The following is a 56,217-nucleotide window of genomic DNA, read 5'->3' on the forward strand; positions in this document are numbered from 1 at the left end:
CTACCACGAGCTTTTTCTTCTGGTGCGTTATCGATCTGGTCGAAAGCACGAGCAGCACCGCCGTAGGTTTTAGCCAGTACGGTAGTGATTGCAGCAGTCAGGGTAGTTTTACCATGGTCAACGTGGCCGATAGTACCAACGTTGACGTGCGGTTTTGTACGTTCAAATTTTTCTTTAGACACGGCTATATTCCTTACTATAGTGCTCTCCCCTTCGGAGAGAGCACGGGACTTAGGTTTTAATCCTGTGGATTACTTACCACGGGCTTCGATAACGGCCTGAGCAACGTTGTTCGGCGCATCATCATACTTCAGGAATTCCATAGTGTATGATGCACGACCTTTGGTCAGAGAACGCAGCTGAGTTGCATATCCGAACATTTCAGACAGCGGAACTTCAGCGTGGATCTTAACGCCAGTTACTTCGGATTCCTGACCACGCAGCATACCGCGACGACGGCTCAAGTCACCGATAACGTCACCGGTGTTCTCTTCAGGAGTTTCTACTTCAACCTTCATGATCGGCTCAAGCAGAACTGGTTTTGCTTTCTTAAAGCCTTCTTTAAAGGCAATAGACGCAGCCAGTTTAAACGCCAGTTCAGAGGAGTCAACGTCGTGGTAAGAACCGAAGTGCAGACGAACACCCATGTCTACAACCGGGTAACCAGCCAGAGGACCAGCTTTCAGCTGCTCCTGGATGCCTTTATCAACGGCAGGGATGTATTCGCCAGGAATTACACCACCTTTGATGTCGTTGATGAACTCGTAACCTTTCGGGTTAGAGCCCGGCTCCAGTGGGTACATGTCGATCACAACGTGACCGTACTGACCGCGACCACCAGACTGCTTAGCGTGTTTACCTTCAACGTCGGTAACTTTCGCGCGAATCGCTTCGCGGTAAGCAACCTGAGGTTTACCCACGTTCGCTTCAACGTTGAATTCACGCTTCATACGGTCAACGATGATGTCCAGGTGCAGTTCACCCATACCAGCGATGATGGTCTGGTTAGATTCTTCATCAGTCCATACACGGAATGATGGGTCTTCTTTCGCCAGACGGCCCAGAGCCAGACCCATTTTTTCCTGGTCAGCTTTGGTTTTTGGTTCAACTGCGATGGAGATTACCGGCTCAGGGAATTCCATACGCTCCAGAATGATCGGGTGATCCGGGTCACACAGAGTGTCACCAGTGGTCACGTCTTTCAGACCGATAGCAGCAGCGATGTCGCCCGCACGAACTTCTTTGATCTCTTCACGTTTGTTAGCGTGCATCTGTACGATACGGCCAAAACGTTCACGCGCCGCTTTCACGGAGTTCAGGATGGTGTCACCGGAGTTAACCACACCAGAGTAAACGCGGAAGAAGGTCAGGTTACCCACGAATGGGTCGGTAGCAATTTTGAACGCCAGTGCAGAGAATGGCTCTTCATCACTTGCGTGACGCTCAGCCGGAGTATCTTTACCGTCGTCCAGGATGCCGTTGATCGCAGGAACGTCAATCGGGGATGGCAGGTAGTCAACTACCGCATCCAGCATCGCCTGAACACCTTTGTTCTTGAACGCAGAACCACAGGTTACCAGGATGATTTCGTTGTTCAGAACGCGCTGACGCAGAGCAGATTTGATCTCTTGCTCAGACAGTTCTTCACCACCCAGGTATTTTTCCATCAGCTCTTCAGAAGCTTCTGCTGCGGATTCGATCAGGTTCTGGTGCCATTCGTCAGCCAGGTCCTGCATCTCTGCCGGGATATCTTCGTATTCGAAGGTAACGCCCGCATCTGCTTCGTTCCAGTTGATGGCTTTCATTTTCACCAGGTCGATAACGCCGGTGAAGCCTTCTTCAGCACCAATTGCCAGCTGAAGCGGAACAGGGTTCGCGCCCAGACGGGTTTTGATCTGGCCAACAACTTTCAGGAAGTTAGCACCCATACGGTCCATTTTGTTAACGAACGCGATGCGTGGAACTTTATATTTGTTTGCCTGACGCCATACGGTTTCAGACTGTGGCTGAACACCACCAACTGCGCAATAAACCATTACCGCGCCGTCAAGAACACGCATGGAACGTTCTACTTCGATGGTGAAGTCAACGTGCCCTGGGGTGTCGATGATGTTTACGCGATGCGGTTCGTACTGCTTAGCCATACCTGACCAGAATGCAGTAGTCGCTGCGGAGGTGATAGTAATACCACGCTCCTGCTCCTGTTCCATCCAGTCCATGGTGGCTGCGCCGTCATGAACTTCACCGATTTTATGGTTTACACCGGTGTAGAACAGAATACGTTCGGTAGTAGTGGTTTTACCGGCGTCGATGTGCGCACTGATACCGATGTTACGGTAGCGTGCGATGGGTGTTGTACGAGCCATTTGATTCCTCGTTTATATCTTTAGGCGTTCAGTTAAGTTACCCAGAGCGGGCGGCTTCTCTGAAGCGCCCGCCTGGTGACTACGACTCCGAAGGGATTACCAACGGTAGTGTGCGAACGCCTTGTTGGCTTCTGCCATACGGTGAACGTCTTCACGTTTCTTAACTGCGGTACCTTTGTTTTCCGCAGCATCAGAAAGTTCGTTCGCCAGACGCAGAGCCATGGATTTATCACCGCGTTTACGAGCAGCTTCAACGATCCAACGCATTGCCAGAGCATTACGACGAACCGGACGAACTTCAACTGGAACCTGATAAGTAGAACCACCAACGCGGCGAGACTTAACTTCTACAGTCGGGCGCACGTTGTCGAGAGCGACTTCGAAGGCTTCCAGTTCATTTTTACCAGAACGCTGAGCCAGGGTCTCCAGCGCGCTGTATACGATTGCTTCTGCGGTAGATTTTTTACCATCTACCATCAGGATATTTACAAATTTTGCCAGCAGTTCTGATCCGAATTTCGGATCTGGAAGAATTTTACGCTGACCAATGACGCGACGACGTGGCATGGGATTACTCCGTTGTTAATTCAGGATTGTCCAAAACTCTACGAGTTTAGTTTGACATTAAGATAAATCAGTTTGGCCTTACTTAACGGAGAACCATTAAGCCTTAGGACGCTTCACGCCGTACTTGGAGCGAGCCTGCTTACGGTCTTTAACACCTGAGCAGTCCAGCGCACCACGAACGGTGTGGTAACGAACACCCGGAAGGTCTTTAACACGACCGCCACGGATCAGGATCACGGAGTGCTCCTGAAGGTTGTGACCTTCACCACCGATGTAGGAAGTCACTTCAAAACCGTTAGTCAAACGCACACGGCATACTTTACGCAGTGCGGAGTTTGGTTTTTTAGGAGTGGTGGTATATACACGAGTACATACGCCACGTTTCTGCGGGCAGGCTTCCAGCGCAGGCACGTTGCTTTTTGCAACTTTGCGTGCACGTGGTTTGCGTACCAGCTGGTTAACTGTTGCCATTAAATAGCTCCTGGTTTTAGCTTTTGCTTCGTAAACACGTAATAAAACGACCTCATACAATATGAGGACGCGAAATTTTAGGGCTACGTCGAAAAGGTGTCAAGAAATATACAGCGATCTCAAATCACCAGTTCATTTGACTGGCGTGCGTCACAGTAAGATTGACGAATTCAGTATAGCCAACCACGTCAATTTTGGCTGAAATTTGACCAGAAAGACCCCGCGCATCCAGATCCTCTTTCAGCGCAGAGACTGTAATGGGGGCATTCGCGAGGATTTCAACAAAACGGCTGCCTTCAAGCGCCGCGAGCACGCCATCCTGAATCAGCAGCAGATCATCACCTTCGCGCAGCATGCTCAGTAACGTGTCGATATCACATTGCCACGGTGAACGGCTCAGGGTATGGAGCATGACAGCCTCAGAAAGTCAGAACGGTATCGTAGTGAGAGAGTTGTTCGCGCAGCGCAGCAGATGTCAGGATCGTCACGTCCAGCACGAACGGTGTTATCTCGTTTAACCCACGCGCGGCCAGCGAGTCGGCGCACACATAGAAGGTTTCAATGTCATAGAGCGGCAGAACTTTAAAGGTCGCAATGTAGTCGCGCGCAAGAATGGCCTGCGGTTGTTGGCCTGCCAGAAGCTGGAATACGCCATCGCCTAAAAAGAAGACGCCGATATCTTCGGTTAATGCCGATGTCGCGAGCAATGCATCCAGCCCTTCCCGGCCTGAAGCGCTGCCATGCGGCGCAGAAGTAAAAACAAACGCTACACGCTTCATCAAAATTGCACCACTCTGTCGCAGGTCAACGCCGCCTGTGCCAGGGCACCTAGACCACTGAGGGAAAAGCCTGGTTGCAGGTTAGCCCCCGCCAGACCAAGGCGTTCGGCTTCGGTCGCATCCGTCACGCCGCGACGCAGTGCCGCCGCGACGCAGATATGCAGGTCAACGCCCTGCGTTTCGTTTAATTTTTGCCAGGCGCGCACAAGGTCAAACTCATCGCTCGCCGGGGACGTAAACTGGTTCGCGTTATAGACCCCTTCACGATAGAAGAAGACGCTTGCCAGTTCATGACCGGCATCAAGCAGCGCATGGGCAAACTGTAGCGCGCTGCTGGCCTGCTGGGTACCGTACGCCGGGCCCGTCACCATTAACGCAAAACGCATTACTTGTCTTGTCCCAGAAAGTCGCCGCTTTTGAACTGGCGAATATAGAGGTAAACCGTGTGTTTGGAGATATTCAGGCGATCGGCCACCTGGTTGATGGCATCTTTGATATCAAAAATCCCTTTCTCATAGAGGTTCAGGACGATCTGACGATTCTTGGCGTTGTTGGATACGTTGCGATCGGCATTCACCTCTTCAATGGTGAACTCCAGCGTCTGGGTCACGAGATCCTCAACCGAAGAAGCAAAGTTCACCGATGAGCCCACGTCCGGCGTTTCTGGCGGGATGAAGGTGCTCATGATTTGCGAGAATGGCACATCAAGGTTCATGTTGATGCACAGCAAACCGATTACCCGGTGTTCGCGGTTTCTAATCGCGATCGTTTCTGATTTCATCAGCACGCCGCTTTTGGCGCGGGTGAAATAGCATTTTGAGACGCTGCTGTCCGCGCCGGTCATGTCATGCAACATACGCAATGCAAGGTCGGTGATTGGCGAACCAATTTTACGGCCAGTGTGCTCACCATTCGCAATGCGGATAGCGGAACACTTAAGATCTTGCAGGGAATGCAATACGATTTCGCAGTGGGAACCAATGAGCATCGCTAACCCGTCCACTACCGCTTCGTAGGATTTCAGAATATCGAAGTCGGTCTGATCAAATGGACGTTGATCCAGCAAATCAAGTTCACTGGTTTCGTTGGTTAAAAGCGACCTGGACATGAAAAAAACACTCCTTTTCAGGAGCCTGTCGTTAGGTTTTCAGGGCAGGCTCATTATCTACACGGACAACTAAATTAATACAGCGTGTATAACGCTTTCCAGTGTTAATTATATCTGCCCCACAATAAAAAAACCGCCGCCTGTAAAGGCGGCGGTTTTTTTCAGCATTACTTCTTAGCTGCTGCGGCTTTGTCGTCAGCCGGTGCGTCTGTTTTCGCATCCGCTTTCGGCGCCGGTTTGATGTCCAGCAGTTCTACATCAAATACCAGCGTGGAGTTAGCCGGGATACCCGGAACGCCGGTTTTGCCGTAAGCCAGATCCGGTGGGATGACCAGCTTGATTTTACCGCCTTTCTTGATGTTCTTCAGGCCTTCGGTCCAGCCCGGGATCACACCATCCAGACGGAAGGAGAGAGGCTCACCACGGGTATAAGAGTTATCGAACTCTTTACCGTCGATCAGCGTACCTTTGTAGTTCACCACAACGGTGTCGCTGTCTTTAGGCGCGTCGCCAGTACCTTCTTTCTCAACCTTATAGATCAGGCCAGTAGAAGACGTTTTAACGCCTTTCTCTTTAGCGAACTTGTCGCGGTAGGCTTTGCCTTTCGCTTCGTTATCTTTAGCATCTGCTTCCATCTTGGTCTGAGCGGCGCCTTTCACGCGCGCTTCAAACGCTTGCAGAGTCTGCTCGATTTCCTGGTCAGACAGTTTGCTCTTGTCTGCGAACGCATCCTGGACCCCTGCGATCAGCTGGTTTTTGTCCAGTTTGATGCCCAGTTTCTCTTGTTCTTTCAGAGAGTTTTCCATGTAACGACCCAGAGACGCGCCAAGTGCGTAGGCGGATTTCTGGTCGTCATTTTTGAATGCCGCTTTGCTGTCTGTAGTCGCAGCAGGCTTCGCAGCAGTATCAGCAGCGAAAGACAGCGGCGCATTGAGCGCTACAGCCATAGTGGTCGCCAGCAGCGTAACTTTAAACAGTGATTTCATCCATATCTCCAGGACCTGAGGTCTCTCACCCCAGTGTTAAACGTAAATGAGTGACGTACTATAAAACGTTGTGGAAGAAATCTACAGACAGACTCCCCCGAATGTCGCTTCTTTTCAGACTATTTTTGTTTAAATAAGTTTCTTGTCAGGGAGATGGATACTGTACTTAAGGAAAAAGTCAGCTAAACTTCGCCGCCGCTGGTCCATTATGGCGAACGACAGATAAACGAGGTGAATGATGAAGGATACAACGATCGAAGCGAGACTGGCTGAGCTGGAAAGCCGCCTGGCTTTTCAGGACATCACCATCGAAGAACTGAACCAGACCGTGACGGCCCATGAGCTTGAAATGGCAAAACTGCGCGATCACATGCGCCTGCTGACGGAAAAGCTGAAGGCCACGCAGCCGTCAAACATTGCCTCTCAGTCAGAAGAGACGCCACCACCTCATTATTGAGGCGTAAAAAAAGCGGGATTATCCCGCTTTTTTATTTTCCGGAGTACGGAATCAGTGGCAACCGCAGCCGCCGTTACCGCAACCACCTTTACCGTGGCCGTGGTCATGACCATGGTCGTGGCCGTGACCACCGCAGCAGCCGTCATGGCCGTGATCGTGGTCATGGTCGTGACCGTGCGCACCGTGAACGTGGCCATGAGCCAGCTCTTCTTCAGTCGCTTCACGGATCGCAACAACTTCTACGTTGAACTTCAGGTTCTGACCCGCCAGCATGTGGTTGCCGTCAACTACAACGTGGTCGTCTTCAACTTCAGTGATTTCAACCGGAACCGGACCCTGGTCAGTTTCCGCCAGGAAGCGCATGCCAACCTGCAACTCGTCAACGCCCATGAATACGTCTTTAGGAACGCGCTGAACCAGGTTGTCGTCATACTGACCGTAAGCGTCGTTCGCGCCTACAGCAACGTCGAATTTGTCGCCAACTTCATGGCCTTCCAGCGCCGTTTCCAGGCCGGAAATCAGGGAACCGTGACCATGCAGGTAGTCCAGCGGCGCACTCACCGGAGACTCATCAACCAACACACCGTCTTCTGTACGTACCTGATAGGCTAGGCTGACCACCAGGTCTTTTGCTACTTTCATGATATCTCCTGAGCGTGGGAAAATTGCTGGCGCAGATTGTAGCGGAAATCTGCACCCGTGTACCCTTAAGCTTAAAAAAACTCAGAGCATATCGCTAGTCTGGATGAAAAATGCCGATCACTTGCTCTTCTTTGCGAACATGATCGCGGGCTTCTTTGTCGGCCTCACGCATCTGGTGACCGCACTTAACACATTCAACGATATCGATATTATTTTCACGCCACATGGCCAGCGTATCTTGCGCCTGGCAGGATGGGCATTTTGCGCCCGCGATAAAGCGTTTACGTACAGCCATCTTTCGTTACCCTTTATTCAAATTCATCCCAGCCGTCGAGCTGGCGTCGTTCCTGTTGCATCTCACGCTGGAAGATCTCCTCCAGTTCGCGACGCGCTTCCCGCACGCGGGAGATCTGCGCCGTGTCGCTGTGCACGGGCATCAGTTCACGCAGCATTCGCATATCCAGCCTGCGGAAATGCATCTGGGCGCGTTGCGCCTGATGAGGATGCATACCCAGCGAAACCAGCGCCTTGCGTCCCAGCTCCAGCGCGCTGGAGAAGGTTTCGCGGGAGAAGTGTTTCACACCCGCCTGCAAAAGTTCGTGAGCCTCCACACGTCCACGCGCACGCGCCAGAATATGCAGATGCGGGAAATGCTGCTGGCACAGCTCCACCAGCTTCATCGTGTCTTCCGGATCGTTACAGGTGATGACGATGGACTCCGCAGCCTCTGCGCCCGCCGAGCGCAACAGCTCAAGCTGCGTCGCATCGCCGTAGTACACCTTATAACCATATTTGCGCATCAGGTTGACGGCGCTGATATCGCGCTCCAGCACCGTGATGCGCATTTTGTTCGCCATCAACAGGCGACCAATCACCTGTCCGAAGCGACCAAAGCCCACGACGATCACCTGCGGTTTATCATCTTCCACCCACGGCGCTTCGTCTTCATCGTCTGCGGGATTCAGGCGGCGCGACAGCAGTTTGTCCACCAGCTTCATCAGCAGCGGGGTGGTCATCATCGACAGCGTGACCGTCACCAGCAGCAGCGCCATCTGGTCATCTTTGAACAGCTTCTGAGACGACGCCGTGGAAAACAGCACAAACGCAAATTCTCCCCCCTGGCTTAACACGCTGGAAAACTGCATTCTTTCCGAGCTGCGCAGCCCGTAAATCCTCGCGAGGAGATACAGCACCAGCGTTTTGACCGCCACCAGCACGGCGACACTCGCAATAACCCACAGCAGATGGGTATAGAGCACGCCAAGATTAAGCGCCATACCCACCGAGATAAAGAACAGCCCTAGCAGCAGCCCCTTAAACGGATCGATGGCGGTCTCCAGCTCGTGGCGGTACTCGCTTTCCGCAAGCAGCACCCCGGCGATAAACGTCCCAAGCGCCATCGACAGCCCCAGCGCATCCATAAACAGCGCTGAGCCAAGCACCAGCAGCAGCGTTGCGGCGGTGAATACCTCGCGCACGCCGGATGCTGCAATAAACCGGAATACCGGACGCAGTAAAAACCGTCCGCCGATCAGCATCCCCGCGAAGGCCAGCACCTTCATGGAGATCTTCATCCAGTCGAAATGATCGTCTCCGGATCCCGCCAGCAGCGGCACCAGCGCCAGCGCCGGGATCACCGCTAAATCCTGGAACAGCAGCACCGAAAAGCCCAGTTGCCCCGCCTCGTTGCGGTTCATCCCTTTGTCGCGCATCAGCTGAAGCGCCATCGCCGTCGACGACATCGCAAGACCGATCCCGCCAATCACCGCGGCCTGCCAGGAAAACTGCGTCAACATCAGCAGTCCCGCGAGAATGGCCGCGCTGAGTAACACCTGCGCCGCCCCGACGCCAAAAATAGATTGCCGCAGCTGCCACAGCTTGGAGGGGTTCAGCTCAAGGCCAATGATGAACATCAGGAAGACCACGCCCAGTTCAGAGAAGTGGAGAATTTCATCCACATCGCTGATAAACCCAAGCCCCCAGGGGCCAATGGCTATCCCCGCCAGCAAATAACCCAGCACCGCGCCAATGCCGAGACGCGCGGCAAGCGGGACCGCGACGACGGCGGCGAACAAAAACAGCACCCCGGCAAGGAGTAAATTCGAACCGTCCATTAGCGTCCTCCCGCCGGAATCGGTGACGCCAGCCATTCGCCATAGGCCCTGGCATGGCTCGCCAGCGCTTTCGGATCCTGCCGCCGTGCCCAGTAGATAATAATTGGGCTCATCCAGTGCATACGGCACATCGCCGCCGTCAGCTCAAACGGCCGCAGAATGTCGCTCATGGGGTAACGGTTCAGCCCGTCGTGACGGTAAGCGCTTTCCGGCTCACCGGTGGTAATGACACTCCGCCAGTACTTTCCCGCCAGCTGGTTGCCCCCCACCCCGCTGGAGAAGCCCCGGCTCAGCACGCGGTCCAGCCACTCTTTCAGCAGTGCCGGACAGCTGTAGGTATAAAGCGGATGCTGGAACACAATCACGTCGTGCTGACGCAGCAGTTCCTGCTCGTAAGGAATATCGATAAAAAAATCGGGATAGTGCGCGTAGAGATCGTGCACCGTTACGTTACTGAGCTGTGTGGCCGGCTTAAGCAGCACCCGGTTCGCCACCGAGTCCTGTGATTCCGGATGGGCATATAGCAGCAGCACTTTCGCTGTCTGAGACATCATTCCCCTCCCGGTTCTGTTTTTGTGTATTGTTGTCGTTTTGGGCTACCATGGCGGCCCGGTGGGGAAAATGGCCCACACCTTACATTATCATAATGACAAATTAACATAGTCGGAACATACGGCGCTTCTATGATTGTTTTCTCCTCGTTACAAATTCGTCGCGGCGTGCGCGTCCTGCTGGATAACGCGACTGCTACCATCAACCCGGGCCAGAAAGTGGGGCTGGTCGGCAAAAACGGCTGCGGTAAATCTACCCTGCTGGCACTGCTGAAAAACGAGATAAGCGCGGATGGCGGTAACTTTACCTTCCCGGGCAACTGGCAGCTCGCCTGGGTGAACCAGGAGACGCCCGCACTGAGCGAACCCGCGCTCGACTATGTTATCGACGGCGACCGTGAATACCGCAAGCTCGAAGCAGAACTCAACGCCGCCAACGAACGCAACGACGGCCACGCCATCGCCACCGTCCACGGCAAGCTGGACGCCATCGATGCCTGGACCATTCGCTCCCGCGCCTCCAGCCTGCTGCACGGCCTGGGTTTCAGCAACGAACAGCTTGAACGCCCGGTGAGCGATTTCTCCGGCGGCTGGCGTATGCGCCTCAACCTGGCGCAGGCGCTGATCTGCCGCTCCGACCTCCTGCTGCTCGATGAACCCACCAACCACCTCGATCTCGATGCGGTTATTTGGCTGGAGAAGTGGCTCAAGAGCTATCAGGGCACTCTGATTCTGATCTCCCACGACCGCGACTTCCTCGATCCGGTGGTGGATAAAATCATTCATATCGAACAGCAAAGCATGTTCGAATACACCGGCAACTACAGCTCTTTCGAGCGCCAGCGCGCGACGCGCCTTGCCCAGCAACAGGCGATGTATGAAAGCCAGCAGCAGCGCGTGGCGCACCTGCAAAGCTTTGTGGATCGCTTCAAGGCCAAGGCGTCAAAAGCCAAGCAGGCGCAGAGCCGCATCAAGATGCTGGAACGCATGGAGATGATCGCTCCCGCGCATGTGGATAACCCATTCCACTTCAGTTTCCGCGAGCCGGAGAGCCTGCCGAACCCGCTGCTGAAAATGGAAAAAGTGAGCGCGGGCTATGGCGATCGCATTATCCTCGACTCTATCAAGCTCAACCTGGTGCCAGGTTCACGCATTGGCCTGCTGGGGCGTAACGGCGCCGGTAAATCGACGCTGATCAAGCTGCTGGCGGGCGAGCTTAACCCGGTCAGCGGCGAAATCGGCCTGGCGAAAGGCATCAAGCTTGGCTACTTCGCCCAGCATCAGCTGGAATTTTTACGCGCGGATGAATCGCCGATCCAGCACCTGGCGCGCCTGGCGCCGCAGGAAATGGAGCAGAAGCTGCGCGACTACCTCGGCGGCTTTGGCTTCCAGGGCGATAAGGTGACTGAAAATACAGCGCGTTTCTCCGGTGGTGAAAAAGCGCGTCTGGTACTGGCGCTGATCGTCTGGCAGCGTCCAAACCTGCTGCTGCTTGATGAACCAACCAACCACCTCGATCTCGACATGCGTCAGGCGCTGACCGAAGCGCTGATTGAGTTCGAAGGGGCGCTGGTTGTCGTGTCGCACGATCGCCACCTGATCCGCTCCACCACCGACGATCTCTATCTGGTACACGGCGGCAAAGTCGAACCGTTTGACGGCGACCTGGAAGACTACCAGCAGTGGCTGACGGACGTGCAGAAGCAGGAAAACCAGCCGGAAGAGTCAGCGAAAGACAACGCCAACAGCGCCCAGGCGCGTAAAGACCAGAAGCGCCGTGAAGCGGAGCTGCGCACCCAGACGCAACCGCTGCGTAAAGAGATTGCCCGCCTCGAAAAAGAGATGGAAAAGCTCAACGCCACGCTTGCTGCCGTCGAAGAGAAGCTGGGCGACAGCGAACTGTACGATCAGAGCCGCAAAGCGGAGCTGACGGACTGTCTGCAAACTCAGGCGAAAACCAAATCCAGCCTCGAAGAGTGCGAAATGGCATGGCTGGATGCGCAGGAACAGCTGGAAGCGATGCTGCAAGCCGACTAACACGCCGGGAGGGCTATGAGCTTCGATACCACGAGCGAGATTACATTCCGTAAGCTCAGCATCTTCATGACGTTTATGGAGAAGGGCAATATCGCACGTACCGCCGAAACGCTCGGCCTGAGCGGTGTCAGCGTGCACCGCGCGCTGCATACCCTCGAAGAGAACGTCCGCTGCCCGCTCTTTGCTCACAAAGGGCGTAACCTGATTGCCCTCCCCTCCGCATGGACGCTGCTGGAGTATTGTCAGGAGGTGATGCAGGTGATGGAGCGCGGGCTGGAAGAGTCGCGCAAGATCGCCGGTATCGGCCAGGGACGGTTGCGCGTCGGCACGCTCTACTCGCTGACTCTGGAAACCGTGCCGCGCCTGATAATGGGCATGAAGCTGCGCCGTCCGGATCTGGAGATGGATCTGACGATGGGCTCGAACGAAACCCTGCTCCATATGCTGGATGAGGGATCGCTGGATGCGATTTTAATCTCTATCTCCGAAAGCGATATCGACCGTAACAGCCTCGAAGTGCTTCCTCTGTTCCATGACGATATTTTCCTTGCCGCACCGGCTTCTGCCACGCTCAATACCAGCGGCCCCGCCGATCTGCGCGACTATAAAGATCGGAAGTTCGTCGCCCTCGCGGAAGGGTTCGCCACTTACGCCGGGTTTCAGGAAGCGTTTCATATCGCCGGTTTCGAGCCGGAGATTGTGACGCGCGTGAACGATATCTTCTCGATGCTGAGCCTGGTGCAGGCGGGAGTCGGGTTTACGCTGATGCCGGGCAGGATGAAGAAAGTGTACGAAAATTCGGTGCAGCTACTGAAGCTGGCGCAGCCGTACCAGATGCAGCAGCTGATTGCGATCGTCTTTGCCCGCAACCGCGAGCAGGATCCGAGCCTGCGGGCGCTGGCCGCGGAAGGGCGGATGTATGCCAGAAGTTTGCAGGATAGTGCCTGATGTTATTACCCGGTGGCGCTACGCTTACCGGGCAAAAAGTCACCGCTGAAGCCGACCCGCCAGATGCACCGCCACGTCCACTCCGCTGCGCTCCAGCGAAATGGATTCGCCTTCCCACGCCGCCTGCCGCGTCAGACAGGTCAGAATACCCCCAGGCGGCATCTCAATCGCCAGACGCGCTTCGCGCTCGTTAGCGGAAATCACCGCCTCCTGCCAGCGCACGGTTCGCGCCATATTCATCGCCAGGTCGTCGGCAATTTTCTCTGGCTGCCAAAGCACGCGCCCGGTACTGCCGCTCAGGTACGCGCAGCGGGGGCGTGAAAGCGTGACTGATTCAAACGCCGCGGCCAGCTTCTGCGCCGGTTCCGCCAGCAATTCACAGTGCGACGGCACGCTTACCGCCAGCCGTTTGGCCTTGTTCGCGCCCTTCGCCAGCGCGCGTTCGGCTACCTGCGCCATGCCGTCATCGGCTCCGGCAATCACGATCTGCGTTTCGGCGTTCAGGTTAGCGATATAGGTTCCTGTCCCCTGAATCAGGTTTTCCACCTGGGGCAGGGTCAACCCCATTATCGCCGTCAGGCCGTAGCCGTGGGGATACGCCTGCTCCATCAGATCGCCGCGCAGCGCCACCAGCTTCAGCGCGTCCGTAAAGTCCAGCGCACCGGCGATAACCGCCGCAGGATAAGCGCCAATGGACAGCCCGCTGACGATATCCGGCGACACGCCGCGACGTTCCAGCTCGCGCGCCCAAGCCACGCCTGCAATCAACAGCGAAAGCTGAACCGCGCGGGTGTGGGTTAACGAGGATGCGCTGTCCAGGGTATCAACTTCCGCCCCCAGCACAGCACGGGCCTGCTCCAGCTCTGTTCCCGGCAGGTTTTGCAGCATACCTTCATGCTGTGTGCCCTGCCCTGGAAAGGTAAACAGTATTTTCATTACTCCTCCCTGTGCCATGGATCCGCCACCAGGCGCGGCCCATATTGCGTTTTTAACAGCGTTTTGCCGTCGCGTAACCATTCCGCCAGCGCGAATCCGCCCTCGGGCGTATCCACCTGTGTATCCGCCCGGCACAACGCACGACTGAGCTGAGCCTGCCAGTCAGTAAACGCCTCAGGGGAAACGGTACACGGGGCGCGGATCAGCAGATCGAGATCGCTGTCGGCGTGGATCACCGGAATGCCGGTCGCCAGCGCGTAACCCGTACTGCCGGTTATCCCCCACGTCCACGGCCATGACTGCTGCGCAAGCTGAAGCGCCACCTGAACCGGCGGCTGGGTGATAAACGGCGAACGCAGCAGGTCGGCGGCAACGCTCAAATCTTCGGGCGACACCACGCGCAACACGTTCTCAGGCTTCACCCATCCGGCCGCCCGCTGGTCGCGGCGCAATCCCCGCACGCCAACGGGAATACGGCCTTCATTATCAACATCACGCCGCACCACTACCGGCAGCCCGGTATGCCAGGCCGCGTCCACCCAGGATTCAGTAATCCCTTCCAGGGCGTCGCGCGCGGTAAGCCAGATGAGGTCGTGTGGGCGTAATGTTGTGGTCATGATTACATTCCTGAAGTCAGCGAGATAAACAGCGGCAGCGACAGGATACACAGTATGGAGCTCAACAGCAGCACGGCTTCAGCATCCGGCGACTGCACGCCAAAGCGGTTACCGAACACCACGCCAAAGAAGCCCGCAGACAGCGCAATCATCAGGATGGCGGTGATAGCCACGGAGCCGTGCAGACCGAAGATTAAAACGATACCCCAGGCAATCGCTGGCTGGATCAGCAGCTTGGCGATAGTAGAAGTGATCACCATGGTGTTGATCTGAAGCTTACGCGCGGAGAGGATCACGCCGGTCAGGAACAGCGCCGCAGCGGTCGCGGACAGTCCCAGCGGTTTAATCGCCGCCAGCACCAGCTCCGGCATTGTGATGCCGATAGCGGACAGGATCACACCCAACAGCGGGCCCATCACGATCGGTTTTTTAATGGAGCGCCACATCAGCACCGGCAGCATGGAAAGCGTTGAACCGGAGTTATTGCCTTCGGCGCGCGCTTTCTCACGCTCCAGAATCAGCAGGCAGAACGGGGTCATCAGCACTGAACCACAGGCGATGGAGACCGCCACGGACAGCGACGTTGAAGAGCCTTCGCCCAGCACGCTGCCCAGAATCGGCAGGCCAAGCGCCGCGTAGTTTGGCAAGGCGACGGTAAGCGTCAGCACGGCCGCATCTTGCGGGGATTTTTTAAATACGTTTGTCGCGAGGAAGTAGATGACCGCATAGGTGATCCACATCGCCAGGGTGAGCACCAGGATCAGCGGCGACTGCGCCACGATGCCGGTCCACGGGGTTTGCACGGTGGCGCTGAATAGCGCGGCCGGGAGTGCAAAATCCATCACGAAGATATTCAGCAGGGAAACATTTTTGTTATCGACCATCTTTGCCTTACCGGCCCAGAATCCCAGCAGCATGATGACGAAAATCGGTGCAAGAGCATGAACAATTACGTAAGTCATAAATCACCTGTAGTAAAAAAGTTTAAGCACTGGCGCGATGTTTATTATTTTCAGGATGCAGGTTCCCGCGTGGACGCAACGGGCGCGCCCACGGGGTGATGCATCTGGCAGGTCTCTTTTTACTTACCAGCTGGCTCGCATACGTTCACGTACGAGCGCTGAGCTGCGGCGGTTGTCAGCACCCAGACGGTTTTTCAACGTGGTGTCCTGACGAGCGTCACTGATGGCCTGTTGCAGGGTGGTTTTCACCCGCGTCAGATCGCTTTCGGAAGGGGCATCCGGATTGCTGATATCCAGCAGGTCGGAAAGCAGCCCCAGCGTGGCGTAGTTGCTGATGTCGTACGCCATTGGCGGGATGGTTGCCGCCAGTTTTTCCAGCGCCTCAACGGTACGCAGCGTAATGCGCGCCGCAGACTCTTTGCCCATGGCGTGGATCAGCACGCCTTTATCGTTGAAGGCAATCAGACGGTTAGCCTGGTAGCCGTGCGCCAGAAACGCGCCGGACATGGCCTTACCGACGATAAGACCAATCACCGGATGACCTGCCAGCCGCGCATTAGCGTAGGCGGCAGCGGCGCCGGCCAGCGCCTGGTGGATGCCAAACGCCTCTTCGCGACGGCCATAGGCCTGGCTTGGGACATCGATCACCGCCACAATCGGGCGCTTCACGGCTTTATCTGCATCAGCGGCAACGGTTTCGCTGACCACTTTTGCCAGCGTCCAGCCTTCCAGCAGGCCGACTTCCCCTTGCGCCGCGCGCGGGAAGTGGTTGTTGGCGTCCGGCACCACGGCGACAAAACGCACCGTTTCACCGTTCAGCTCGCCGTCTGCGGCCTGCACGGACGGGCATAACCCCTCCAGACGTTTCGCGTTCGGGGCCAGAGTTTCCAGCCAGAGTTCGCCACGGCTAATTGAGTTAGTCATCATTTCACCTCCCGGGCAAAAAGCGCTTTAATCTGTTCGGCATCGGCCTGTTTGCGGGTGTCGAAATTCGTCAGACGGTTCAGATAATCGTCGTAGTTATCGGTGCGATGTTTCGCCGGTACGCCTTTGGCGATGGCCTCGTTCATCGCGGCTTTCACCGCGTTCACGCCGTCGCCGACGAGCGCGTCCACCAGCCCGCTTTCATAGCGCACTTCGCCGCCGGTCATGCTCCAGATAAACGGACGGTCGCGGGAGTCGTACTCTTCAATGCCCGCTTCCTGCTCAATAACCTGCGGGCCGTTGAGGCCAAGACGCGCTTCGCGGGTCACAATCAGATAGCTGCACAGCGCCGCGGCGATAGACATCCCGCCGAAGCAGCCTACGGTCCCGGCGACAATCCCGACGACCGGGGTATAGCGACGCAGGTCAACGATCGCGGCGTGGATATCGGCAATCGCCGCCAGGCCGAGGTTGGCTTCCTGCAAACGCACGCCACCGGTTTCGAGGCACAGTACCGCCTGAGTCGGAATGCCGTTGCGGTTATCTTCCGCCGCCAGCTCCAGCGCCGCCGCCATTTTGGCGCCGGACACTTCGCCCATGCTGCCGCCCTGGAAGGTGCCTTCAATCGCCACCACCACCGCAGGCTGGCCGTTGATGGTCCCTTTCGCGACCACCATGCCGTCATCAGCCTGAGGAACAATCCCCTGTGGCCCAAGCCATGGAGAAATAATGCCTTCGAACGGATCCAGCAGTTCGCGGTAGCTGCCGTCGTCGAGCAGCGCCTGTGCACGCTGGCGCGCTTTTAGTTCGATAAAGCTGCTGTCATCACGCATGATTCACCCCTTCAAAGACCTGTTCGATACGAATGCGTGCCACGCCCGGCGTCGCGCCGAAGTCGTGGATGGTCAGCTTACCTGCGGGCAGGCTGCTGACGGTTTGCAGGCGGTTGAACAACGCCTTCCAGCGCCCGCGGCTGTTGTCGACGGAGGTGGTGATATCAATGGTTAAGGTCTGGCCCGGTTCGGCGGTGAAAAGCACCTCCATATCCCCGGAACCGACTACCCCTGCCAGCGCCCTGCCGCTTACTTCGCGGCTGGCGGGCACGGTCAATGTGATTTTTTCCATAACATCCTCTTAATGCTTTGAATAGGGCGTTTCGACGCGGTCAAGAAACAGCGTGGCGGCAAGCAGGTCTGCGGCTCCGCCCGGCGAGGCGTTAAGCGCCAGCATCTGACGGTCTAACCGCGCCAGCGCCTGCTGCCCGGCGAGCGTTGCGCATCCTCCGGCGTTCAGCACTGCACGGGCGCCGTTCTGCATGGCGTCCAGCCCCTCCATGCCGGCGCGCGACAGCACGCAGGTGTCGGTGAGCGAGGTCATGATCGCCATCAGCGCGTCGAGTCTGGCCTGCGTTTCGCTGCTGCCGTTGAGACGGCTGAGGCGAAGCTGCGGCAGCGCGCGCTGCATGATGTGCGGAAACGCCTGCTGAGCCTCTTCACGCGCACCCGGTACACGGTAGCGGTGCGTGACGCGTAACCCCTTGCTGAACACTTTCGGCGCCGCGTCATCCGGCAGCTTCGCCAGCTGAGCGGCGATGTTCGCGACGGTTTGCGCCCGGGCATCGCCGCCCAGCATCGCCACCGCGCTCACCAGCAATCCCAGCGCCCAGATCGCGCCACGGTGCGTGTTCACGCCGTCGGTAGCGGCCATCATCTGCCGTTCACCTTCGCGACCCAGGCGGCCAACGGTTTGCCGGAGGGCAATATCTGCCGGACGCTGCCAGCTCTGCTGCGCCAGCGCCTGAAACGTGGGGGTCAGGCTGCGAGCGGAGCGCTCCATCAGCGCAAGCGATAAATCGTGGTGCGCGCCGTTCCCCCGGCTGTCCACCAGACCGGGCTTCGGGCTTAAACGTGCTTCGTCAATCAGACACTGCGTGGCGGTTCGCGCCAGCCATTCGGCACCGCCTTCAACCTGGATCTGGGGCAGAAGTTTCATTACCAGCTCCGGAATTTCGCAGGTGGGTTATACAGACCACCGGACCACTCAACGAGATCAGCCACGCTGCCCGCAGCCAGCAGAGAGCGAGTGGCATCGGTACGACGAATGCCCATATCTTCCGGATACACAACCTTGCCGCTCTGGCGCAGTTCCGCCACGCGTTTGGCGTCAACGCCCAGACCGATATCGGTGATACCCGCCACGGCGGCGACCATGGCGCGACGCTCTTCCAGATCTTTCGCCCGGTAGAGGTAAGCAATCCCCTCTTCCGTCAGCACGTGGGTGACGTCATCGCCGTAAATCATGACCGGCGCCAGCGGCATACCGGAGGCTTTCGCGACGTCAACAGCGTCGAGTTTTTCCACGAAGGTTGGCTTCACGCCCGCCTGGAAGGTTTCCACCATCTGCACAACCAGCTTTTTACCGCGCTGCATCGGGTCAGGCTCGGTGATCATGTTCAGCCAGGCCGGTGTGGCGTGGCGACGACCGTGCGGATCGTGGCCCATGTTTGGCGCGCCGCCGAAGCCGGAAAGACGGCCGCGAGTCACGGTTGAGGAGTTAGCGTAACCATCAACCTGTAGCGTGGAGCCGATAAACATATCGACCGCGTACTGACCAGCCAGCTGACAGAAGGCGCGGTTAGAGCGCATGGAGCCGTCAGCACCGGTAAAGAACACGTCCGGACGAGCGCGGATGTACTCTTCCATCCCCAGCTCGCCGCCGAAGCAGTGGACGCTCTCCACCCAGCCGCTTTCGATGGCCGGGATCAGCGTTGGATGCGGGTTCAAAGTCCAGTGTTTACAGATTTTGCCTTTGAGTCCGAGCTGTTCGCCGTAGGTTGGCAGCAGCAGCTCGATCGCTGCGGTGTTAAAGCCAATCCCGTGGTTCAGGGACTGCACCTGGTGTTCGGCGTAGATGCCTTTAATCGCCATCATCGCCATCAGGATGTGTTCCTGTTTGATCAGGCGTGGGTCGCGGGTGAAAAGCGGTTCGATAAAGAACGGCTTATCGGCAACCACCACAAAATCAATCCACGAGCCCGGAATATCCACACGCGGAAGGTCGCACTCGTCATCCACCAGCTCGTTCACCTGCGCGATGACGATGCCGTCGTGGAACGCGGCGGCTTCCACCAGCGCCGGGGTATCTTCGGTACTCGCCCCGGTATAGAGGTTGCCTTTGCGGTCCGCTTTAAAACCGGCAATCAGCGCCACGTTTGGCGAAAGGTCGACGTATAAACGTGAGTAGAGTTCGATGTAGGTGTGAATCGCCCCGATTTCGAGCTGACCATCCTCCAGCAGCTGCGAAATGCGCAGGCTTTGCGTACCGGAGAAGGAGAAGTCGAGCTTGCGGGCGATGCCTTTCTCAAAGATGTCCAGATGTTCGCTGCGGCCCACGCTCGGCATGATCATATGCAGATCGTGCACGATTTGCGGGTTCACTTCCGCCAGTGAACGGGAAAGGAAATCCGCCTGCTTCTGGTTGTTGCCTTCCAGAACGACTTTGTCGCCTGGTGCGATCAGTTTTTCCAGCATGGCGACAAGATCGCCGGTTGGCAGTACCTTGCCCTGCACCGGTACGGACGCCAGACGACGCGCTTTCTCACTGCGTCGGGTGTTCCATTGCCGGGTGGGTGTTTGCCCAGATAACATTATTAACCTCCTGATTCAGCACATCATTCTGATTTGCTTAACGTTGAGTAAAGTGTGCGCTCTGGTGAGAAAGGCATCAATTAAGCGTAGAGGCAAATCATTAGCCTGAGAGTAATAATCGAGGTAAATATTTGTGATCGGGATCAGTTCATGTTTCGGAAAAACGGGCTAAACGGGGTACAATTCGGAAGGTATAGTTAATTTCTGACAAGAATCAGCATCGCCCTTATGACCCAAATCATTCCCTCAGACTTCGACATTGCAGCCGAAGAGAGCGCAGAGTTCGTGCCCATGCGCGGTGTGGCTAACCCTCACCTGCAAACCATGCTGCCGCGCCTGATCCGCCGCAAGGTACAGTTCACCCCGCACTGGCAACGCCTGGATTTGCCGGATGGCGACTTTTTGGATCTCGCCTGGAGCGAAGATCCGGATCGGGCCAGACATAAACCCCGTCTGGTGGTGTTTCACGGTCTGGAAGGCAGCCTGCACAGCCCTTACGCACACGGACTCATTGAGGCGGCGAAAGCCCGCGGCTGGCTTGGGGTGGTGATGCATTTTCGCGGATGCAGCGGCGAGCCTAATCGTCAGAAACGCATTTATCACTCGGGTGAAACCGAGGACGGCACCTGGTTCCTGCGCTGGCTAAGAGACAATTTCGGCGAGGCGCCAACGGCAGCGGTGGGGTATTCGCTGGGCGGCAATATGCTGGCCTGTCTGCTGGCGAAGGAGAGCGACGCCGTACCGCTGGATGCGGCGGTGATTGTCTCTGCGCCGTTTATGCTGGAGCAGTGCAGCTATCATATGGAAAAGGGCTTTTCGCGAGTGTACCAGCGCTACCTGCTCAACCTGCTGAAAGCCAACGCCGCGCGCAAGCTGAAGGCCTATCCGGATACGCTGCCTGTGACGCTGCAACAGCTCAAACGCGTGAAGCGCCTGCGCGAGTTTGATGATTTGATCACCTCGAAAATTCACGGTTTTGCCGATGCGATTGACTATTACCGTCAGTGCAGCGCCATGCCTTTACTGAATCAAATCACGAAACCCACGCTGATTATCCACGCCAAAGACGATCCGTTTATGGATCATCACTCGATCCCCGCCCCTGACTATCTGCCGGATAACGTGGAGTATCAGCTCACCGAGTTCGGCGGGCACGTCGGCTTTGTCGGCGGCACGCTGCGTCGGCCAAAAATGTGGCTTGAGACGCGTATACCCGACTGGTTAACGGCCTATCTGGACGGTAAAAAATGATTATTCCCTGGCAGGATCTCTCTCCCGAAACGCTCGATAATCTGATTGAAAGCTTTGTCTTGCGCGAAGGCACCGATTATGGTGAACATGAACGTTCGCTTGAACAAAAGGTCAACGATGTTAAGCGCCAGCTTAAAAGCGGCGACGTGGTGCTGGTATGGTCCGAACTGCATGAGACGGTCAATATCATGCCCCGCAACGCGTTTCATGGCTGATCTTTACACTTTTCCAGTCAGGGAGTTGCTATGTCTGCCAGACATCCGGTTATTGCCGTTACGGGTTCGAGTGGGGCGGGAACCACTACCACCAGCCTCGCCTTCCGCAAGATCTTCGCCCAGCTTAACTTACGGGCGGCCGAGGTAGAAGGCGACAGCTTTCACCGCTACACGCGCCCGGAGATGGATATGGCCATCCGCAAGGCGCGCGATCTGGGTAAACACATCAGCTACTTCGGCCCGGAGGCCAATGACTTCGGCCTGCTGGAGCAAACCTTCCGTGAATACGGGCAAAGCGGTACCGGGCAGTCCCGCAAGTATCTCCACACCTACGATGAAGCCGTGCCCTGGAACCAGGTCCCCGGCACGTTCACGCCCTGGCAGCCGCTGCCGGAACCGACTGACGTGCTGTTTTACGAAGGATTGCACGGCGGCGTGGTGACGCCTCAGCACGACGTGGCGCGCCACGTGGATTTGCTGGTGGGGGTGGTGCCGATTGTTAACCTTGAGTGGATCCAGAAGCTGACGCGTGACATGAGCGAGCGCGGCCATTCGCGAGAGGCGGTAATGGATTCGGTGGTGCGCTCCATGGAAGATTACATCAACTTCCTGACGCCGCAGTTCTCCCGAACCCACATTAACTTCCAGCGCGTCCCCACCGTGGACACCTCTAACCCGTTCGCTGCAAAAAGCATCCCGTCGCTGGACGAGAGCTTTGTGGTGATCCACTTCCGCAACCTGGAAGGCATTGATTACCCCTGGCTGCTGGCGATGCTACAGGGTTCGTTTATTTCGCACATGAATACGTTAGTGGTGCCCGGGGGAAAAATGGGGCTGGCAATGGAACTTATCATGACACCGCTGGTGCAGCGGCTGATGGAAGGAAAGCAAATCGCGTGAACATGTTCCCTCTCCCCGTGGGAGAGGGTTAGGGTGAGGGCATCAACACGCACGATGCCCCAATAATTAAGCCTCTATCACTTCATACGAATGGGTGATTTTTACCGCTTTCTCCAGCATTAACGCCACAGAGCAGTATTTCTCCGCAGACAGGTCAACCGCACGCGAGACCGCCGCATCCTTCAGTTCTTTGCCAGTGACGATAAAGTGCAGATTAATATGCGTGAACAGGCGTGGCGCCTCTTCGCGACGTTCTGACGTCAGCTTCACTTCACAATCGGTCACGTCATGACGGCCTTTTTGCAGGATCGACACCACGTCGATCGCGCTGCATCCGCCCGCCGCCATCAGCACCATCTCCATCGGGCTTGGCGCTTTATCGCCGGAGTTGCCATCCATCAAAACCTGGTGCCCGGAAGCAGACTCGCCCAGGAACGTTAACCCTTCAACCCATTTCACACGCGCTTGCATATTCACTCACTCCAACGTTGCATTTTTTATGACAGATTACGTGTACGTTACATTTCTCGCAACGGAAGGCGACCTGCGTCATGCTGAAGCGAGACACCAGGAGACACGCGGCGAAAGCTATGCTAAAACACTCTGGATGCTACAGTAATACATTGACGTTACACATGTATGCAGAGGACATCAAACTTTACTGGCTGCGAAACGTTACGACAGCCGACTTCCCAGGTATGGGTAAGAATTCGATTGCAACCCCAGAGTCCGGATGCATCTTATGACTCTGGTGACAGCTTATAACAGAGGATAACAGCGCATGGTGCTTGGCAAACCGCAAACAGACCCGACTCTCGAATGGTTCTTGTCTCATTGCCACATTCATAAGTACCCATCAAAGAGCACGCTGATTCACCAGGGTGAAAAAGCGGAAACGTTGTATTACATCGTTAAAGGCTCGGTGGCCGTGCTGATCAAAGATGAAGAAGGGAAAGAGATGATCCTTTCTTATCTGAACCAGGGCGATTTTATCGGTGAACTGGGCCTGTTTGAAGAAGGCCAGGAACGTAGCGCCTGGGTTCGTGCAAAAACAGCATGTGAAGTGGCTGAAATTTCTTATAAGAAATTCCGTCAGCTGATTCAGGTCAACCCTGACATCCTGATGCGTCTCTCTTCCCAGATGGCACGCCGTCTGCAAGTGACCTCTGAGAAGGTGGGTAACCTCGCCTTCCTGGACGTGACCGGTCGTATCGCGCAGACGCTGTTGAACCTGGCGAAACAGCCAGACGCCATGACCCACCCTGACGGTATGCAAATTAAAATTACCCGCCAGGAAATCGGTCAGATCGTCGGCTGCTCCCGTGAAACAGTGGGCCGTATCCTGAAGATGCTGGAAGATCAGAACCTGATCTCCGCCCACGGTAAAACCATCGTGGTTTACGGGACCCGTTAATTCCGGTCAAACGGCGTGCCGCCGCAGGGTGGCACGCCGTTTTTGTCTCTACTCCTCATGTGGCGCAGGCTGATCTATCACCCGGAAGTTAACTACGCACTACGACAAACGCTGGTGTTGTGTCTTCCCGTGGCCGTGGGCCTGCTCCTCGGACATCTTCAGCAAGGCCTGCTGTTTTCCCTCGTGCCCGCCTGCTGCAACATTGCCGGTCTGGATACGCCGCATAAACGCTTTTTTAAACGTCTGATTATTGGCGGCTGCCTGTTTGCCGGCTGTAGCCTTGCCGTACAACTCTTACTGGCCCGCGACATTCCTCTGCCGTTGATCCTGACCGTGCTGGCGATGACGCTCGGCGTCACCGCCGAAATCAGCTCGCTGCACGCCCGCCTGCTTCCCGCGTCGCTGATTGCCGCCATCTTCACCTTAAGCCTTGCAGGTAATATGCCGGTGTGGGAGCCATTGCTGATCTACGCCCTCGGCACGCTGTGGTACGGGCTGTTTAACTGGTTCTGGTTCTGGCTGTGGCGGGAACAGCCGCTGCGCGAATCCCTGAGCCTGCTCTACGTGCAGCTTGCTGAATACTGCGAAGCAAAATACACCCTGCTCACTCAACATACCGACCCGGAAAAATCCCTGCCGCCGCTACTGGCGCGCCAGCAAAAAGTGGTGGATCTGATCAGCCAGTGCTATCAGCAGTTGCACATGCTTGCCGCCAACAAAAATCATGAATACAAGCGGCTGCTGCGAATCTTCCAGGTCGGGCTGGATTTGCAGGAGCATATCTCCGTCAGCCTTCATAATCCGGAAGAGGTGCAAAAGCTGGTGGAGCGCAGCCATGCAGAAGCGGTGATCCGCTGGAACGCGCAGACCGTCGCGGCCCGCCTGCGGGTGCTGGCTGACGATATCCTCTATCACCGCTACCCGACGCGCTTTAACATGGACAAACAGCTCGGCGCGCTGGAAAAGATTGCGCGTCAGCACGCGGATAACCCGGTCGGGCAATTTGCTGCCTGGCATTTCAGCCGCATCGCCCGGGTGTTACGCACCCAGCGCCCGCTTTATGCCCGCGACCTGATGGCCGATAAGCAAAAACGGCTGCCGCTGCTGCCCGCGCTCAAAAGCTATCTTTCACTGAAATCTTCTGCCCTGCGCAATGCCGCACGGATCAGTGTGATGCTGAGCATCGCCAGCCTGATGGGAATGGCCCTGCACCTGCCGAAACCCTACTGGATCTTAATGACCGTACTGTTTGTTACCCAGAACGGCTATGGCGCCACGCGGGTCCGTATTCTGCATCGGGCGGGCGGCACGATGGCGGGGCTGATTATCGCGGGCATAACGCTGCACTTCCACGTGCCGGAGGGCTATACCCTGGCCGGTATGCTGGCAATCACGCTGGTGAGCTATCTGATTATCCGCAAAAACTACGGCTGGGCGATGGTGGGCTTTACGGTGACGGCGGTGTATACCCTTCAACTGCTCACGCTTAACGGGGAACAGTTTATTATTGCCCGTCTGGTCGATACGCTGATTGGCTGCCTGATCGCCTTTGGCGGCATGGTCTGGCTGTGGCCGCAGTGGCAGAGCGGGCTGTTGAGGCAGAACGCCCACGACGCGCTGGAAGCTGACCAGCAGGCCATTCGTCTGATCCTGAGCGATGACCCACAGCCCTCTCCGCTGGCCTACGAGCGCATGAAGGTCAACCAGGCGCATAACGCCCTGTTCAACTCCCTTAACCAGGCCATGCAGGAGCCGGGCTTTAACGCGCACTATCTGGCTGACATGAAGCTGTGGGTCACGCACAGCCAGTTTATCGTCGAGCACATCAATGCCATGACGACGCTGGCGCGGGAGCACACGATGCTGACGCCGGATCTGGCGCAGCGCTATTTGCAGTCGTGTGAAATTGCGTTGCAGCGCTGTCAGCAGCGCCTGGAGTATGATGCACCGGGCGAGTCAGGTGATTCGAACATTCTGGAAGCGCCGGAGACGCTGACCCACGGGCCGATGAGCACCCTTGAGCAGCATTTACAGCGCGTTCTCGGCCACCTGAACACCATGCACACCATTTCGTCGGTGGCATGGCGTCAGCGCCCGCATCACGGGATTTGGTTAACGCGCCGGTTAAAACGAACCGCGTATTAGCCGCTGACGATCTTCGCGACTGCCGCGGCAAAACGGGTTAATCCGTCTTCGATGTCTTTGTCTTCCACCACAAGCGATGGCGCAAAGCGCATCACGTCCGGCCCGGCATTGAGCACCATGACGCCTTCGTGCGCGGCGGCGTGCAGGAAATCGCGCGCGCGGCCTTTATACTGAGGCTTCAACTCGGCGCCAATCAGCAGCCCCATTCCGCGGATTTCGCTGAAGACATCAAACTGTTCGTCAATCTGCTGAAGATGTTTCACAAACAGATCGCGTTTCGCATTCACGCCATTCAGGACGTCCGGCGTATTAATGATATCGAACGCCGCACCCGCCACGGCACACGCCAGCGGATTACCGCCGTAGGTGGAGCCGTGTGAGCCCACATGAAATGCGGAAGCGATATCCTGGGTAGTGAGTACCGCACTGACCGGGAAACCGCCGCCGAGCGCTTTCGCGCTGGTCAGAATATCCGGCGTTACGCCGTAGTGCATATAAGCGAACAGATCCCCGGTACGCCCCATCCCACACTGCACTTCATCAAACACCAGCAGCGCCTGGTGCTCGTCACACAGTTCGCGCAGCCCTTGCAGAAATTCCGGGGTGGCCGCCGTGACGCCGCCTTCCCCCTGAATGGGCTCGACCACCACGGCACAGGTGTGATCGTCCATCACCGCTTTAACGGCGTGCAGATCGTTAAACGGCACGTGGATGATATCCGCAGGTTTCGGACCAAAGCCGTCGGAATACTTCGGCTGGCCGCCCACGGAAACGGTAAAGAACGAGCGACCGTGGAAGGCGTTATGGAAGGCGATGATTTTGGTTTTGTACGGACTATGACGCGTGGTTGCGTAGTAGCGCGCCAGCTTAAAGGCAGTTTCGTTGGCTTCGGTGCCGGAGTTCATAAACAGCACGCGTTCGGCGAAGGTGGCATCGATGATCTTACGCCCCAGACGCAGCGCCGGTTCGTTGGTGAACACGTTGCTGGTGTGCCACAGCGTTTCGCCCTGCGTTTTCAGCGCGTCCACCAGCGCAGGATGGCAATGGCCCAGTGCCGTCACCGCAATACCGCCTGCGAAATCAACATACTCGTTGCCCTGCTGATCCCAGACGCGGCTGCCTCTCCCTTTCACCGGGATAAACTCAGCCGGTGCATAAATCGGCAGGATCACTTCATCGAATGTCGCGCGGGTAATTGCTGGTTGTTCAGTTGCCATGTCATGACCATCCATTTTTATGTCACAGTTATTGTGAAAATATAATCACAAAATATGCATAAAAAATCACAGCAAGGCAACCGATATTCAGCGATTAAGGAAATTGGCCAGCAGCGCGTGCCCCTGTTCGCTGAGAATGCTTTCCGGGTGGAACTGCACACCTTCCAGATCGTACTCGCGGTGGCGAATGCCCATGATCTCCTGCGTCTCGCTCCAGGCGGTAACCTCAAAGCAGGCCGGCAGGGTCGGCGGATCAATAATCAGAGAATGGTAGCGCGTCACGGTTAACGGATTGTTTAGCCCCAGGAATGCGCCGGTACCGGTGTGTGTGATCGGTGAGGTTTTGCCATGCATGACTTTCGCGGCACGGACAATGGTGGCGCCAAAGACCTGCGCAATGGCCTGGTGACCCAGGCAGACGCCCAGAATCGGCAGTTTGCCCGCATAGTGTTGGATTACCGCCAGCGAGATGCCGGACTCCGACGGGGTACACGGCCCGGGCGAAATCACGATTTTCTGAGGTGCCAGCGCGTCAATGTCATCCAGCGCGATCTCATCGTTACGGCGGACAACCACCTCTGCCCCCAGCTCGCAAAAATACTGGTAGAGGTTCCAGGTAAAGGAATCATAGTTATCAATCAGCAAAATCATGGCGGCTCCTGAAAAAATGGCCGCCCTATTTTACGCAGATTCCCGCGCTTCGCTCACAACTTTGGCGAAGATGACGTTCAGGGCGGTCAAATCCCCCATCGCCCCGCTCTGGTTGGCGGCAGCCCAGTCGTCCGGGTCGATCCCCTGCCAGTTCAGCACGTAGCCCGCATGAATAGCCAGTTGTTCAAAGAAGATCCGCTGGGCCACGCCATTACCGCTCATAAACGGATGTAGCATGTTGATTTCACAGTAGTAATGACTGATTCTGTCTGTAAACTCTTCTTTCTGAAGGCCTACCAGATATTTATCACTTTCCAGCGAAGCCATCAGCTCATTACCCACTTTCTCGATGTACTCGAAATGGCAAAAAGGAATGTCGCCCTTGGAAATATCGGCGGTGCGCAGCTCGCCCGCGCCTTTCATTTCGTTGCGGAATAAATGGCGGTGAATAAGACACAGATGGGGTAAACCCGGTGCGGAAGGCCCCAGTTCCAGCGTCTCGATATCGGGTTCAGCGGGCCCCTTACCTTTTTCAAGGAGGCAGCTGGCCTGAAAATTGACATTACGTTGTTGCTCCCAGAGACGGGATTTTTGCTTGTCGGTGAGTTTTTTCACTACGCCTCCCTGAATAGTCCGTTTGCCACAAGTATAAGCAGCAAAACGCGCTTTCGCAGGGAGGGCGGAAAGACACGGGCAAGATGTGCCCGTGTGAGGGAACGATTACGGCAGCACTTTCGCGGAGAGAATGACGACAGGCTTAGTCGGCACATTCTGGTATGGACCGACATCGTGAGTCTGAACCTGAGAGATCTTATCCGCCACGTCCATGCCTTTCACCACTTTGCCAAACACCGCGTAGCCAAAGTCGCGCTGACCGTGGTCCAGGAAGGCGTTATCAGCCACGTTGAGGAAGAACTGGCTGGTGGCGCTGTCTTTGTCCGCCGTACGCGCCATGGAGATGGTGCCGCGCTTGTTCAACAGGCCGTTGTCAGCTTCATTTTTGATGGGCGGGTTGGGCTGTTTCTGCTGCATCTGCTCGTTAAAACCGCCACCCTGAATCATAAAGCCCGGGATCACGCGGTGGAACGTGGTGTTGTTATAAAAACCACTGTTCACGTAGTCGAGGAAGTTTTTCACCGAAACAGGGGCTTTCTGGCTATCCAGCTCCAGCTCAATATTCCCCGCAGAGGTAGTCAGCAGGACGTGAGGGTCTCCTTTGGCTGCCAGCGCAGCAGGGGAAACGGCAGAAAGAGCAAACACAGCTGCAACAGCCGCCAGTGTTGATTTGAGCATGAGAATTCCTTAACAAAGCGCAGTATAAAAAGCGAATGGCTTGATTCTAAAGAGCAGTATGAACCCAGACCAGTCTTTTACCTAATTTTACCAAATTGAAACAATTATTACCGCGCAAACGATTGTTCACCCTGCAACGTAATGTGATCTGCATCACGTTAAAACCTGCAATTGTGCTCAAAATTTTCTGAAAAGATTTAATTAGATCACTTTCGCGACTAAAATCTGCCCGCTCAAACGCAGTCATTGCGTTTTTCTTTACTTTTAACAGGCCAGACATGACTAACAGCAATCGCATTAAGCTCACATGGATTAGCTTCTTCTCTTACGCCCTGACCGGCGCGTTGGTGATCGTCACCGGGATGGTGATGGGAAATATCGCAGACTACTTCCAGCTGCCCGTTTCCAGCATGAGTAACACCTTCACCTTCCTGAACGCGGGGATCCTGATCTCTATTTTCCTTAATGCCTGGCTGATGGAAATCGTGCCGTTGAAAACGCAGCTGCGTTTTGGCTTCGTGCTGATGGTTGCCGCCGTGGCGGGCCTGATGTTGAGCCACAGCATCGCCCTCTTCTCTGCCGCCATGTTCGTACTGGGCCTGGTGAGCGGGATCACCATGTCGATCGGTACGTTTCTGATTACGCACATGTATGAAGGCCGCCAGCGCGGCGCGCGTCTGCTGTTCACCGACTCCTTCTTCAGCATGGCCGGGATGATTTTCCCGATGGTCGCCGCGTATCTTCTGGCGCGCAGCATTGAGTGGTACTGGGTATATGCCTGCATTGGTCTGGTCTATGTCGCGATCTTTATTCTCACCTTCGGCTGCGAGTTCCCGGTGCTGGGCAAAAAAGCGCAGACAACATCCGAGCCGGTTGCGAAAGAAAAATGGGGTATCGGCGTACTGTTCCTCTCCATCGCCGCGCTGTGTTACATCCTCGGCCAGCTGGGCTTTATCTCCTGGGTTCCAGAGTATGCTAAAGGTCTGGGCATGAGCCTGAACGACGCGGGTAAACTGGTGAGCGATTTCTGGATGTCTTACATGTTCGGCATGTGGGCATTTAGCTTTATCCTGCGCTTCTTCGACCTGCAACGGATCCTGACCGTTCTGGCGGGTCTGGCGACCGTGCTGATGTATCTGTTCATCAACGGTTCCCCGGAGCATATGCCGTGGTTCATCCTGACCCTGGGCTTCTTCTCCAGCGCGATTTATACCTCGATCATCACCCTTGGCTCTCTTCAGACCAAAGTGGCCTCGCCAAAGCTGGTGAACTTTGTGCTGACCTGCGGCACCATCGGCACCATGCTGACCTTCGTGGTCACGGGCCCGATTGTTGCGCACAGCGGCCCGCTGGCGGCGCTGCATACCGCTAACGGTCTATACGCCGTGGTGTTTATCATGTGCTTCGTGCTGGGCTTTGTGACCCGTCACCGTCAACACAACCCGTCAACAGCTACCCACTAATCGCCATAACCCCTTTGCGAGCTGCAAAGGGGTTTCCCCTGTGCTCACCCGCCCTGCCCGCCGATGGGTAAAAACCCCATTAATTTTGTGCGAAAAACGAACAAGCACAAAAATCAAACAATATCCGTCACTTATAAAAATCCTGACAAATCATAGATATACCCCCTAAGGGGTAGGTGAAGGCGTATTTGATTTGCATCAATAAGTGCCCCTGCTGAATCGTTAAGGTAGGCAGTAATAGAAAAGAAATCGAGGCAAAAATGAGCAAAGTCAGACTCGCTATCATCGGTAACGGCATGGTCGGCCACCGCTTTATTGAGGATCTTCTCGATAAAGCCGATGCTGAGCAGTTCGATATTACCGTGTTCTGTGAAGAACCCCGCAAGGCGTACGACCGTGTGCACTTGTCTTCCTACTTCTCTCACCATACCGCCGAAGAGCTCTCTCTGGTGCGTGAAGGGTTCTACGAGAAGCATGGCGTAAAAGTGCTGGTGGGCGAACGCGCTATCACCATCAACCGTCAGGAGAAAGTAATCCACTCCAGCGCCGGACGTACGGTTTTTTACGATAAGCTGATCATGGCGACGGGCTCGTATCCGTGGATCCCGCCTATTAAAGGGTCGGAAACCCAGGATTGCTTCGTTTACCGTACCATTGAAGACCTCAACGCCATTGAATCCTGCGCACGTCGAAGCAAACGCGGCGCGGTTGTCGGCGGTGGTCTGCTGGGTCTGGAAGCGGCAGGCGCGCTGAAAAACCTCGGCGTTGAAACCCACGTTATCGAATTTGCCCCGATGCTGATGGCCGAACAGCTCGACCACATGGGTGGCGATCAGCTGCGCCGTAAGATCGAAAGCATGGGCGTGAAAGTTCACACCAGCAAAAACACCAAAGAGATCGTTCAGGAAGGGACTGAAGCACGCAAAACCATGCGCTTTGCCGACGGCAGCGAGCTGGAAGTGGACTTCATCGTCTTCTCCACCGGTATCCGCCCGCGCGACAAGCTGGCAACGCAATGCGGTCTGGCCGTCGCGCAGCGCGGTGGGATCATGATTAACGACACCTGCCAGACCTCCGACCCGGATATTTACGCCATCGGCGAATGCGCCAGCTGGAACAACCGCGTATTCGGCCTGGTCGCGCCTGGGTACAAAATGGCGCAGGTCGCCGTGGATCATATCCTGGGCAGCGAAAACGCCTTCACCGGCGCAGACATGAGCGCCAAGCTGAAGCTGCTGGGCGTGGACGTGGGCGGTATTGGCGATGCGCATGGTCGCACCCCGAACTCCCGCAGCTATGTTTATCTGGACGAAAGCAAAGAAGTCTACAAACGTCTTATCGTCAGCCAGGACAACAAAACCCTGCTCGGGGCGGTGCTGGTGGGCGACACCAGCGACTTCGGCAACCTGCTCCAGCTGGTATTGAACGCCATTGAGCTGCCGGAAAACCCGGACGCGCTGATCCTCCCGGCGCACGCCTCCAGCGGTAAGCCGTCCATCGGTGTGGATAAACTGCCGGACAGCGCGCAAATCTGTTCCTGCTTCGACGTCACCAAAGGCATGCTGATCTCCGCCATTAACAAAGGCTGCCACACCGTTGCGGCGCTGAAGGCGGAAACCAAAGCCGGGACCGGCTGCGGCGGCTGTATTCCTCTGGTCACCCAGGTACTGAACGCCGAGCTGGCAAAACAGGGCATTGAAGTGAACAACAACCTGTGCGAGCACTTCGCTTACTCTCGCCAGGAGCTGTACCACCTGATCCGCGTGGAAGGCATTAAGTCCTTTGACGAACTGCTGGAGAAACACGGCCAGGGCTATGGCTGTGAGGTATGTAAGCCTACCGTTGGTTCGCTGCTGGCGTCCTGCTGGAACGAATATGTGCTCAAACCAGAACACACTCCGCTTCAGGACACCAACGATAACTTCCTGGCCAATATTCAGAAAGACGGGACTTACTCGGTGATCCCGCGTTCTGCCGGAGGGGAAATCACCCCGGAAGGGCTGGTCGCCGTGGGTCGTATCGCCCGTGAGTTTAACCTGTACACCAAAATCACCGGTTCCCAGCGTATCGGCCTGTTCGGCGCGCAGAAGGACGACCTGCCGGAAATCTGGCGTCAGCTGATTGAAGCGGGCTTCGAAACCGGCCACGCGTACGCCAAAGCGCTGCGCATGGCGAAAACCTGCGTGGGCAGCACCTGGTGTCGCTACGGCGTCGGCGACAGCGTGGGATTCGGCGTTGAGCTGGAAAACCGCTACAAAGGCATCCGTACCCCGCACAAAATGAAGTTCGGCGTCTCCGGCTGTACCCGCGAATGTGCGGAAGCGCAGGGTAAAGACGTGGGTATTATTGCCACCGAGAAAGGCTGGAACCTGTACGTGTGCGGCAACGGCGGGATGAAACCTCGCCACGCGGATCTGCTGGCCGCCGATCTCGATCGCGATACGCTGATCAAATACCTCGACCGCTTCATGATGTTCTACATTCGTACCGCCGATAAGCTGACCCGTACCGCGTCCTGGCTGGATAATCTCGAAGGCGGCATCGACTACCTGAAGTCAGTCATTATCGACGACAAGCTGGGCCTGAATGAACAGCTGGAATCCGAGATGACTCGATTGCGCGAGGCGGTGATTTGCGAGTGGACCGAAACCGTGAACACGCCAGCGGCGCAGACGCGCTTCAAACACTTTATCAACAGCACCCAGCGCGACCCGAACGTGCAGGTGGTGCCGGAGCGTGAACAGCATCGTCCAGCGACCCCGTATGAACGTATTCCGGTGATGCTGGTGGAGGAAAACGCATGAGCCAGTGGGTAAACATCTGCAATATTAACGACATTCTGCCAGCAACCGGCGTCTGTGCCCTGCTGGGCAACGAGCAGGTGGCGATTTTCCGTCCTCGCCACGATGAACAGGTCTATGCCATCAGCAATATCGACCCGTTCTTCGAGGCCAGCGTGCTCTCCCGCGGTCTGATTGCGGAGCACCAGGGCGAACTGTGGGTTGCCAGCCCGCTGAAAAAGCAGCGCTTCCGCTTAACCGACGGGCGCTGCATGGAAGATGAAAGCTTCTCGGTCAAACACTACGACGTCCGCGTGAAGGACGGCGAGGTGCAGCTGAAAGGGTAACCCCTCGCCTTTTCAATAGGAAAGGCTTATGACCCCTTATGGGTAACGGCAGGAAAAACCGTATGTTCTGTACGATTCCTGCTGTTATCCTGACGTCAATTCTTCCCCCGCCATGAATGCTGTGAGGTAACGTCGTGGATCACCTGCCGATTTTTTGTCAATTACGCAACCGCGACTGCCTGCTCGTGGGCGGCGGCGATGTGGCTGAACGTAAGGCGCGCCTGCTGTTAGAGGCGGGCGCCCGACTGACCGTTAACGCCCTCACCTTCGCCCCACAGTTTGACGTCTGGGCGCAGGAAGGGATGCTCACGCAGGTGCAGGGCGAATTTGATGAATCCCTGCTGGATACCTGCTGGCTGACCATCGCCGCAACGGATAACGATGACGTTAACCAGCGCGTCAGCGACGCCTGCGAAGCGCGCCGCATCTTCTGTAACGTGGTGGATGCGCCGAAAGAGGCGAGCTTTATCATGCCATCCATTATCGACCGCTCGCCGCTGATGATTGCGGTATCGTCCGGTGGCCGCTCGCCCGTTCTTGCCCGTCTGCTGCGGGAAAAACTGGAAGCCGTGCTGCCGCAGCATCTTGGCCAGATTGCCCAATACGCCGGGCAGCTGCGTTCCCGCGTGAAGCAAACCTTCGCAACCGTGGGCGAACGCCGTCGCTTCTGGGAGAAGTTCTTTGTCAACGACAGGCTGGCGCAGTCGCTGGCCAATCAGGACGCCAAAGCCGTTGAAGAGACGACCGAACAGCTCCTGAGCGAGCCGCTGGACCATCGCGGTGAAGTGGTACTGGTGGGCGCAGGTCCCGGCGATGCGGGCTTGCTGACGCTGAAGGGTCTCCAGCAGATCCAGCAGGCGGACATCGTGGTGTATGACCGTCTGGTCTCTGATGACATCATGAATCTGGTGCGCCGCGATGCTGACCGCGTGTTCGTCGGCAAACGGGCAGGTTATCACTGCGTACCGCAGGAGGAGATCAACCAGATCCTGCTGCGGGAAGCGCAGAAAGGTAAGCGTGTGGTGCGTCTGAAAGGGGGCGATCCCTTTATCTTTGGTCGCGGCGGCGAGGAGCTGGAAACTCTCTGCAACGCGGGCATTCCATTCTCCGTGGTGCCGGGTATTACGGCGGCATCCGGCTGTTCTGCCTATTCCGGCATTCCGTTAACCCATCGCGACTATGCCCAGAGCGTGCGCCTGGTGACGGGCCACCTGAAAACCGGCAGCGAGCTGGACTGGCATAATCTGGCCGCTGAAAAGCAGACGCTGGTCTTCTATATGGGGCTAAATCAGGCCGCCACTATTCAGGCGAAACTGCTGGAGCACGGCATGGAAGCAGATATGCCGGTCGCGCTGGTAGAAAACGGTACCGCCATTACGCAGCGCGTGGTTGATGGCGTGCTGACGCAGCTGGGCGAGCTGGCGCAGCAGGTTCAAAGCCCGGCGCTGATCGTTGTTGGACGCGTGGTTGAGCTGCGCGAAAAGCTGAACTGGTTCTCAAACCACTAACCATAGTCTCTCTTCCTGGAGTAGTCCTTATGCGGACTACTCCCTTCATACCTCAGTCGATAACATACCGCCCGCATAATGGAACTTTTCCATTTATTCCCTCGTGTTACATCCAATTTTAGATTTTTAGACAAGGAATGCGTATGTTCAAACTGGCAAAAGCTGCCGTTCTGGTCGGCCTGTTATCAACTCTGACGGCCTGCACCGGTCACGTTCAAAATACTAAAAATAATTGCAGTTACGATTACCTGCTGCATCCGGCGATCTCCATTTCGAAGATCATCGGCGGTTGCGGCCCGGCGGCACAGCAGTAAGCGTTTTTCAGGCGTAAAAAAACCGGGAATTTCCCGGTTTTTTTATTGAGTCCGTATTTGTCGGGTGGCGGCTTAAGGTTTCGCCACAAACCCAATCGCCTCGTACACCGCTTTCAGGGTTTCCGACGCGCGCGCGCTGGCTTTTTCTGCGCCCTCTTTCATCACTTTTTGCAGGAACGCTTCGTCGTTACGGTAACGGTGATAGCGCTCCTGCAACTCGGTCAGCATGCCGGAAACGGCGTCTGCCACTTCGCCTTTCAGGTGGCCGTACATCTTGCCTTCAAAGTGTTTTTCCAGCTCAGGGATGCTCTGTCCGGTCACACCGGAGAGAATGTCCAGCAGGTTGGATACGCCCGCTTTGTTCTGCACGTCGTAGCGCACCACTGGCGGCTCATCGGAGTCGGTCACCGCACGCTTGAGCTTTTTCACCACCGATTTCGGATCTTCCAGCAGGCCGATAACGTTGTTGCGGTTATCGTCAGACTTGGACATCTTTTTGGTCGGCTCCAGCAGGGACATCACGCGCGCGCCGGATTTCGGAATAAACGGCTCAGGCACTTTGAACACGTCGCCGTAAAGCGCATTGAAGCGCTGGGCAATATCGCGGCTCAGCTCCAGGTGCTGCTTCTGGTCTTCACCCACCGGCACCTGGTTGGTCTGGTACAGCAGAATGTCGGCCGCCATCAGCACCGGATAGTCAAACAGACCGGCGTTGATGTTCTCAGAGTAGCGCGCAGACTTATCCTTGAACTGGGTCATGCGGCTCAGCTCGCCGAAATAGGTGTAGCAGTTCAGCGCCCAGCCCAGCTGCGCGTGCTCTGGTACGTGAGACTGAACGAAAATGGTGCTCTTCTCGGGATCGATACCGCACGCCAGGTACAGCGCCAGCGTATCGAGCGTTGCTTTGCGAAGCTTCTCTGGATCCTGACGCGCGGTGATAGCATGCAAATCCACGATGCAGTAAATGCAGTGGTAGTCATCCTGCATGCTCACCCACTGACGTAACGCACCCATGTAGTTACCAATGGTCAGTTCACCTGAAGGCTGTGCGCCACTAAAAACGATGGGCTTAGTCATTATTCAATTCCTGATGTTCACTGTGCGAGAGCCCGAGTGCGGGCAACAAATCTTTGAAGTGGTCGAACACAACGTCCGGCTCACTCAGCGTAATGGCTTCACCGTAGTTGTAGCCGTAGGTCAACCCAACCGACGGGCAACCTGCCGCTCTGGCAGCCAGAATATCATTGCGGGAATCCCCGACAAAGAGCAGCTCCGCAGGTGCTAAGGATAATTTTCCTGCCACCAGCAATAGCGGTTCCGGATGCGGCTTTTTATTCTGTACGTCATCGCCGCCCACAATCACGGAGAAGTATTTCGCGATATCCAGCGCTTCCAGCAGAGGCGCAACGAACGGTGTCGGCTTGTTAGTTACCAGCCCCAGCGGGATGCCTTTAGCATATAGCGCGCTCAGCGTTTCAGCGACATCCGGGAACAGGAAGCTGCCCTCTTCGACAGTCTCTTCGTAGAAACGGTCGAACAGTTTGCGCAGAATACGCTGCTGCTCATCCTGGGGAATATCCGCGTGGTCAACACTCGGTTTACCTTGCGCGGAACGCTGAGAGGCACGCTCCTGACGAGCCCAGGTCAGCGCGCGCTCCATCAGCACGTCTGCACCGTTACCAATCCACGTCACGACGCGCTCTTCGCCTGCAACGGGGAGTTCAAGGGCATACAGCGCCTGATCGACGGCGCTGGTTAATCCTGGCGCGCTGTCGACCAGCGTGCCGTCGAGGTCAAATGCTACACCCCGAATAGCCTGCAATTTATCCATGACTTACCTTCGCCAGTTCACGGCGCATTTCATCAATGACTTTTTTGTAATCCGGTTGATCGAAGATGGCGGAGCCTGCGACGAACATATCCGCCCCTGCCGCCGCAATCTCACCGATGTTATTGACCTTCACGCCGCCGTCCACTTCCAGACGAATATCATAGCCAGACTCATCGATACGGCGGCGCACTTCACGCAGTTTGTCGAGGGTCTGAGGGATAAATGACTGACCACCAAAGCCCGGGTTGACGGACATCAGCAGGATCACGTCCAGCTTGTCCATCACGTAGTCGAGATAGCTCAGCGGGGTCGCCGGGTTAAAGACCAGCCCCGCCTTACAGCCGTTCTCTTTGATCAGCTGTAGCGTGCGGTCAACGTGTTCGGAGGCTTCCGGGTGGAAAGTGATGATGCTGGCACCCGCCGCGGCGAAATCGGGTACGATGCGGTCAACCGGTTTCACCATCAGATGCACGTCAATGGGCGCGGTGATCCCGTAGTTACGCAGCGCTTTAAGCACCATCGGACCGATGGTCAGGTTGGGAACGTAGTGGTTATCCATAACGTCGAAATGGACGACATCCGCGCCAGCCGCGAGAGCTTTGGCAGTGTCTTCACCCAGGCGGGCAAAATCGGCCGACAGAATTGAGGGGGCAATCAAAAACTGTTTCATCCGCATCTCCTTGAAATGTGTTTACCGGCGGGCAAAGGCTCAGGGTCGATAAAGCGCCAGAAGTTCGTCCACCTTTTTACGTGTGCCGCCGTTGCTGCTAATGCTACGCCGCACTTTTACCTGAAAATGCTTCGCGGCTTTGTACCATTCGCGCGTATCAGGCGTGTCGTGATTCGAAATTAACACCGGAATTCTTTTGCTGACCAGCTTTTCCGCCATCTCAGCCAGACGAGCCTGCTCGGCCGGGCTGAAGCTATTGGTGTGGTAGGCGGTGAAATTTGCCGTGGCAGACAGCGGCGCGTAAGGCGGGTCGCAGTAGACCACCGAGTTTACGCCCGCCAGCTCCATGCACTCTTCATATGAGAGACAGTAGAACTCGGCATTCTGCGCTTTTTCAGCAAAGTGATACAGCTCGTCCTGCGGGAAATAGGGACGCTTATAGCGGCCAAACGGCACGTTAAACTCGCCACGCAGATTATACCGGCACAGACCGTTGTAGCCATGGCGGTTGAGATAAAGAAACAACAGCGCGCGACGGAACGGATCCTGGCTTTGATTAAACTCAGCGCGGAACTGATAGTAGACGTCCGGGTTGTTGTTCTCTGGCGTAAACAGCTTCCGTGCCTCTTCCACATACTCATCGGTACGCAGTTTGACGATGTTATAGAGGCTAATAAGGTCGCTGTTGATATCCGCCAGGATATAACGAGAAAAATCGGTATTCAGGAACACCGATCCAGCACCCACGAAGGGCTCGATAAGACACTCGCCTTTCGGCAGGTGCTTTTTAATATCGTCGAGCAGGGGGTATTTCCCCCCTGCCCATTTCAGAAAAGCGCGATTTTTTTTCATGCTGACTAACTGATTACACCTTCTCCGGCTGTGGAGAAAGCTCCGACAGCATCCTGCGCTTTAAACATTACTTCAGATCGGCCTGCACCTGATGAATCGGCTTCGCCCACGGGTTTTTCGCCTGCACGTCGGCTGGCAGCGTGGAAACGGCACGTTTTGCTTCATCTTTGGAAGCATAAATACCACTCACCAGCACATACCACGGTTGACCGTTACGGGTCGTCTGATAAACCACGTAGTTTTTCAGATTCGATTTCTTCGCCCAGGCGTTGAGGTTGTCATAGTTAGACGAACTGCTCAGCTGAAGGGTGTAGTTGCTGGAAGAGGCCGACTGCAAAGAACCCACGTTGCCCGTCGTTTTACCTGGCGAAGCGCCCGTTTTGGCTGCGGGAGCCGCAGGTGTTGTTGCAGCAGGTGTTGTTGCAGCAGGCGCCGCTGTGGTCGCCGTCGCTTTCGGAGCAGCGGTTGCTGCTGGCGTTGGCGCTTTAACCGGCTGGCTCACCGCAGGTTTTGTCTGCGCTGGCGCTTTCGTTTCTGGCGCTTTTGCCACGGCCTGTGGTTTCGTCTCACGCTTCGGCTCAATCACAGCCTGCTTACGCTCCTGGCGTGGTGCAGTCTGCGTCTGGCGCGGTTTGGTTTCCGTTGCCGCCGTCTGCTGCTGGGCATTGCTGCCATGAACTGGCGCAACGGTGGCTGGTTCAGTTGGCAGCGTGGAGTTCACCACGGCAGCGTTAACCTGTTCCTGATTCTGCGGCTGCATCAGCGCGTTGTTCAGATCGCCCTGAACCTCAACACGCTGCTGGCCTTCAGGCGTAGCTGGCGCCTGGCCCTGAGTCGGGGTAGAAGAGACAGGCGGCAGAGAGATATCCTGACCGGCGCTGGTGTTGCCTGCGGTCTGCTCTGCGGAAGTGGTGCCCGGCGCAGGCTGAGCGCCATTCGCCTGGTTGCTCGCATCGTTACCAGACAGGTCGATGCTCTTCTCGGCAGACGCGGTCTGCTCGGTAGAATGGGTAGAAGGGGCTTTTAGCGCGGAACCAATGCCGACAATCAGCAATACCAGCACCAGAACGCCAAGGCCCATCATGATGTACTGACGGGAGGCCGGTTTTGCCGCTACCGCTTTTTTACGCTTGCGCGGTCGACGTTCAACAGGCTGTTCATCCATTAACTCTTCTTCGGATTCAAACTCCTCGTCTTCACGCTCATTGCGCGCGTTGCGGCTACGCGAAGGGCGACGATCGTCTGCATCCAGATCGACATCGTCAAAGTTGATCTGCGGCTCGTTATCACGTTCTGAAGATTGACGAGAACGACCAGTACGACGATCGCTGGGATCGGGTTTCAGCTCGTCTTCTGGTTTGAATTCATCCATTTAACACCCCACTCAAAGGCTTCTGCCAACGACTCTGCATTAACCTGAAGCTAAAACGACCACCTGTTACAGCGGTCTGACCTTTCTAGTTGTTACGCTTGCTGACAATCAGCAATAGCGCCAAGTACGACTTCGTGCGGCACTCCGCCGCGCACTTCACTTTTCCCTATTGCAAGCGGGAGTACCAGACGCATCTCACCTGCTAATACTTTTTTATCGCGCATCATGTGGGGAAGGTACGCCTGCGCAGACATTTCCTGCGGACCACTTACCGGCAAGCCAGCACGTTTAAGCAACGCGATGATACGTGCTGTCTCTTCCGGCCTGAACTGCCCCAGACGTTCAGAGGCACGCGCCGCCATAACCATTCCGGCAGCGACAGCTTCACCGTGAAGCCAGTTACCGTAGCCCATTTCGGCTTCGATCGCATGACCAAACGTATGCCCCAGATTCAGTAAAGCACGTAAGCCGGTTTCACGCTCATCTGCGGCAACGACTTCTGCTTTCAGCTCACAACAACGGCGAATACAGTAGGCCATTGCCTGCCCGTCGAGGCGCAGCAGCGCATCCATATTCTCTTCCAGCCAGGTGAAGAACTCCCCGTCAAGAATAATGCCGTATTTGATCACTTCTGCAAGGCCGGACGCCAGTTCGCGCGCTGGCAAGGTTTTCAGACAGTCGAGATCCACCACCACCGAGGCGGGCTGGTAGAACGCGCCAATCATGTTTTTGCCGAGCGGATGGTTAACCGCCGTTTTACCGCCCACAGAAGAATCGACCTGTGAGAGCAACGTGGTTGGAATTTGAATAAAGCGCACGCCGCGCTGGTAGCTGGCGGCTGCAAAACCGGTCAGATCGCCCACAACGCCGCCGCCCAGGGCAAGCAGTGTTGTATCACGACCGTGCGGTTTTTGCAGAAGTGCGGTAAAGACGGTATCCAGTACCGTCAGGCTTTTGTACTGCTCGCCATCGGGCAGAATCACACTGTCGACCTTCACGCCCGCCTGCTCAAGCAGGTGACGTACACGGTCGAGATAAAGCGGAGCCAGCGTCTCGTTGGTGACCAGCATCGCCTGATCACCCGCTTTCAGTGGTAAGAAGGAAGCTGGGTCGTTAAACAAACCAGCCGCGATGGTGATAGGGTAACTACGTTCCCCGAGAGTAACTGTAATCCTCTCCATGACGCGACATCCACCTTAAATGCTTTTACCCGCAGGCGAGTGTATATATAGCCAGAATCAGTTGCTTTCCAGCATATGAATAATCTGGTTTGCAACCACTTTAGCGCTTTGATCGTCAGTACGAATGGTCACATCAGCAATCTCTTCGTACAGAGGATTGCGTTCATCGGCCAAAGCTTCCAGAACTTCACGTGGCGGTGTTTCAACCTGCAACAACGGGCGCTTTTTATCACGCTGCGTGCGTGCCAGCTGTTTTTCGATGGTCGTCTCAAGATAGACCACTACGCCACGGGCGGAGAGACGGTTGCGGGTTTCGCGAGATTTTACAGAGCCGCCGCCAGTTGCCAGCACAATGCCCTGTTTTTCCGTGAGTTCGTTGATCACTTTTTCTTCTCGGTCACGGAAACCTTCTTCGCCTTCTACGTCGAAGACCCAGCCCACATCCGCTCCGGTTCGTTTCTCAATCTCTTGATCAGAATCGTAAAATTCCATATTGAGTTGTTGAGCTAACTGACGCCCAATAGTGCTTTTGCCGGCACCCATAGGCCCAACCAGAAAGATATTGCGTTTCTCTGCCATTTTTTCGGTACTACTAAGACTATTCGTTAATGGTAATCCCCGCTGCGCAGACACCCGGCGTAGCAGGACATGAACTGAAACCTCATTTGCAATAGAGCGAGAGTCAGACGAAAAATTATCTCAATACTCCGGCTTGTTTGGCAACTGATTAAATCACCGTTCCCGGCGCATAAGGAAATAAGACGTAAGTCCAACTCAAATCGGTACTCCTTGTATGCTAATTCATGCCCCACGTCAAACATCTGCAACAAACTGAATGCAAAATCATTGCGGGGATCGTTACCCATTACTGAATACTGACCAGACGTGGCGTGATAAACACCACTAACTCGCGCCGTTCGTTATCTTTTCCGTCATGGCGGAACAGCTGACCCAGCCACGGAATGTTGCCCAGCACGGGCACGCTGTCGCGTCCGGTTTTATTCTTTTGCGAAAAGATCCCGCCCAGCGCGAGCGTTTCCCCACTTTTTACCTCAACCTGCGTTTCGATCTCCTGCTTATCGATCGCCAGCGTTTCGCCGTCTGCCTGTTGCAGCACCTGGCCGGGCATATTTTCACTGATATGCAATTTCAGGCGCACACGACCACCCGGCAGAACCACCGGCGTGACCTCCATGCCTAATACCGCTTCTTTAAATTCAACGGATGTCGCCCCGCTCTCGCCGCTGGAAACCTGATACGGAATTTCGCTGCCCTGCTTGATGCTGGCCGGCTGCATGTGCGATGCCAGCAGCCGCGGGCTGGCGATGATATCCACCTGCTGCTTTTGCTCAAGCGCCGACAACTCAAGATCCAGCATCCTGCCGTTGATGCGCCCGATGTTAAACCCTGCGTGGGTGGTCGCACTGGCCACCGACAGGTCCGCACCCAGCGTCGTGACCTGACCCACTTTACTGGCCTCCGTTGCGTCAGCGAGGTTCCATTTCACCCCCAGTTCACGCAGGCTTTTTTCACTGATGGTCACAATCTGCGCCGCCAGTTCCACCTGCTCGACGGGCAGATCCATCTGCACAGCCCAGCGCTGGAGCATATCCACCACCGTCTGGTTATCCCTGACCAGGAAACGGTTGGTGCGCTTGTCGACGGAGAGACTGCCTTTCGGGCTTAAGAGCTTTTCCGCCGCTTTTTGCAATTCGGCCGCATCCGCATAAGCAAACGGAATGCTGTGAGAGTGCAGCGGGGCGTCGAGCAGACGCTGGGCCCGCTCCTGCTCTTTACGCGTCTGTTGCTCCCGTTGCCAGGCCGCCGTATGCACATAAAAAATGCCGCCCTCTTCCCGCAATACCAGCCCGGCGCTGTTCACTACCGTCTGAAGCGCCTGCCTCCAGGGCACCCGCGTTAAATTCAGCGAAAGCGAACCGCTGACATCCGGCGACACCACCAGATTGCGATCCTCCTGCGCTACCAGCGCCTGTAATATTTGCACCACCGGGACATCATCCACCAGCAGGGTGACCGGTTTTGGCGTCGCGGCCCACAGGGGCTGGCTGAGTACCGCCAGTAACAGCCCTATCCTTATCTTCACTTTTTTTCGTTCCTTCTCGTTGCCATGTCCATCGCTTCGGCTCGCACATATCGCCGACATCAACGGTCAGTTGTTGTCTATCTATCGCGCTCACCCGCCAGCCTGTCGGTAACCGCATCTGCGTTTTTACCCGGTGCCAGCGTTTCTGCCCGTCCTGCATAAGGCCGATATCCCTGCTGCCGCTGACTATCCCCTGATACCGCCACTGGCTGAGCTGCCCGGCTGCGCAACGCTCTTCCGGCACAGAGAAGGGATCCCGCATCCCGGTCAGGAAAAGCGGAGAAAGCAGGATGACTAAACGGGCTTTACTGCGCATGACCGATCTCCAGTTGCAGGCTGAGGCGTAACTGTTTGCCCTGTGGGATGATGGAAAACGCACTCACCCGCACGTTCTCAAGCGCCAGCCGGGAAAAGAGCGCCGGAACCGCGCCCCATGAGGCATCCAGCGCCAGCTCTCCCCCACTCTGCTGCGGCTTCCAGTACACCAGTCTTGCGTCCTCACGCTGAAATGCCAGGGGAGAAAAGGGCCGCGAGGGCGTCACTTGCGTAAACACTGCTTGCCGTCCGGCCTCTGGCCACAGCGAGGCGTTGATTCGCTTCGCACTGATGGCCTGCGCCTGAACATCGGCGTAACGCAGAGCAGCGGGCCTGAGCAGCAGTCCCCAAATTGCCCACGCAACAAGCCCCGACGCGATCAACCAGCAAAGGACGCGCCGGGAAGGACGTGCATCAGCCCAGCGTTGATACCAGATACCCACCGGCTACCTCCGGCTATGCAGTTTAAAAGAGAACATCCATCGCCCCAGGCTATCCTGTTGCAGTTCGCCTGCCGGTCCGGGGTTAAATCCCGTCACCCTTTTCAGCGCATCGGTCATGGCTGCGAGCGCTGGCAGTGAAGTGGTATAGCCGGTCAGGGTCAGCGAGGGTGGCTGATAACGCAGCGCCGTCAGCCACGCCTGCCGGGGCATTGCGCTGGCAAGCGATTCCAGCGCGGGTTGCCAGGCCGGATCAGACGGCGGCGAAGGGGTTTTCAGCCCCGCTGACTGCGGCTGACGGGCTCTCAATACTTTCTGCACTGCCCGTGTCCCCGCCAGTTCGCTCTGCAACGCCTGTAACGCGAGAGACTGCGTCGCCCGCAGGCTGATACCACCCGCCAGCATCACCAGCAATGAGGCGGCAAACAGCATCCCCCAGAAACGCAGGCGCTGATTACGTTGCTGCCGACGCCAGGGTAAAAGATTGGGCATGCTCATTACGGCGCCTCGCTCATGGCCAGCGCCAGGGCGACGGTGTAATCAGCACCGCATTCCGGCAGCGGCGGCTGGCACAGCGTCACCGCTTCCCAGGGATCGCGGGCAGCATCAAACACGGCGATATCAGAAGAAGAAAGCGCAAGCAGCGCCGCCAGTTCATTCACCGTCGCCGCTTCTGTGGTGTAGCGCCGCCCCCACTGGTGACGCATCGCCCATAGCCACTGGTGTTGATCTCTCCAGGCGACGCACCGGGCGGGGGCAACAGCAGAGAGAAGATTAGCCAGCGCGCCGGCATCCGGGGCGATTGCTGCCAGACGCAAACGCAGCGCGTTCGCCAGCGTCAACAGGGTATCGACCTCTCTGTTTTGCGCTGCGGTAACCTGAAAAGTGTTGCTGAACGTATCCTGCGCGTAGTCAAAGCAGAGCGTATCGGCGGGCATCTCCAGCTCACGCGCTAATGCGGCGCCTACCCAGGTGAGCTGTTCGCTGTCACGCAAGGTAACGGATGGACGGGGCAACGCGCGTTGCAGAACGCGCGTTGCCGGAAATGAGAGGAATACCCGATGCGAGTGCGGCAATGTTTTCCGCCAGCCACGTAATGCGTTAACCAGCTCTTCTGGCTTAAGTATTTTGCCTTCCCCGATAACGCCGTCCGACAGCGGCACCGCCCACCAGCGCCGTAAACGCCATCCGGCCCGCTCTCTGGTCAGCGCTACCGCAACCACCTTATCCTGTTGAATATGAACACCTGTTTGCCACGTTTTAAAAGCCATGCTTCACGATCTCCTTATCGCCCGTCGGAGTGACGGCTATATCAATGAATCAGGCTTGCCTTTATACTACCGCGCGATTGTTTAGAAACTGCCCAGGCTAAACCAAATGGGAAATCTCCGGTGAAGTTCGTAAAGTATTTATTGATCCTTGCAGTCTGTTGCATTCTGCTGGGAGCAGGCTCGATTATTGGTTTGTACAAATATGTCGAGCCGCAACTCCCTGATGTCGCCACGCTTCGTGATGTGCGGCTTCAGATCCCTATGCAGGTCTATAGCGCCGATGGTGAACTGATGGCGCAATACGGCGAGAAACGTCGTATCCCTTTGACCTTAAATCAAATCCCACCCGTGATGGTGAAAGCTTTTATCGCCACCGAGGACAGCCGTTTTTACGAGCACCACGGTGTCGATCCGGTCGGTATTTTCCGTGCGGCAAGCGTGGCGCTGTTCTCCGGTCATGCCTCTCAGGGGGCAAGTACCATTACCCAGCAGCTGGCGCGTAACTTCTTCCTCAGCCCGGAAAAGACGCTGATGCGTAAGATCAAAGAGGTGTTCCTCGCGATCCGCATTGAGCAACTGCTGAGCAAAGACGAGATCCTTGAGCTTTACCTCAACAAGATCTATCTGGGCTACCGCGCCTATGGCGTAGGGGCTGCGGCTCAGGTCTATTTTGGTAAGCCGATCGATCAGCTCACGCTGAGCGAAATGGCGACCATTGCCGGCCTGCCAAAAGCGCCATCCACCTTTAACCCGCTCTACTCGCTGGACCGCGCCACCGCGCGCCGTAACGTGGTGCTGTCGCGTATGTTGAGCGAAGGCTACATCAGTCAGTCTGAGTACGATAAGGCGCGCAGCGACGTTATTGACGCCAATTACCATGCGCCGGAAATCGCCTTCTCTGCACCGTATCTCACTGAAATGGTTCGCCAGGAGATGGTGAGTCGCTACGGTGATAAAGCGTATGAAGATGGTTATCGCGTCTATACCACCGTGACCCGCAAAGTGCAGCAGGCTGCCCAGCAGGCGGTGCGTAATAACGTGATGGATTACGATATGCGTCACGGCTATCGCGGCCCGTCCAACGTGCTGTGGAAAGTGGGGGAAGGCGCATGGGACAGTAAAAAAATCACTGATTCCCTGAAAGCGCTGCCGACCTATGGCCCGCTGCGTCCGGCTGTCGTCACCCAGGCCGATCCACAGGAAGCGGTGGCGATGATGGCCGATGGCACATCCGTTTCGCTGCGCATGGAGGGTGTCCGCTGGGCGCGTCCGTACCGCTCTGACACTCTTCAGGGCCCGACGCCACGTAAAGTGACCGATGTGGTACAAACCGGACAACAAATCTGGGTCCGTCAGGTCGGTGATGCCTGGTGGCTGGCGCAGGTGCCGGACGTCAACTCTGCGCTGGTCTCCATCAATCCGCAGAACGGTGCCGTGATGGCGCTGGTTGGCGGGTTCGATTTCAACCAGAGCAAATTTAACCGCGCGACCCAGGCACTGCGTCAGGTTGGTTCGAACATCAAACCGTTCCTGTATACCGCGGCGATGGATAAGGGGCTGACGCTCGCCAGCATTCTCAACGACGTGCCAATTTCCCGCTGGGATGCCGGTGCGGGCTCTGACTGGCAGCCGAAGAACTCTCCGGCGCAATACGCTGGCCCTATCCGTCTGCGTCAGGGCCTTGGCCAGTCGAAGAACGTGGTCATGGTTCGCGCGATGCGTGCGATGGGCGTTGATTATGCGGCAGAGTATCTGCAACGCTTCGGCTTCCCGGCGCAAAACATTGTTCATACCGAATCTCTGGCGCTCGGCTCCGCGTCCTTTACGCCGCTCCAGGTCGCTCGTGGCTACTCGGTGATGGCGAACGGGGGATTCCTGGTCGATCCGTATTTCATCAGCAAAATCGAGAACGATCAGGGCGGCGTACTGTTTGAAGCGAAACCGAAAATTGCCTGCCCTGAATGCGATATTCCGGTGATTTACGGCGACACGCCAAAATCCAATGTCCTGGAAAACAAGGATATGGAAGATGTGGCGATCTCTCAGGAACGTCAGAATCTGGCGGTGCCGCAGCCTCAGCTGGAACAGGCCAATCAGGCGCTGGTCGCCCAGAGTGGCGCGCAGGAGTACGCCCCGCACGTGATCAGCACGCCGCTGTCGTTCCTGATTAAGAGCGCACTGAACACCAACATCTTTGGCGAACCGGGCTGGCAAGGCACCGGCTGGCGAGCGGGCCGCGATTTGCAGCGCCACGACATCGGCGGCAAAACCGGGACAACCAACAGTTCAAAAGATGCCTGGTTCTCAGGTTATGGCCCGGGCGTTGTCACCTCGGTCTGGATTGGTTTTGACGATCACCGCCGCACTCTGGGGCGCACAACCGCCTCTGGCGCGATTAAAGATCAGATTTCCGGTTATGAGGGTGGGGCTAAGAGTGCGCAACCGGCGTGGGATGCTTACATGAAGGCCGCTCTCGAGGGCGTGCCGGAGCAGCCGCTAACGCCTCCGCCGGGCATTGTCACGATCAATATTGACCGCAGCACTGGACAGCTCGCGAATGGCGGCAACAGCCGTGCCGAGTATTTCATCGAGGGTACGCAGCCAACCACGCAGGCAGTGCATGAGGTGGGTACAGAGATCATTGATAACGGCGAGACGCACGAGCTGTTCTGACGCCGACAAAAAAGCCGGGTGGCGACTACGCCTGACCCGGCCTACAACGTCAATGCAAAACGGCAACCTTCGGTTGCCGTTTTTAATGGTGGCGCTACAAACGCCCCTGCCCCTTCAGCCACTCTCGTACCAGGAACAGTGCGCTCACGTTGCGTGCCTCGTTAAAGTCAGGATCTTCCAGCAAATCCATCAGATGAGCCAGCGGCCAGCGAACCTGCGGCAGCGGTTCCGGCTCGTCTCCTTCCAGCGATTCAGGATAGAGATCTTCCGCGACAACGATGTTCATTTTGCTGGAAAAATAGGACGGCGCCATGCTCAGCTTTTTAAGGAACGTCAGCTCTTTCGCGCCAAAGCCGACCTCTTCTTTCAGCTCCCGGTTTGCCGCTTCAAACACCGTTTCGCCCGGATCGATCAGTCCTTTGGAGAAGCCCAGCTCGTAGGATTCTGTGCCCACAGCGTATTCACGAATGAGGATCAGATGCTCGTCGACGATAGGCACTATCATCACCGCTTCACGCGAGGAGGGGCGCATACGCTCATAAACACGACGCACACCGTTGCTGAACTCCAGATCCACGCTTTCGACATTAAACAGACGCGATTTCGCGACGGTTTCAACATTCAGAATGGTGGGCTTTTGTAAGGGTTTGGTCATCTTGACGGGTCTTTGCTGGGTGAACTGGCTTTATTGTGCGATACGCCGCACGGTTTCGGCAATGTCAATTGCTCTTTATTTACATTTATGCAACGTAAATGAATGCGATTCTCATTTCAAAACAAATGTCAAGAGGTTGAAATGTTTCCAGGAATTTGCTGATATCGCGCCGGAACAGGCTTTGTTATCATTATCGGTCACTGGGATGCGCGTCAACATGCTCAAGTTAGACTCCATACTTGCCGATAGCCGACCACAGAATCTCATTCATTGTACAAAAGGTGCGACTGACAACACCTGTAAGAAGATAAGTAAGATGGGGAAAGCATGAGCACCATTTTGATTTTTCTCGCTGCTGTGCTGGCCTGCGCGTCGATTGCGGTGTGGGTATTCAGGCGCCGCGTACATCGCCGTTATCGGCTGCCCTTTTTAAACGCGTTCGCCGGGGCAAACACGCGCAAGCTTTCGCCAGAGGAACGCAACACCGTTGAGCAGTATCTCGACACGCTGAACCGATCCCGGCTTTCGCCTGGCCCTACCGGCGCCAGCACCGCCCCCGTATCGCTCAACCTTAACGCCCAAAGCGACACCGTTCTGTGCGTGACGCGCTCCATTACCCGCTATGGCATCACAACCGACGATCCCAACAAATGGCGTTACTATCTCGACTCTGTTGAAGTACACCTGCCTCCCTTCTGGGAACAGTATATTAACGACGAAAACAGCGTCGAGCTCATCCATACCGATACGCTGCCGCTGGTTATCTCCCTTAATGGTCATACTCTGAGCGAATATGTTCAGGAAGCGCCACGCTTTGCGCTGGAACGCGCGAGCGGAACGCAGGCCTCTATTCGTGGTGAAGAGACAGAGCAGATTGAACTGCTCAACATCCGCCAGGAAACGCATGAAGAGTACGTCCTGAGCCGCCCGGATGGCATTCGCGAAGCGGTGCTGATTGTCGCCTCGTTCCTGCTCTTTTTCATCTGCCTGCTGACGCCGGACGTGTTTGTTCCGTGGCTCGCGGGTGGCGCAGTACTGCTTCTGACCGCCGGGCTGTGGGGCATATTTGCTCCGCCGGCAAAAACGTCATTACGCGAAATTCACTGCCTGCGCGGAACCCCAAAACGCTGGGGACTGTTCGGTGAGAACGATCAGGAACATATCAACAATATCTCGCTCGGGATCATCGATCTTATCTATCCGCGCCACTGGCAGCCGTGGATTGCGCAGGACCTGGGCCACAAAACGGATATTGATATCTATCTCGACCGCCACGTTGTACGCCAGGGACGTTACTTATCCCTGCACGACGAAGTAAAAAACTTCCCGCTTCAGCACTGGCTTCGCAGCGCGGTGATTGCCGGTGGCGCCGCGTTAATCTTCCTCATGCTGCTGCTTTTCGTGCCGCTGGATATGCCAATTAAATTTACCCTGTCATGGATTAAAGGGGCGCAAACCGTGGAAGCCACCAGCGTACAGCAGCTCGAAGAAGCGGGTGTACGCGTGGGGGATACGTTGCGGCTGAAAGGCACCGGGATGTGTAATATCCACTCACCGGGTGCCTGGAACACGCGCCAGAACTCGCCGTTCGCGCCGTTCGACTGCTCTCAGATCATCTGGAATGACGCCTCTCCGCTGCCGCTGCCGGAATCGGATGTGGTCAATAAGGCCACTGCGCTCACCCAGACGATTAATCGCCAGCTCCATCCAAAACCGGATGATGATTCTCGCGTCAGCCCTGCCCTGCGTTCGGCTATTCAGAAGTCGGGCATGGTGCTGCTGGATGACTTTGGCGAAATCGTCCTGAAAACCGAGGATCTCTGTTCCGCCCAGGATGACTGTATCCGGCTGAAGAACGCGCTCGTCAACCTCGGCAACAGCAAAGACTGGGACGCGCTGGTGAAACGCGCCGAAGCGGGACGCCTGGACGGTGTGAACGTGCTTCTGCGTCCGGTCAGCGCCGAGTCGCTGGATAATCTGGTGGCGACCTCTACCGCCCCCTTCGTGATGCGTGAAACCACCCGTGCCGCCCAGGCGCTTAACAGCCCGGCGCCGGGCGGTTTTGTGATTGCCAGCGATGAAGGCAGCGACCTGGTGGATCAACCTTATCCGCAGGTTTCGCTGTATGACTATCCTGCCCAGGAGCAGTGGAGCGAATTCCAGCGTCTGGCGCAGATGCTGATGCAGACGCCATTCAGCGCGGAAGGGATCGTCACCACCCTCTTCACCGACGCCAACGGCACGCGTCATATTGGCCTGCACCGTATGCCGGATAGCGCTGGCCTGTGGCGCTATATAGGGACATCCCTGCTGCTGATTGCGATGCTGGCGTGCATCGTCTGGAACGGTTATCAGGCCGTACGCCGCTATCAGCGTTCCCGCACGCGGCTGGCAGAAATCCAGGCCTACTACGAAAATTGCCTTAACCCGAAACTGATCTCCTCTTCTGAGAGCCTGATCGGATAACGTCCCTGCGCGACAAGTTGTGCTACCCTGTCGCGCACGTTTCTTCTGGCTGGAGTTCCCCCTTATGCATCTTGATATCGACTGGCAGGCGGTCGATACCGTCCTGCTTGATATGGACGGCACGCTGCTTGATCTCGCCTTTGATAACTATTTCTGGCAAAAGCTGGTCCCGGAAACTTACGGTGAACAGCAGGGGATCTCCCCGGCGGAAGCGCAGGAATTCATTCGTTCGCAATATAGCGCGGTGCAGCATACGCTAAACTGGTACTGTCTTGACTACTGGAGCGAGCGACTCGGTTTGGATATTTGTGCCATGACCACCGCCCAGGGCGCACGCGCCGTACTGCGCGACGATACGGTCCCGTTCCTGGACGCGCTGAAGGCCTGCGGTAAGCGCCGTATTTTGCTGACAAATGCGCATCCCCATAACCTGGCCGTGAAGCTGGAGCATACCGGGCTTGCTTCACACCTTGATTTATTGCTTTCCACCCACACATTTGGTTATCCGAAAGAGGATCAGCGGTTGTGGCATGCCGTGGTGGAAGAGACCGGTTTACAGCCGGAACGCACGCTGTTCATTGACGACAGCGAGCCGATTCTGGATTCTGCGGCCGCTTTTGGCATTCGCTATTGTCTGGGCGTGACCAATCCGGATTCCGGCCTGGCTGAAAAAAGCTATCTGCGACATCCGGGGCTGAACGACTATCGCCGGATGATCCCCTCACTCACCGTGAAGGAGACGCCATGAAAGAAAAACCCTCTGATGGGGTAAGACTGGATAAATGGCTGTGGGCCGCCCGTTTTTACAAAACGCGCGCCCTTGCCCGTGAAATGGTTGACGGCGGAAAGGTGCATTACAACGGTCAGCGCAGCAAACCGAGCAAGCTGGTTGAACTGAATGCCACGTTAACGCTTCGCCAGGGCAACGATGAGAAAACGGTGGTGGTGAAAGCCATTACCGAACAACGGCGGCCCGCAACCGAAGCCGTTTTGCTGTATGAAGAGACGGCCGAAAGCATAGAGAAGCGCGAGAAAACCGCGCTGGCGCGCAAAATGAACGCGCTAACTATGCCTCACCCGGACCGGCGACCGGATAAAAAAGAGCGCCGCGATCTGATGAAATTTAAACACGGTGAGAGCGAGTAACCCTCACCTGCACGAGAGATGAAAATGGCCCAACACGACCAATTACACCGCTATCTGTTTGAACAATTCGCCGTGCGCGGCGAGCTGGTCACCGTATCCGAAACCTGGAAACAGATTCTGGAAAACCACAACTACCCGCTGCCGGTGAAAACCCTGTTGGGCGAACTGCTTGTTGCCACCAGCCTGCTGACCGCCACGCTGAAGTTCGCTGGCGATATTACCGTTCAGTTGCAGGGTGATGGCCCGATGTCGCTGGCGGTGATCAACGGTAATAACCAGCAGCAAATGCGCGGCGTGGCGCGCGTTCAGGGCGATATCCCTGAAAATGCGGATCTGAAAACGCTGGTCGGAAATGGCTACCTGGTTATCACGATTTCGCCTGAAGAGGGTGAGCGCTATCAGGGCGTTGTCGGTCTGGAAGGCGATACGCTTGCCGCCTGCCTGGAAGATTACTTCATGCGTTCCGAACAGCTGCCAACCCGTCTGTTCATCCGCACCGGTGAAGTGGATGGTCAGCCTGCTGCCGGTGGTATGCTGCTTCAGGTTCTGCCTGCGCAGGATGCGCAGACCAATGATTTCGAGCATCTGGCAACGCTGACGGAAACCATCAAAGCGGAAGAGCTGTTCACCCTGTCGGCGACCGACGTGCTGTGGCGTCTGTACCACGAAGAAGAAGTGACGGTTTACGATCCGCAGGATGTGGAATTTAAGTGCACCTGCTCCCGCGAGCGTTGTGCCGGCGCCCTGAAAACGCTGCCGGATGAAGAGATCGACAGCATCATGGCGGAAGACGGTGAAATCGATATGCACTGTGACTACTGCGGTACGCACTACGTGTTCAATTCGATGGATATCGCGGAGATCCGCAATAACGCCTCTCCGGCGGATCCGCAGGTTCACTAAGCTCTGAGCCTGATGCCCGGCGGCGCTATGCTCGCACGGGCCTACAATGAATTGTGCAATTTTTTGATATGATTGCTAATTGTAGGCCGGGTAAGCGTAGCGCCACCCGGCAAGAAAAAGCACTAACGCCACTGCGCATTATTGTAACTGTCGTAGCTCATATCGACACGCTCCCCAAAAATCTCAATATCCGCCCAGGGCTTCACGACAGATTTCACTTTCCTCTGCCTTAATGCGCGGTCAAGTTCTCCTCTGGTCAATGCCTCCGGCATTTTCCACGCGTCCCCGGCGATCCTCCAGCCCGTGTTAGTTTGTGTGTAAGCCACGATCGTGCGATCGGTAAATTGAAATAGCACGGCTTCCGGCTTGCCGTCGCTGTTAAGATCCAGCGGCATAAGTAAACAGTTACTCTGGGCGCTATCGCAGCTCTCGAAGCGATACTGATTGCTGAGCATGGCTTGCCACAATGTCTTATCAGGATGAGCCATTCCCGGTGCGAGCTGGACCTGTTTTTCCAGCATCGCGGCGGTCATCTTACCTGCTCCGCCAGCATTCCTGGAGAGAAGACCATTTATTTCACGCTGGCGTTTTGGGTTAGAGATAAACTGCGGATCGTTTTGCAGCGTGAGCATCGCCTCCCGCCCCTTTCGTCCAGCGTTACTGAGCATATACAGGCTGACTTGATCCGCAGTTATTCTGCCGTCCTGATAGCGGGCCATATGGCTTGCAACACTTATTCGCCACGGATCCAGCACGGGGGTATGGACCAACGCCAGGAAAATGAGGGAAAGCAGCCCGGTCGCCGGGATGACGTACGCATGGATCTTCTGCGGTTCACGGCGCTGAATCAGAGCGCTGGCGCAAAAACCGATCGCCCAGACCAGCGCCACGATGGTTATCAATACCCCGTACAGACGCTCGGGTGACCAGCCGTATTGCGAAATGCGTAGCCACAGCGCCCACCCCGCCAGAACCGGATACGCGGGTACGATAGCCACAGCGAGGCGAATCATCCCTCGCAGCGGGGCATAGTAAGGCAGTGTTTGACGCTGTGGATGCCACACTATCGTCACCAGGAATAACAGCAGCAGCGCTAAGGTGGTCAGCAAGCCCGCGGCGGATATTCTGGCTGAAATGGATTCAAAGCCGACAAAAGGCAACGCGCCAATAAAGAGCAGCGCCAGCGCCGCCATCAGGGGAAGCAGACCGGTGGCGATGAGGGTCAGCAGATTTTGCAGGGCAAAGATTAACCTTACCTGCATGCGCGTGAGCACGGCCGCACTGGCTGAAACCACGCCAATCGCCACTGAAATAAATCCGTCAGAATGAAAGAAAAGCCGATCAAAAAAGCCGATGCCGATAAGTTCGAAAAGCTCGGCCCAGAGGAAAAGCACCAGCCAGAAGAGACCATTCGAAACAAAAATAATGAGCAGTGTCAGCGCGTTATGCCAGTTTCGTTGATAAAAGTCGCTGTAGAACGAGGTAGTCGGGACGGGATCCAGACGCCGCTGAAGCCATGGCAACACGAACAGCGTCATCAGCAGCAGATGAAAGCCGAAAACGAGCATCTCATCTCTGAGATTCCAGCTTTCGAGTCCTGCAACGCTCCACTTAAGCCAGCCGCCCATACCCGCGACTGCCGCGCCGATCATCCCGAGTGACAGCCACAAAAATGGCTTTCTGAATGACGTCATGGCAAGAGACAACGTGGTTGTCATTACCACGGTGGCAGGTACTACACACATCAGCCACAGCGTATCCGATGGCAATTTTGCGTACTCGATATACCACGTGATTACATAGCAAATTACGCCCTGTAGAGCCCCCGCCAGCACGACGGCTACGCGCGTTAAAGCGGATAACGTCTCACGGTTTTCCATTTCTCATCCCTTGTTCATGAAAATCTATTGTCTCATCAAAGCAAAACTCTGGCCCCCACCTCAAACTCTGAAAATAGCTGACCCAAGAGACCTGAATCGTTTTCCCAGTGTAACCCTTACGTAATTTTCTTACATGTATGCGATTACATTCACATTCTTCTGGATAAATTCACCAGAGATTAACCTTTTAAGAACATTTTCCCCATCCAAAAAGCGATTCCTGCGATAATCTGCCCGCCCTGTGACTGGAGTCGCAGCGTTTTCCGTTAGTAAGGGTTTTGACCAGATACGTAAATCTATGAGCCCCGTCGCGGTTAACATCCTCAGAAAAACCCTACAATTTCAGGCAGTACATATTGGCTAAGGAGCAGTGATATGCGTGTTAATGGTTTAACCCCGCAAGATCTCAAGGCTTATGGTATTCACGACGTCCAGGAAGTGGTCTACAACCCCGATTACGATACGCTGTATCAGGAAGAGCTCAATCCGGCACTGGAAGGATACGAGCGTGGTGTGTTGACGAACCTGGGTGCTATCGCCGTCGATACGGGTATTTTTACCGGTCGTTCGCCGAAAGATAAGTATATCGTCCGAGATGACACCACCCGCGATACGCTGTGGTGGGCTGATAAGGGCAAAGGGAAGAACGATAACAAACCGCTCTCCCCGGAAACCTGGCAGCATCTGAAAGGACTTGTCACCCATCAGCTTTCCGGCAAGCGTCTGTTTATTATTGATGCGTTCTGCGGCGCTAACGCCGACACCCGTCTCTCCGTACGATTTATCACCGAAGTGGCCTGGCAGGCGCATTTTGTGAAGAACATGTTCATTCGTCCAACCGATGAAGA

59 protein-coding genes (1 of these 59 only partly in view) are annotated in these 56,217 nt (G+C 56.1%); 19 read left to right on the forward strand and 40 right to left on the reverse strand.

The window, feature by feature from the left end:
• From DD597_RS21150 to fkpA, 9 genes are all read right to left on the reverse strand, one after another.
• Window positions 1–182: GTP-binding protein (locus tag DD597_RS21150; protein ID WP_023994387.1), on the reverse strand; the 182-nt coding region annotated here is incomplete at its 3' end.
• 69 nt (window positions 183–251) lie between these two features.
• Window positions 252–2,366: an elongation factor G gene (fusA, locus tag DD597_RS21155; RefSeq protein ID WP_022651946.1), complete on the reverse strand. Its 2,115-nt coding sequence runs from the start codon at window positions 2,364–2,366 to the stop codon at window positions 252–254.
• Window positions 2,367–2,462: 96 nt separating this feature from the next.
• The gene (gene rpsG, locus DD597_RS21160; protein ID WP_003861706.1) at window positions 2,463–2,933 is read right to left on the reverse strand and encodes a 30S ribosomal protein S7; all 471 of its coding nucleotides are present in this window, start codon (window positions 2,931–2,933) and stop codon (window positions 2,463–2,465) included.
• Window positions 2,934–3,029: 96 nt separating this feature from the next.
• Complete coding sequence (rpsL, locus tag DD597_RS21165) at window positions 3,030–3,404, reverse strand: 30S ribosomal protein S12 (protein WP_000246815.1); 375 nt, start codon at window positions 3,402–3,404, stop codon at window positions 3,030–3,032.
• Window positions 3,405–3,528: 124 nt separating this feature from the next.
• Window positions 3,529–3,816 (reverse strand): sulfurtransferase complex subunit TusB, encoded by a 288-nt coding sequence (gene tusB / locus DD597_RS21170; RefSeq protein WP_047055082.1) that lies wholly within the window; start codon window positions 3,814–3,816, stop codon window positions 3,529–3,531.
• A 7-nt stretch (window positions 3,817–3,823) separates the two neighbouring features.
• The gene (gene tusC / locus DD597_RS21175; RefSeq protein WP_023323813.1) at window positions 3,824–4,183 is read right to left on the reverse strand and encodes a sulfurtransferase complex subunit TusC; all 360 of its coding nucleotides are present in this window, start codon (window positions 4,181–4,183) and stop codon (window positions 3,824–3,826) included.
• Window positions 4,183–4,569, reverse strand: a complete 387-nt coding sequence (tusD, locus tag DD597_RS21180) for a sulfurtransferase complex subunit TusD (protein ID WP_003861699.1) — start codon at window positions 4,567–4,569, stop codon at window positions 4,183–4,185. Before tusD ends, tusC begins: the two co-directional genes overlap by 1 nt.
• Window positions 4,569–5,291: a transcriptional regulator gene (locus DD597_RS21185; RefSeq protein ID WP_003861697.1), complete on the reverse strand. Its 723-nt coding sequence runs from the start codon at window positions 5,289–5,291 to the stop codon at window positions 4,569–4,571. The genes tusD and DD597_RS21185 overlap by 1 nt, the downstream gene beginning before the upstream one ends.
• 167 nt (window positions 5,292–5,458) lie before the next feature.
• Window positions 5,459–6,277 carry an FKBP-type peptidyl-prolyl cis-trans isomerase gene (fkpA, locus tag DD597_RS21190; protein ID WP_003861695.1) on the reverse strand — a complete coding sequence of 273 codons (819 nt, stop codon included), beginning with the start codon at window positions 6,275–6,277 and terminating at the stop codon, window positions 5,459–5,461.
• A 238-nt stretch (window positions 6,278–6,515) separates the two neighbouring features.
• Between fkpA and DD597_RS21195 the strand changes: the two genes are divergently transcribed.
• Window positions 6,516–6,734, forward strand: coding sequence for a protein SlyX (locus tag DD597_RS21195; protein WP_003861693.1), 219 nt, complete (start codon window positions 6,516–6,518; stop codon window positions 6,732–6,734).
• 51 nt (window positions 6,735–6,785) lie between these two features.
• Here the strand turns inward: DD597_RS21195 and slyD are convergent, their stop codons facing one another.
• From slyD to kefG, 4 genes are all read right to left on the reverse strand, one after another.
• Entirely contained in the window at window positions 6,786–7,376 is a 591-nt protein-coding gene (slyD, locus tag DD597_RS21200; RefSeq protein WP_003861691.1) for a peptidylprolyl isomerase, read from the reverse strand.
• Window positions 7,377–7,470: 94 nt separating this feature from the next.
• Window positions 7,471–7,671 carry a YheV family putative zinc ribbon protein gene (locus tag DD597_RS21205; protein WP_003861689.1) on the reverse strand — a complete coding sequence of 67 codons (201 nt, stop codon included), beginning with the start codon at window positions 7,669–7,671 and terminating at the stop codon, window positions 7,471–7,473.
• A gap of 13 nt (window positions 7,672–7,684) precedes the next feature.
• Window positions 7,685–9,490 (reverse strand): glutathione-regulated potassium-efflux system protein KefB, encoded by a 1,806-nt coding sequence (gene kefB, locus DD597_RS21210; protein WP_003861688.1) that lies wholly within the window; start codon window positions 9,488–9,490, stop codon window positions 7,685–7,687.
• Complete coding sequence (gene kefG, locus DD597_RS21215; protein WP_059288194.1) at window positions 9,490–10,044, reverse strand: glutathione-regulated potassium-efflux system ancillary protein KefG; 555 nt, start codon at window positions 10,042–10,044, stop codon at window positions 9,490–9,492. The genes kefB and kefG overlap by 1 nt, the downstream gene beginning before the upstream one ends.
• A gap of 129 nt (window positions 10,045–10,173) precedes the next feature.
• Here kefG and DD597_RS21220 point away from each other — a divergent pair, with 129 nt between their 5' ends.
• Both DD597_RS21220 and DD597_RS21225 read left to right on the forward strand, forming a co-directional pair.
• Window positions 10,174–12,078, forward strand: coding sequence for an ABC transporter ATP-binding protein (locus tag DD597_RS21220; protein ID WP_003861684.1), 1,905 nt, complete (start codon window positions 10,174–10,176; stop codon window positions 12,076–12,078).
• Window positions 12,079–12,093: 15 nt separating this feature from the next.
• Entirely contained in the window at window positions 12,094–13,026 is a 933-nt protein-coding gene (locus tag DD597_RS21225) for a LysR substrate-binding domain-containing protein (protein WP_129256565.1), read from the forward strand.
• 39 nt (window positions 13,027–13,065) lie between these two features.
• On the opposite strand, the gene mdcH is transcribed toward DD597_RS21225, so the two are convergent.
• From mdcH to mdcA, 8 genes are all read right to left on the reverse strand, one after another.
• Window positions 13,066–13,962: a malonate decarboxylase subunit epsilon gene (gene mdcH, locus DD597_RS21230; protein WP_003861680.1), complete on the reverse strand. Its 897-nt coding sequence runs from the start codon at window positions 13,960–13,962 to the stop codon at window positions 13,066–13,068.
• Complete coding sequence (locus DD597_RS21235) at window positions 13,962–14,579, reverse strand: malonate decarboxylase holo-ACP synthase (RefSeq protein WP_003861679.1); 618 nt, start codon at window positions 14,577–14,579, stop codon at window positions 13,962–13,964. Before DD597_RS21235 ends, mdcH begins: the two co-directional genes overlap by 1 nt.
• A gap of 2 nt (window positions 14,580–14,581) precedes the next feature.
• The gene (locus DD597_RS21240) at window positions 14,582–15,541 is read right to left on the reverse strand and encodes an AEC family transporter (RefSeq protein WP_023314938.1); all 960 of its coding nucleotides are present in this window, start codon (window positions 15,539–15,541) and stop codon (window positions 14,582–14,584) included.
• 123 nt (window positions 15,542–15,664) lie between these two features.
• On the reverse strand, window positions 15,665–16,465 hold the full coding sequence (gene mdcE / locus DD597_RS21245) for a biotin-independent malonate decarboxylase subunit gamma (protein WP_003861675.1): 801 nt from the start codon (window positions 16,463–16,465) through the stop codon (window positions 15,665–15,667).
• A complete protein-coding gene (locus tag DD597_RS21250; RefSeq protein ID WP_003861672.1) occupies window positions 16,465–17,298 on the reverse strand; it encodes a biotin-independent malonate decarboxylase subunit beta in 834 nt (277 codons plus the stop codon). The genes mdcE and DD597_RS21250 overlap by 1 nt, the downstream gene beginning before the upstream one ends.
• Window positions 17,291–17,590 carry a malonate decarboxylase acyl carrier protein gene (gene mdcC, locus DD597_RS21255; protein WP_129256566.1) on the reverse strand — a complete coding sequence of 100 codons (300 nt, stop codon included), beginning with the start codon at window positions 17,588–17,590 and terminating at the stop codon, window positions 17,291–17,293. Before mdcC ends, DD597_RS21250 begins: the two co-directional genes overlap by 8 nt.
• A gap of 9 nt (window positions 17,591–17,599) precedes the next feature.
• Entirely contained in the window at window positions 17,600–18,457 is an 858-nt protein-coding gene (locus DD597_RS21260; protein ID WP_129256567.1) for a triphosphoribosyl-dephospho-CoA synthase, read from the reverse strand.
• On the reverse strand, window positions 18,457–20,112 hold the full coding sequence (mdcA, locus tag DD597_RS21265) for a malonate decarboxylase subunit alpha (RefSeq protein WP_003861669.1): 1,656 nt from the start codon (window positions 20,110–20,112) through the stop codon (window positions 18,457–18,459). Before mdcA ends, DD597_RS21260 begins: the two co-directional genes overlap by 1 nt.
• A gap of 228 nt (window positions 20,113–20,340) precedes the next feature.
• Between mdcA and DD597_RS21270 the strand changes: the two genes are divergently transcribed.
• Genes DD597_RS21270 through DD597_RS21280 form a run of 3 tightly spaced genes read left to right on the forward strand, consistent with a single transcriptional unit; the run spans window position 20,341 to window position 22,478 of the window.
• Window positions 20,341–21,363, forward strand: a complete 1,023-nt coding sequence (locus DD597_RS21270; protein WP_023314942.1) for a hydrolase — start codon at window positions 20,341–20,343, stop codon at window positions 21,361–21,363.
• Window positions 21,360–21,578 (forward strand): YheU family protein, encoded by a 219-nt coding sequence (locus DD597_RS21275; RefSeq protein WP_003861664.1) that lies wholly within the window; start codon window positions 21,360–21,362, stop codon window positions 21,576–21,578. The genes DD597_RS21270 and DD597_RS21275 overlap by 4 nt, the downstream gene beginning before the upstream one ends.
• Before the next feature lie 30 nt (window positions 21,579–21,608).
• Window positions 21,609–22,478: a phosphoribulokinase gene (locus DD597_RS21280; RefSeq protein WP_003861663.1), complete on the forward strand. Its 870-nt coding sequence runs from the start codon at window positions 21,609–21,611 to the stop codon at window positions 22,476–22,478.
• 66 nt (window positions 22,479–22,544) lie between these two features.
• Here DD597_RS21280 and DD597_RS21285 read toward each other — a convergent pair whose 3' ends face one another.
• A complete protein-coding gene (locus DD597_RS21285) occupies window positions 22,545–22,949 on the reverse strand; it encodes an OsmC family protein (protein WP_023323819.1) in 405 nt (134 codons plus the stop codon).
• A gap of 310 nt (window positions 22,950–23,259) precedes the next feature.
• Here DD597_RS21285 and crp point away from each other — a divergent pair, with 310 nt between their 5' ends.
• Together crp and DD597_RS21295 are read left to right on the forward strand one after the other, a co-directional pair.
• Complete coding sequence (gene crp / locus DD597_RS21290) at window positions 23,260–23,892, forward strand: cAMP-activated global transcriptional regulator CRP (protein ID WP_000242758.1); 633 nt, start codon at window positions 23,260–23,262, stop codon at window positions 23,890–23,892.
• A 57-nt stretch (window positions 23,893–23,949) separates the two neighbouring features.
• Window positions 23,950–26,037: a YccS/YhfK family putative transporter gene (locus DD597_RS21295; protein ID WP_050870196.1), complete on the forward strand. Its 2,088-nt coding sequence runs from the start codon at window positions 23,950–23,952 to the stop codon at window positions 26,035–26,037.
• Here the strand turns inward: DD597_RS21295 and DD597_RS21300 are convergent.
• From DD597_RS21300 to ppiA, 4 genes are all read right to left on the reverse strand, one after another.
• A complete protein-coding gene (locus DD597_RS21300) occupies window positions 26,034–27,254 on the reverse strand; it encodes an aspartate aminotransferase family protein (protein ID WP_003861656.1) in 1,221 nt (406 codons plus the stop codon). The two genes, DD597_RS21295 and DD597_RS21300, sit on opposite strands and share 4 nt — an antisense overlap.
• An 87-nt stretch (window positions 27,255–27,341) precedes the next feature.
• Entirely contained in the window at window positions 27,342–27,905 is a 564-nt protein-coding gene (gene pabA, locus DD597_RS21305) for an aminodeoxychorismate synthase component 2 (protein WP_003861654.1), read from the reverse strand.
• Window positions 27,906–27,935: 30 nt separating this feature from the next.
• Window positions 27,936–28,520 (reverse strand): putative adenosine monophosphate-protein transferase Fic, encoded by a 585-nt coding sequence (locus DD597_RS21310; RefSeq protein ID WP_023323821.1) that lies wholly within the window; start codon window positions 28,518–28,520, stop codon window positions 27,936–27,938.
• Between the two features lie 105 nt (window positions 28,521–28,625).
• Window positions 28,626–29,198 carry a peptidylprolyl isomerase A gene (ppiA, locus tag DD597_RS21315; protein WP_003861649.1) on the reverse strand — a complete coding sequence of 191 codons (573 nt, stop codon included), beginning with the start codon at window positions 29,196–29,198 and terminating at the stop codon, window positions 28,626–28,628.
• Window positions 29,199–29,476: 278 nt separating this feature from the next.
• On the opposite strand from ppiA, the gene tsgA reads away from it, so the two are divergent.
• The 5 genes from tsgA to DD597_RS21345 all read left to right on the forward strand — a co-directional run bounded on the left by tsgA (window position 29,477) and on the right by DD597_RS21345 (window position 35,610).
• Complete coding sequence (gene tsgA, locus DD597_RS21325) at window positions 29,477–30,661, forward strand: MFS transporter TsgA (RefSeq protein WP_023314943.1); 1,185 nt, start codon at window positions 29,477–29,479, stop codon at window positions 30,659–30,661.
• 260 nt (window positions 30,662–30,921) lie between these two features.
• A complete protein-coding gene (gene nirB, locus DD597_RS21330) occupies window positions 30,922–33,465 on the forward strand; it encodes a nitrite reductase large subunit NirB (protein WP_003861645.1) in 2,544 nt (847 codons plus the stop codon).
• Window positions 33,462–33,788, forward strand: a complete 327-nt coding sequence (gene nirD / locus DD597_RS21335; protein ID WP_022651948.1) for a nitrite reductase small subunit NirD — start codon at window positions 33,462–33,464, stop codon at window positions 33,786–33,788. The genes nirB and nirD overlap by 4 nt, the downstream gene beginning before the upstream one ends.
• Window positions 33,789–33,922: 134 nt before the next feature.
• Window positions 33,923–35,296 carry a siroheme synthase CysG gene (gene cysG / locus DD597_RS21340; protein ID WP_129256568.1) on the forward strand — a complete coding sequence of 458 codons (1,374 nt, stop codon included), beginning with the start codon at window positions 33,923–33,925 and terminating at the stop codon, window positions 35,294–35,296.
• 143 nt (window positions 35,297–35,439) lie between these two features.
• On the forward strand, window positions 35,440–35,610 hold the full coding sequence (locus DD597_RS21345) for a YhfL family protein (RefSeq protein WP_008503029.1): 171 nt from the start codon (window positions 35,440–35,442) through the stop codon (window positions 35,608–35,610).
• A gap of 72 nt (window positions 35,611–35,682) precedes the next feature.
• On the opposite strand, the gene trpS is transcribed toward DD597_RS21345, so the two are convergent.
• The 12 genes from trpS to pilM form a co-directional block, all read right to left on the reverse strand.
• Window positions 35,683–36,687 carry a tryptophan--tRNA ligase gene (trpS, locus tag DD597_RS21350; RefSeq protein ID WP_023298773.1) on the reverse strand — a complete coding sequence of 335 codons (1,005 nt, stop codon included), beginning with the start codon at window positions 36,685–36,687 and terminating at the stop codon, window positions 35,683–35,685.
• Window positions 36,680–37,441, reverse strand: coding sequence for a phosphoglycolate phosphatase (gene gph / locus DD597_RS21355; RefSeq protein WP_032608044.1), 762 nt, complete (start codon window positions 37,439–37,441; stop codon window positions 36,680–36,682). Before gph ends, trpS begins: the two co-directional genes overlap by 8 nt.
• The gene (gene rpe, locus DD597_RS21360) at window positions 37,434–38,111 is read right to left on the reverse strand and encodes a ribulose-phosphate 3-epimerase (protein WP_003861634.1); all 678 of its coding nucleotides are present in this window, start codon (window positions 38,109–38,111) and stop codon (window positions 37,434–37,436) included. The genes gph and rpe overlap by 8 nt, the downstream gene beginning before the upstream one ends.
• 39 nt (window positions 38,112–38,150) lie before the next feature.
• A complete protein-coding gene (gene dam / locus DD597_RS21365) occupies window positions 38,151–38,963 on the reverse strand; it encodes an adenine-specific DNA-methyltransferase (RefSeq protein WP_003861633.1) in 813 nt (270 codons plus the stop codon).
• Window positions 38,964–39,030: 67 nt separating this feature from the next.
• Window positions 39,031–40,335: a cell division protein DamX gene (damX, locus tag DD597_RS21370; protein WP_003861632.1), complete on the reverse strand. Its 1,305-nt coding sequence runs from the start codon at window positions 40,333–40,335 to the stop codon at window positions 39,031–39,033.
• Window positions 40,336–40,427: 92 nt separating this feature from the next.
• Window positions 40,428–41,516 carry a 3-dehydroquinate synthase gene (aroB, locus tag DD597_RS21375; RefSeq protein ID WP_003861631.1) on the reverse strand — a complete coding sequence of 363 codons (1,089 nt, stop codon included), beginning with the start codon at window positions 41,514–41,516 and terminating at the stop codon, window positions 40,428–40,430.
• A 57-nt stretch (window positions 41,517–41,573) separates the two neighbouring features.
• The gene (aroK, locus tag DD597_RS21380) at window positions 41,574–42,095 is read right to left on the reverse strand and encodes a shikimate kinase AroK (RefSeq protein WP_003861630.1); all 522 of its coding nucleotides are present in this window, start codon (window positions 42,093–42,095) and stop codon (window positions 41,574–41,576) included.
• 286 nt (window positions 42,096–42,381) lie between these two features.
• Window positions 42,382–43,620 carry a DNA uptake porin HofQ gene (gene hofQ / locus DD597_RS21390; RefSeq protein WP_023314949.1) on the reverse strand — a complete coding sequence of 413 codons (1,239 nt, stop codon included), beginning with the start codon at window positions 43,618–43,620 and terminating at the stop codon, window positions 42,382–42,384.
• Entirely contained in the window at window positions 43,532–43,936 is a 405-nt protein-coding gene (locus DD597_RS21395; protein ID WP_003861627.1) for a HofP DNA utilization family protein, read from the reverse strand. The genes hofQ and DD597_RS21395 overlap by 89 nt, the downstream gene beginning before the upstream one ends.
• A complete protein-coding gene (locus DD597_RS25235; protein WP_022651950.1) occupies window positions 43,926–44,105 on the reverse strand; it encodes a hypothetical protein in 180 nt (59 codons plus the stop codon). Before DD597_RS25235 ends, DD597_RS21395 begins: the two co-directional genes overlap by 11 nt.
• 276 nt (window positions 44,106–44,381) lie before the next feature.
• On the reverse strand, window positions 44,382–44,873 hold the full coding sequence (locus DD597_RS21405; RefSeq protein WP_045330075.1) for a PilN domain-containing protein: 492 nt from the start codon (window positions 44,871–44,873) through the stop codon (window positions 44,382–44,384).
• On the reverse strand, window positions 44,873–45,646 hold the full coding sequence (gene pilM / locus DD597_RS21410; RefSeq protein ID WP_023314952.1) for a pilus assembly protein PilM: 774 nt from the start codon (window positions 45,644–45,646) through the stop codon (window positions 44,873–44,875). The genes DD597_RS21405 and pilM overlap by 1 nt, the downstream gene beginning before the upstream one ends.
• 120 nt (window positions 45,647–45,766) lie before the next feature.
• Here pilM and mrcA point away from each other — a divergent pair, with 120 nt between their 5' ends.
• Window positions 45,767–48,319 carry a peptidoglycan glycosyltransferase/peptidoglycan DD-transpeptidase MrcA gene (mrcA, locus tag DD597_RS21415; RefSeq protein ID WP_003861623.1) on the forward strand — a complete coding sequence of 851 codons (2,553 nt, stop codon included), beginning with the start codon at window positions 45,767–45,769 and terminating at the stop codon, window positions 48,317–48,319.
• Between the two features lie 94 nt (window positions 48,320–48,413).
• Here the strand turns inward: mrcA and nudE are convergent, their stop codons facing one another.
• On the reverse strand, window positions 48,414–48,974 hold the full coding sequence (gene nudE / locus DD597_RS21420) for an ADP compounds hydrolase NudE (RefSeq protein ID WP_003861622.1): 561 nt from the start codon (window positions 48,972–48,974) through the stop codon (window positions 48,414–48,416).
• 327 nt (window positions 48,975–49,301) lie between these two features.
• On the opposite strand from nudE, the gene DD597_RS21430 reads away from it, so the two are divergent.
• The 4 genes from DD597_RS21430 to hslO all read left to right on the forward strand — a co-directional run bounded on the left by DD597_RS21430 (window position 49,302) and on the right by hslO (window position 53,489).
• Complete coding sequence (locus DD597_RS21430) at window positions 49,302–51,440, forward strand: intracellular growth attenuator family protein (RefSeq protein WP_129256570.1); 2,139 nt, start codon at window positions 49,302–49,304, stop codon at window positions 51,438–51,440.
• A 64-nt stretch (window positions 51,441–51,504) separates the two neighbouring features.
• Window positions 51,505–52,188: a GMP/IMP nucleotidase gene (yrfG, locus tag DD597_RS21435; protein WP_006812237.1), complete on the forward strand. Its 684-nt coding sequence runs from the start codon at window positions 51,505–51,507 to the stop codon at window positions 52,186–52,188.
• On the forward strand, window positions 52,185–52,586 hold the full coding sequence (gene hslR / locus DD597_RS21440; protein WP_003861618.1) for a ribosome-associated heat shock protein Hsp15: 402 nt from the start codon (window positions 52,185–52,187) through the stop codon (window positions 52,584–52,586). Before yrfG ends, hslR begins: the two co-directional genes overlap by 4 nt.
• 24 nt (window positions 52,587–52,610) lie before the next feature.
• Window positions 52,611–53,489: an Hsp33 family molecular chaperone HslO gene (gene hslO / locus DD597_RS21445; protein ID WP_023304550.1), complete on the forward strand. Its 879-nt coding sequence runs from the start codon at window positions 52,611–52,613 to the stop codon at window positions 53,487–53,489.
• Window positions 53,490–53,611: 122 nt separating this feature from the next.
• Here the strand turns inward: hslO and DD597_RS21450 are convergent, their stop codons facing one another.
• Window positions 53,612–55,369, reverse strand: a complete 1,758-nt coding sequence (locus DD597_RS21450) for a DUF4153 domain-containing protein (protein ID WP_048209891.1) — start codon at window positions 55,367–55,369, stop codon at window positions 53,612–53,614.
• 375 nt (window positions 55,370–55,744) lie between these two features.
• Here DD597_RS21450 and pckA point away from each other — a divergent pair, with 375 nt between their 5' ends.
• Window positions 55,745–56,217 carry the beginning of a phosphoenolpyruvate carboxykinase (ATP) gene (gene pckA / locus DD597_RS21455; RefSeq protein ID WP_003861616.1) on the forward strand. It continues 1,147 nt past the right edge of the window, so 473 of the gene's 1,620 nt are visible here — the first part of the coding sequence; it begins with the start codon at window positions 55,745–55,747; its stop codon lies off the right edge, out of view.

It is taken from the genome of Enterobacter cloacae complex sp. 677-3DZ2D5B (assembly GCF_004136695.1).
Classification (GTDB): Bacteria; Pseudomonadota; Gammaproteobacteria; order Enterobacterales; family Enterobacteriaceae; genus Enterobacter; species Enterobacter hormaechei_C.

Bases quoted from the DNA above. Each gene is read 5' to 3' on its own strand.
- DD597_RS21225 (WP_129256565.1), top strand. From the start codon at position 12,094: ATGAGCTTCGATACCACGAGCGAGATTACATTCCGTAAGCTCAGCATC.
- DD597_RS21285 (WP_023323819.1), bottom strand. From the start codon at position 22,949: ATGCAAGCGCGTGTGAAATGGGTTGAAGGGTTAACGTTCCTGGGCGAG.
- aroK (WP_003861630.1), bottom strand. From the start codon at position 42,095: ATGGCAGAGAAACGCAATATCTTTCTGGTTGGGCCTATGGGTGCCGGC.
- DD597_RS21205 (WP_003861689.1), bottom strand. From the start codon at position 7,671: ATGGCTGTACGTAAACGCTTTATCGCGGGCGCAAAATGCCCATCCTGC.
- DD597_RS21450 (WP_048209891.1), bottom strand. From the start codon at position 55,369: ATGGAAAACCGTGAGACGTTATCCGCTTTAACGCGCGTAGCCGTCGTG.
- fkpA (WP_003861695.1), bottom strand. From the start codon at position 6,277: ATGAAATCACTGTTTAAAGTTACGCTGCTGGCGACCACTATGGCTGTA.
- ppiA (WP_003861649.1), bottom strand. From the start codon at position 29,198: ATGCTCAAATCAACACTGGCGGCTGTTGCAGCTGTGTTTGCTCTTTCT.
- nirD (WP_022651948.1), top strand. From the start codon at position 33,462: ATGAGCCAGTGGGTAAACATCTGCAATATTAACGACATTCTGCCAGCA.
- rpsL (WP_000246815.1), bottom strand. From the start codon at position 3,404: ATGGCAACAGTTAACCAGCTGGTACGCAAACCACGTGCACGCAAAGTT.
- DD597_RS21250 (WP_003861672.1), bottom strand. From the start codon at position 17,298: ATGCGTGATGACAGCAGCTTTATCGAACTAAAAGCGCGCCAGCGTGCA.
- hslO (WP_023304550.1), top strand. From the start codon at position 52,611: ATGGCCCAACACGACCAATTACACCGCTATCTGTTTGAACAATTCGCC.
- mdcC (WP_129256566.1), bottom strand. From the start codon at position 17,590: ATGGAAAAAATCACATTGACCGTGCCCGCCAGCCGCGAAGTAAGCGGC.
- mdcH (WP_003861680.1), bottom strand. From the start codon at position 13,962: ATGAAAATACTGTTTACCTTTCCAGGGCAGGGCACACAGCATGAAGGT.
- tsgA (WP_023314943.1), top strand. From the start codon at position 29,477: ATGACTAACAGCAATCGCATTAAGCTCACATGGATTAGCTTCTTCTCT.
- DD597_RS21260 (WP_129256567.1), bottom strand. From the start codon at position 18,457: ATGAAACTTCTGCCCCAGATCCAGGTTGAAGGCGGTGCCGAATGGCTG.
- DD597_RS21280 (WP_003861663.1), top strand. From the start codon at position 21,609: ATGTCTGCCAGACATCCGGTTATTGCCGTTACGGGTTCGAGTGGGGCG.
- rpsG (WP_003861706.1), bottom strand. From the start codon at position 2,933: ATGCCACGTCGTCGCGTCATTGGTCAGCGTAAAATTCTTCCAGATCCG.
- gph (WP_032608044.1), bottom strand. From the start codon at position 37,441: ATGGATAAATTGCAGGCTATTCGGGGTGTAGCATTTGACCTCGACGGC.
- aroB (WP_003861631.1), bottom strand. From the start codon at position 41,516: ATGGAGAGGATTACAGTTACTCTCGGGGAACGTAGTTACCCTATCACC.
- nudE (WP_003861622.1), bottom strand. From the start codon at position 48,974: ATGACCAAACCCTTACAAAAGCCCACCATTCTGAATGTTGAAACCGTC.
- DD597_RS21240 (WP_023314938.1), bottom strand. From the start codon at position 15,541: ATGACTTACGTAATTGTTCATGCTCTTGCACCGATTTTCGTCATCATG.
- DD597_RS21275 (WP_003861664.1), top strand. From the start codon at position 21,360: ATGATTATTCCCTGGCAGGATCTCTCTCCCGAAACGCTCGATAATCTG.
- pilM (WP_023314952.1), bottom strand. From the start codon at position 45,646: ATGGCTTTTAAAACGTGGCAAACAGGTGTTCATATTCAACAGGATAAG.
- mdcA (WP_003861669.1), bottom strand. From the start codon at position 20,112: ATGTTATCTGGGCAAACACCCACCCGGCAATGGAACACCCGACGCAGT.
- mdcE (WP_003861675.1), bottom strand. From the start codon at position 16,465: ATGACTAACTCAATTAGCCGTGGCGAACTCTGGCTGGAAACTCTGGCC.
- tusC (WP_023323813.1), bottom strand. From the start codon at position 4,183: ATGAAGCGTGTAGCGTTTGTTTTTACTTCTGCGCCGCATGGCAGCGCT.
- DD597_RS21300 (WP_003861656.1), bottom strand. From the start codon at position 27,254: ATGGCAACTGAACAACCAGCAATTACCCGCGCGACATTCGATGAAGTG.
- kefB (WP_003861688.1), bottom strand. From the start codon at position 9,490: ATGGACGGTTCGAATTTACTCCTTGCCGGGGTGCTGTTTTTGTTCGCC.
- hslR (WP_003861618.1), top strand. From the start codon at position 52,185: ATGAAAGAAAAACCCTCTGATGGGGTAAGACTGGATAAATGGCTGTGG.
- damX (WP_003861632.1), bottom strand. From the start codon at position 40,335: ATGGATGAATTCAAACCAGAAGACGAGCTGAAACCCGATCCCAGCGAT.
- DD597_RS21195 (WP_003861693.1), top strand. From the start codon at position 6,516: ATGAAGGATACAACGATCGAAGCGAGACTGGCTGAGCTGGAAAGCCGC.
- fusA (WP_022651946.1), bottom strand. From the start codon at position 2,366: ATGGCTCGTACAACACCCATCGCACGCTACCGTAACATCGGTATCAGT.
- rpe (WP_003861634.1), bottom strand. From the start codon at position 38,111: ATGAAACAGTTTTTGATTGCCCCCTCAATTCTGTCGGCCGATTTTGCC.
- crp (WP_000242758.1), top strand. From the start codon at position 23,260: ATGGTGCTTGGCAAACCGCAAACAGACCCGACTCTCGAATGGTTCTTG.
- tusD (WP_003861699.1), bottom strand. From the start codon at position 4,569: ATGCGTTTTGCGTTAATGGTGACGGGCCCGGCGTACGGTACCCAGCAG.
- DD597_RS21405 (WP_045330075.1), bottom strand. From the start codon at position 44,873: ATGAGCATGCCCAATCTTTTACCCTGGCGTCGGCAGCAACGTAATCAG.
- yrfG (WP_006812237.1), top strand. From the start codon at position 51,505: ATGCATCTTGATATCGACTGGCAGGCGGTCGATACCGTCCTGCTTGAT.
- DD597_RS21395 (WP_003861627.1), bottom strand. From the start codon at position 43,936: ATGCGCAGTAAAGCCCGTTTAGTCATCCTGCTTTCTCCGCTTTTCCTG.
- pabA (WP_003861654.1), bottom strand. From the start codon at position 27,905: ATGATTTTGCTGATTGATAACTATGATTCCTTTACCTGGAACCTCTAC.
- DD597_RS21345 (WP_008503029.1), top strand. From the start codon at position 35,440: ATGTTCAAACTGGCAAAAGCTGCCGTTCTGGTCGGCCTGTTATCAACT.
- nirB (WP_003861645.1), top strand. From the start codon at position 30,922: ATGAGCAAAGTCAGACTCGCTATCATCGGTAACGGCATGGTCGGCCAC.
- DD597_RS21235 (WP_003861679.1), bottom strand. From the start codon at position 14,579: ATGACCACAACATTACGCCCACACGACCTCATCTGGCTTACCGCGCGC.
- DD597_RS21185 (WP_003861697.1), bottom strand. From the start codon at position 5,291: ATGTCCAGGTCGCTTTTAACCAACGAAACCAGTGAACTTGATTTGCTG.
- DD597_RS21295 (WP_050870196.1), top strand. From the start codon at position 23,950: ATGTGGCGCAGGCTGATCTATCACCCGGAAGTTAACTACGCACTACGA.
- kefG (WP_059288194.1), bottom strand. From the start codon at position 10,044: ATGATGTCTCAGACAGCGAAAGTGCTGCTGCTATATGCCCATCCGGAA.
- tusB (WP_047055082.1), bottom strand. From the start codon at position 3,816: ATGCTCCATACCCTGAGCCGTTCACCGTGGCAATGTGATATCGACACG.
- dam (WP_003861633.1), bottom strand. From the start codon at position 38,963: ATGAAAAAAAATCGCGCTTTTCTGAAATGGGCAGGGGGGAAATACCCC.
- DD597_RS21430 (WP_129256570.1), top strand. From the start codon at position 49,302: ATGAGCACCATTTTGATTTTTCTCGCTGCTGTGCTGGCCTGCGCGTCG.
- slyD (WP_003861691.1), bottom strand. From the start codon at position 7,376: ATGAAAGTAGCAAAAGACCTGGTGGTCAGCCTAGCCTATCAGGTACGT.
- trpS (WP_023298773.1), bottom strand. From the start codon at position 36,687: ATGACTAAGCCCATCGTTTTTAGTGGCGCACAGCCTTCAGGTGAACTG.
- DD597_RS21270 (WP_023314942.1), top strand. From the start codon at position 20,341: ATGACCCAAATCATTCCCTCAGACTTCGACATTGCAGCCGAAGAGAGC.
- DD597_RS21220 (WP_003861684.1), top strand. From the start codon at position 10,174: ATGATTGTTTTCTCCTCGTTACAAATTCGTCGCGGCGTGCGCGTCCTG.